Consider the following 54192-nt stretch of genomic DNA (forward strand, 5'->3'; position numbering starts at 1 on the left):
CCGGCCGCTGGCCGGCAACTGCAACATCCTGCCACCGTTCGTGGGGTTGCCGGCCAGCGGCCGGCACTACCCGTGCGCGTTTACGCGCTGATGCCGTATTCCTTCAGCTTCTTGCGCAGGGTGGCACGGTGGATGCCCAGCATCGCGGCGGCGCGGCTCTGGTTGCCTTCGCAGTGGTTGAGCACTTCCACGAACAGCGGGATCTCCATCTCGCGCAGCACGATCTCGTAGACATCGTCCGCGTCGCAGCCATCGAGGTCACGCAGGTAACGGCGCACGGATTGGGCGACATGTTCACGCAGCGGTGGCCGGGGAGCGCCACGACTGTTGTCAGGACGAGAGAGGACAGCGTTCAAGGGGGTTCCCGATTCGGTGGGCCCGTGCGCGCGGTGCGCGCGGCCGGACGAGGTGGTGGCGGCCAGTCTAGCGCGAGCGTGCCCGGCCTGCCACGGCCGGTCGCCTTTTCACGTTCAGAGGAAGTCGAAGGTGAATGCGACGGTCGATGCGGAGGGCTCCTGCACACGGAAGGCGACGCGCGCGCTCTGGCCCGGTTCCAGCAGGGCGGCGCCGGGGTTCTCGCCAAGGTACTGCGCAGGCGTGAACACACCGCTGCCGATCACCCGGCCATCAGCATCGGACAGTGACAGGCGCAGGTCCGGCCAGGCCTGTGCCCAGCGTGCGTCGTTGCGGATGCTGGCCTGCACCTGCAGCACGCCGGCCTGCCCGGGCAGCGGCCGGATCTCGCGGCTGGTCATGGTGAAGGCGGTGGGTTCATGCCAGGCCGGCAGGCTGCAGCGCAGGAGGCCGCAGAGCGTGCCCAGCCAAGCACGGTTGCCGGCGTCGGCGGCCAGCCGCGCACGGTCGGCCAGCACGCTCTGCAGCACCAGCAGCAGCGCCAGCCCTGCAACCAGCAGCCAGTGCCAGCGCGGTGCCGGCAGGTTGCGGGGGCGCGCACTGCCAAGGAAACTCGGCGCGTCAACGGCGGCCGTCGTCGCCGGCACTGTAACCGGTGCCGACGCGATGGCCGCAATGTCATCAACGATGACAGGCGCATCGTCGCGCTGCATCTCCGCCGCCACATGCGCCGCTTCGGCGGGCCCGGCTGGCACCTGCATGACAGGCGACGCGTGTTCTTCCGGTTCCTGCGTGCGCGCATCGGTCGAAGGCACGGGCGAACCTTCCGGGGCGGTGCGCAGGAAGGTTGCCAGAGGGCGTCGCGGTGGGTTCGGCTCGGACATGCTCAGGGTGCGGGCTCGGATCCAGCAGTCATTCAACCACGATCAGGCGCGGCGCACGCCGGTGATGCGCATCCAGTCGCCATCCTGGGTCGCCTGCAGGTCGTCGAACCATTCGGCATAGCGCTGCAGCAGTTCACCTTCCTGGCCGTGCAGGATGCCGGACAGGGCAATACGGCCGCCGGCGGCCACGCGCGCGGCCAGCAGCTCGGCCAACGCGTCCAGTGCCGAGGCGAGGATGTTGGCGACCACGATCGGGTAGGTGGCGACCGGTTCGTCCGGCGGCAGGTACACGTGCATGCGCGCCTGTTCGCCGTTGCGCTCGGCATTGTCGGCGGTGGCGACCAGGGCCTGCGGATCGTTGTCCACGCCAATGGCCTCAGCGGCGCCCAGCTTCAGCGCGGCAAGCGCAAGGATGCCGGAGCCGCAGCCGAAGTCGAGCACGCGCTGGCCCTGCAGCAGGCCATCCACGGCCAGCTGGTCCAGCCAGCGCAGGCAGAGCGCGGTGGTCGGGTGGGTGCCCGAGCCGAACGCCAGGCCCGGGTCCAGCCGCACCACGGCGGCGTCGGCAGCCTGTGCGGCCTCCGGCAGTTCATGGTTCCACGGCACGATCCAGGTGCGGCTGCCGAAAGCCATCGGCTGGAACTGGTCCAGCCAGGCGCGTTCCCAGTCCTCGTCCTCGACCGCGCGGAAACTGCCGCTGCTCCAGTCCAGTTCCGGGTCGAACGCCTCCAGCGCGGCCAGCAGCAGCAATGCGTTGCTGTCGGCGGGAAACAGCGCGCTCAGCACCAGGGTGTCCCATAGCGGGGTCTCGCCCACGCCCGGCTCGAGAATGGCCTGTTCGTTGCTGGTATCGGCCTCGGCATCAAGCAGCGTGACGGCCAGTGCGCCGACATCCTCCAGCGCATTCTCATAGCGGGGCTGGGTAGCTTCGGTGCAACGCAGGGTCAGTTCCAGGAACGGCATGGCGGTGGGGGCAATCGCGGGAAAGGGGGCCATGCTAGACCATCGGAGCGTCTCCGTATTGCCTGAGATGCCGCTCGGAGATGAACGGAACCGATTCAGACAGGCCTGGCGGGCCTTGCTAAACTTGCTGCTTTCCTGTGCGCCATGAACGCTCACTGCCGCCAATGGCCTTTGCTCCGACCCTGAAAACCTGGTTGCTCGTGCTGCCGGCGGTGGCCGTGCTGGGCGTGGCCGGGTATCGGGCCAACGGCCATGCCGGGTCGGTACCGGTGACCGCAGGCGAACTGCCGACGGCGCAGGTTGCGGCGGACGATGCGGCGCCCCTGCCGGTCGTGCCGGAAGCGTTGGCGCGTCGCCTGGCGGCGTTCGAGCGCGGCAACGCGCTGCCTTCGGGCCTGCCGCTGGACCTGCGCGCGGACATCGAGGATGCCACCGATCTGTACGCCTATGCGCAGCGCCTGCGCGTGCAGGCCGACGACGGCAATCACGAGGCGCGCTGGATGCTCAGCCGGGTCTACGACTACTGCGCGCAGTACGCCATCGATCCAGGCGGTTATCGGTTGGACAACAATGTGCTGGCCGGGCTGGGCCTGACCGCTGCACCGGCGATGGTGCAGGCGCGCGAGCGCGTGGCGCAGCGCTGTGGCGGCTTCGTGCCGGGCGACAAGCTGGGGTCCGCGCTGGTGCTGGCCGAGCGCCGCAAGGCAGCCACGCAGGGCAACCTCGCAGCGGAAGCATCGCTGTTTGCCGAAGGCGAGCCGCTGAATGACAGCCCCGAGTACCGCCGTGACCTGGTCGAGCGGGTGCGCACATCGCGCGATCCGGAGGCCTTCATGGCCATTGCACCGGGCATGGGCGTGCGCGCGGCGGGCGACCAGGCGCTCACTGGCCTGGTGGCGGGAGAACAGCTCAGTGAACTGGCGTGGCGGGTTGCGGCCTGCGAGCTCGGTCTACCGTGTGGTGCCGACAGCGTGCTGGTCAACAGTTTTTGCGCGAATGGAGGGATCTGTTCGCAGGATGGGACGCAGGATTTCCGGGATTTCGTGTATGACGCTGCGGTTTCGCGGCAAGGTGCGGGGAAAATGAAGCAGTGGATCAAGCGATTGGTTGGAAAGAGGGGCGGGCAATGAACTACCGTCGATTCCTGCATGGGGCCAAGTTCTGGTTCTGGGTGGCGCTGTTCGTGGCCTATTCGGCCGGCGCGGTCGGGCTGTTGATGATCGACACCTATGAAGATCGTTACCGGCATCTGTCGAAAGTGGAACTGACCACGGTGAAGGCGCAGGAAGATGTGCGCCGCGTGGGTGCCAGCCAGGTCGCTGCGGTCTATCGCGCGCAGAGCGGCATGCCGTTCGCTTCGTTGCCGGCAGGCAGTACCTTCCAGGTGGTGTGGCCCGATGGGTCCACCGAGACGATGGTGATCGTCGACCCGAGCTCGCCCAATGGTGTACGCCCGCTGGCGAATTCGCAGATCCCGGCCGAAGCTGCCGACAAGCGCTGATGCACCTGCCGTAGAGCCGAGCCCACGCTCGGCTCTACGGCAATGGAAAAAGGGCGGGGATATCCCCGCCCTTTTCATGTCCAGTACCTGCTGCCGATCAGGTCAGTGCGATCGGCTTGTTCTTGCGCTCGGCAAGACGCTTTTCCAGGTAGTGGATGTTCTGGCCACCGGCCTGGAAGCCCTTGTCGCGCATGATCCGCTGCTGCAGGGCGATGTTGGTCTTGATGCCGTCGACTACCATCTCGCTCAGCGCCACCCGCATGCGGGCGATGGCGGTTTCGCGGTCCGGGCCGTGCACGATCAGCTTGCCGATCATCGAGTCGTAGTTCGACGGCACGCGGTAGCCACTGTAGATGTGGGTATCCACGCGCACGCCGGGGCCACCCGGCGGATGGAAGCCGGTGATGGTGCCCGGGCTCGGCACGAAGGTCTCGGCGTCTTCGGCGTTGATGCGGCACTCGATCGCGTGGCCGGTCAGCACCACGTCGCTCTGCTTGATCGACAGCTTCTGGCCGGCGGCGATCTTCAGCTGCTCGGCCACCAGGTCGATGCCGGTGACCATTTCGGTGACCGGATGTTCCACCTGGATGCGGGTGTTCATCTCGATGAAGTAGAAGCGGCCGTCTTCGTACAGGAACTCGAACGTGCCGGCGCCGCGGTAGCCGATGCGCACGCAGGCTTCGGTGCAGACCTTGCCGATCTGCTCGCGCTGTTCGGCGGTGATGCCCGGTGCCGGCGCTTCTTCCACCACCTTCTGGTGGCGGCGCTGCATCGAGCAGTCGCGCTCACCCAGGTGGATGGCGTTGCCCTGGCCGTCGGCCAGCACCTGGATTTCCACGTGGCGCGGGTTCTCCAGGAACTTCTCCATGTAGACCTCGCCATTGCCGAACGCGGCCTTGGCCTCGCTCTTGGTGGTTTCGATCGAGGTCTTCAACGAGGCCTCGGCATGCACCACGCGCATGCCGCGACCGCCACCGCCACCGGCCGCCTTGATGATGACCGGGTAGCCGATCTCACGGGCGATCTTGGTGTTGGCGACGATGTCATCGCCCAGCGGGCCGCCCGAACCGGGCACGCACGGCACGCCGGCCGACTTCATCGCGCGGATGGCTTCGACCTTGTCGCCCATCATGCGGATGGTGTCGGCCTTGGGGCCGATGAAGATGAAGCCGGATTCTTCCACGCGCTCGGCGAAGTCGGCGTTCTCCGACAGGAAGCCGTAACCGGGATGGATCGCCTGCGCGTCGGTGACTTCAGCGGCGGCGATCAGCGCCGGAATGTTGAGGTAGCTCTGCGGCGACGGCGCCGGGCCGATGCAGACCGACTCGTCGGCCATGGCCACATGCTTGAGGTTGCGGTCGACCGTGGAATGCACGGCCACCGTGCGGATGCCGAGGGTGTGGCACGCGCGCAGGATGCGCAGCGCGATCTCCCCTCGGTTGGCGATGACGACTTTGTCGAGCATGGCGTGCCCCTCAGCCGATCACGAACAGCGGCTGGTCGAATTCCACCGGCTGGCCGTTCTCGCCGAGGATGGCGACGATGGTGCCGGACGTGTCGGCTTCGATCGGGTTGAACATCTTCATTGCTTCGATGATGGCCAGGGTCTCGCCTTCCTTGACCTGCTGCCCAACGGTGACGAAGGCCGGCTTGTCCGGTGCGGACGACGCGTAGAAGGTGCCGACCATCGGCGAGCGCAGCACGTGGCCTTCCGGCAGTGCCGGGCCCGGCTTGGCGGTGCCGCCGGTGGAGGCTTCGGTCGGCGACTGCATCGGCATCGCCTGCGGTGCCGGGGCGGCCGGAGCGGCGTACACCGGGGCGGCGACCGGGGCGGCATAGCCGGCCACCGGGGCACGCGACAGGCGCACCGACTCTTCGCCTTCCTTGATTTCGATTTCAGCCAGGTTCGACTCTTCCAGCAGGTCGATCAGCTTCTTGATTTTGCGCAGATCCATGAGGGCCTCTTTGGTTTCTATCTAGGTGAGGAGAGCGCCGTGGGCGCCCGGGTCGACAATCAGGTGGCGGATACCCGCAGCAGCGCCGCGTCCATCGCGTAGCGGTAGCTGTCGGCACCGAAGCCGCACACCACGCCCACCGCCTTGTCACTGAAGTAGCTGTGCTGGCGGAACGGTTCGCGGGTATGCGGGTTGGACAGGTGGATCTCGATGAACGGCACCGCCACCGCGGCCAGCGCATCGCGCAGGGCGACCGAGGTGTGGGTGAAGGCGGCGGGGTTGATCAGGATGAAAGCGGTTCCGTCGTCGCGCGCGGCCTGCACGCGGTCCACCAGCACATGCTCGGCGTTGGACTGCAGGCTCTCCACCGCGTGCCCGGCGGCCGATGCCTGGCTGGCCAGGGCCTGGTCGATGTCGGCCAGCGTGGTGTGGCCGTAGACCTCCGGCTCGCGTGTGCCGAGCAGGTTGAGGTTGGGGCCGTGCAGGACCAGCAGCTTCGCCATGGGATCCGGAAGACGGGAAAGGGCGGCAGTCTGGCGGAACCGGCGGATGCTGTCCAGTTCGGCGAAGTTTGCAGCGTTTCAATCGAACGTTTGAAATCTGCCGGAGCGCTTATGGCCGTATGGCGGGCCCTGGATCAAGGCGCGCTGAATGGCTCGCAGGGCGGGGATGCTTGCACGTAGGCCGACGATGGCGGCAGGCATGGGCAGGCTGATGCTGCCATGGGCGGTGCTGCGGTAGATCCACGCCACGCGCGGATGAGGCTACCGGTCAGTAGATCCACGCCACGGGTGGATGATGGACCTCCGGTCGGTAGATCCACGCCATGCGTGGATGAAGGACGTTCGGTACGTAGCACGCTACGCACCCACCGAGGGGCAGCCGAAGGTGCGCCGCACACCTACTGCCCCCCGCCACGCCCCCGCTCACGTCTCCAGCGGCACCGTCGGCACCACATTCGGAAACACCTCTTCCAGCGGTTCCCGTTCCCCAGGCTTCGGTGCCGGCCAGTTGTAGGCATTCACCGGCTGCGCGCGGTTTACCCACAACGCGTAATACAGGTGGTCGGCGCGGCCATCACCGGTATTGGGGTGGATCAGGATGGTCAGGCCCAGGCTGTTGAGCTGCAGCCAGGGCACCAGCACCGGCAGCAGGTCGTTGGTGAAGCCGAAGTAGAACGACGGGGTGACGTGCGGCCCGCGTGGTTCCAGGTTCCAGTTGCCCAGCTCCACCGGGAAGCGCTCGGCCGCCCAGCGCCGCAGCAGCGCAGCCTTCTCGAAGCTGTCCTCGTCGAAGTAGATGTGCGCGTGATAGCTCTTGATGTCGGTGTAGGCGCGTGGGGTCACGGGCAGGGTGGCCTCGCCGGGACGCACGCTGGCCGGGCGCGGGGTCGGTTCGCTGGCCGTGGCCTGGCCCCAGGGGCTGCGCCCTTCCGGTGCTGGCGGCACGATGGCACGGAAGCCGGGGCGGCCAGGCTCGGTGGTGTTCACCGCGTCGTTGCCGCGCGGTGCTGCGGCGGTGGTCGAGGCACTGGCCAGGCCGCCAGCGGCCAGACCCGCCGAAGCGATCAGGCGGCGCCGTGCCGGCGAAAGCAGGTCGGCCCAGTGGGCGTCATCATCGCCGGCGTCGGTGAGGGTCTGCGGGTCCGGGTGCATGAAGGGCTCCGTGGCGGCATCGTGTGGGCAGGCAAGCACGCTCGGGCACCCGCATCCACAGCGTCCAATAAGCAGGGGGCATCACCTCATGCAGGTGCGCCCCGTTGTCGTTGAGCGTGGCCGCTGGGCGGGCTAGGGTGCAGGTCTGCCGCCCCGGAGCCCTTCCATGATCTCGCCCGATGCCGACACACAGCAAAAGCGCGCGTTTTTCCGTCAGCTGCACGCGCAGGGTTGCTTCGTGCTGCCCAACCCGTGGGATGTGGGCAGTGCCCGCTACCTGCAGCGGCAGGGCTTCCAGGCACTGGCCACCACCAGTGCCGGCTGCGCTTGGAGCGAAGGACGGCCGGACGGAGCGGTTTCGCTGCAGGCCACGCTGGCGCATCTGCGCGTGATGGCGGCAGCGACCCCATTGCCGTTGAATGCCGACTTCGGTGATGGCTTCGGCGCCACGCCGCAGGCGGTGCAGGAGGCGGTGGCCGCGGCGATCGACACCGGCATTGCGGCATTGTCGATCGAGGATGCCAGCGGCGTGGCCGATGCACCGCTGCGTCCGATCGACCAGGCGGTCGAGCGCCTGCGCGCTGCCCGTGCAGCCATCGACCGCGCGGGCGGCGACGTGCTGCTGGTCGGGCGTGCGGAGAACTTCTTCGTCGGCGTGCCGGATCTGCAGGACACCCTGCAGCGCCTGCGTGCCTACGCAGAGGCCGGTGCCGATGTGCTGTATGCACCTGGCATCAGCACGCGCGAGCAGATCAGCGCGGTGGTCGCCGCTGCCGGGTCGAAGCCGGTGAACCTGCTGGTCGGTGGACCGACACCGCTGCGCCTGCAGGACATTGCCGCGCTCGGCATTCGCCGGGTGAGTCTGGGCGGCGCACTCGCCCGTGCCGCGTGGGGCGGGCTGATGCAGGCGACCCAGCCGATCGTGCAGGACGGACGCTTCGATGGGCTGCAGCAGGCGGCCTCCGGAGCTGCCTTGAACGCGCTGTTCCGCTAGATCCACGCCGTGCAAGGCGGGAGGGGCCGGCGACTACAGCGCCTCGATCTCCCGCTTGGGTAAGGTCACGTCGGGTTCCAGCGCTGGCAGCAGTTGGCGAAGCAGGTTTGGATTGCCCTGCAGCCCGGTGCCATCCAGATACGTCCAGCCGGAACCACCAACGCGGCGCACGGCCACCATGAACGTGGTGCTGCGCATTGGGGTTTCACGCACCCGTATCAGGGATTGGCGTGGCACGAAGCAGACTTCTTCCTCTCCGGCAGCATAGGTCCGGGTCGGCACACCTACATCTTCGCTGATGATCACTACACCGGCGTTGTGCTGCTTCTTCAACGCATCACGGGTGATCGCCTGGAAGGCGTCATCGCCGCCGGCCAGTCGCTTGAGGCTGGGATGGGTACGTTCGATGAGGAAGTCCGCATCGCCGCGGGCGTATGCAGCCATCATGGCGCGCACATCTTCGCGCAGAGCCTTCGCATCACTGGGACTGAGTTCACCTGCGAAGGCGGATGGCAGCAACAGCAATAGCGACAGCGACAGCAGCATCAGCATCAGCATCGTCAGGGGCAGGCGTCGATCCATGTTCGGGTGTCTCACAGGGCACCGCCGCACTATACGGTGGATGCGAAAACAGCGTCCCATCGATGGCGCTGGTATCCCGAAAATCACTACTTACTATTGGTAGGTATTGATTTCTGGAGACCCCCCATGCACAGCCTCATTGTCATCGCCCACCCTGAACCCGGTTCGCTGACCCATGCGATGGCGCATCGCATCGGCGATGCCATCACTGCCGCCGACGCCCGCAACACCGTGGCCTACGCCGATCTGATGGCCGAAGGCTTCGATCCGCGCTTCAACGCCCAGGACCAGGCCTTGTTCCGCAGCACTGGCGCGGTACCGGCCGACATCGCCGCCGAGCACGCACGGCTGGAGGCCACCGATACACTGGTGCTGGTGTTCCCGTTGTACTGGTGGTCGTTCCCGGCACTGCTGAAGGGCTGGATCGACCGTGTCTTCACCAACGAATGGGCCTACGCACAGGACGCGCAGGGCAAGCTGGTGAAGAAGTTGCAGCGCCTGAACGTGCATCTGGTGGGGCTGGGCGGTGCCGATGCAGCGATGGTCGAACGACGCGGCTACGATGCGGCGATGAAGACGCAGATCGACATGGGCATCTTCGACTACTGTGGCGCACGCGTGCTGACGTCCGACCTGCTGCTGGATGCCGATACCGGTGCGGCTGGAGCGCATCTGCAGACCGCGCTGGCGATCGGCCGTAAAATAGGCACTCCGATGCGCTGATCGCCGTGTTCCGCCGATGCCCGCCAACGCCGCTCCCACGCGCCGCCGATTGACCCGCGAGCAACGCGCCCGCCAGTTGCTGGACGTGGCCTGGGCGCTGGTCGGTGAAGAAGGCACCGACGCGTTGACGCTGGGACGGCTGGCCGAGGCGGCGGGCGTGACCAAGCCGGTGGCCTACGATCACTTCGTGACCCGCAACGGCCTGCTGGCCGCGCTCTACGATGACTATGACGGGCGGCAGACGGTGGTCTTCCACGAGCGTATCGGCCGCGCCCGCGCGCAGCTGGCCGACCGTGCGGCGGCTATCGCCTCCGGCTACATCGACTGCATCCTCAGCCAGGGCAGTGAAGTGCAGGGCATCCTTGCCGCGCTGGTGGGCGCGCCGGAACTGCACGAGGTGCGACGGCGTTACCAGCAGGACTTCATCGACAACTGCGACGCATGGCTGGGTCCGTTTGCCGCCGATGGCACGGTGCCACTTGCTGGGCGCTGGGCGATTCTCGGTGCGGCTGAAGCCCTGTCCGAAGCCGTGGCGGCAGGTGCGCTGGACAAGACCAACGCCGAGGCCGAGCTGCAGCGGCTGATCGTGGCGACGGTCAAGCGGCGCTGAGCGGCTTCGGGCGTCAGGCCCCGGCGGTGCTGCTGGCCAGCGTGGCGAATCCTGCCGCCAGCTGATCGCGCACCTGTGCGTCGCGCGCGTCGCGGCTTTCAGAACCCAATACCACGGTGATCAGGCGTACCGGCTGATCCCGCCCGGGCACTGCCCGGCATGCGGTGGCGGCCAGGCAGAAGCCTGCTGCCTGGGTGTAGCCGGTCTTTAATCCATCCACGCCGTCATCGCCAAGCAGCGCATTCTGGTTGTTGCGGCTGAAGCTGCCATGCACGAACGCGCGCTGCGCGGTGATTGCCAGTATCTGCGGATGGTCATTCAGTAGGCAGGCGGCCAGCACCGCCATGTCGCGCGCGCTGGACGCATGGTGCGGCGTGGTGATGCCGGAGACGCTGGCGAACCAGCTGCTGCGCAGGCCGAGCTGGCGTGCGTGCCGGTTCATGCGCTCCAGGAACGCAGGCTGCGATCCGTCCAGGTGGCGCGCGATGGCCAGCGCCGCGTCATTGCCGGAGACGATCATCAACCCTTCCAGCAGGCGCGCGAGCGTGACCGTTTCGCCGGGCACCAGGCCCATGCGCGTTTCATCGTCGGCGACCGCATGCACGTCGCCGGCGGCGATGGTGACTTCGTCGCCCCACGAGCGACCGCGCTCCTCGACACATTCGTAAGCCGCGTAGGCGGTCATCAGCTTGGTCAGCGAGGCCGGCTGCCTGGCGATATCCGCGTTGTGCTGGTGAATCACCGCGAAAGTTGCCGCATCGAGGGTGATGGACGACAGCGGTGCACGCGCAGGAGCAGGAGACGGCATGGAAGCGACGATGGCAGTGGGGACCCAGGAGGATAGTGTGCGGCGACTGCACGAATCTGAAATATTGAAACGATATAACGTATCGTCATTGTGGGCCGCCGATGGCCCGACGGGACATCCGATGACTGCACGCATTCCACGCCGCTGGCTTCATTCTTCGTTGCTGCTCGCGCTGGCCGCACTTGGCGGCTGCCAGCCCAACCTGCGCGCCGAGGCTGTTTCCAGCGCCGAAGCCGGTCCGCTCAATGTGATCGTGATGATCAACGACGGTGCCGGCTGGGGTACCTGGGACGCCGCCGCCTACTGGCAGTACGGCAGCCGTGAAGGCGCACCCTATGCGGATTTCCCACTGCGCCTGGCGGTGACCACCTTTCCGTTGAACGCGAGCAGCCAGCCGACCGGTGACAACGCGCAGACGCTTGGCTACGACCCGGGCAAGGCCTGGGATGACGCGCCGGTTCCTGCGCAGGACCTGCCCTTTGCGGGCTACCAGTACCTGGCCGCGGTGGCTACCGACAGTGCGGCGGCGGGCACTGCGCTGTCCTCGGGGATCAAGACCTACAACAACGCCATCAACTTCAACAACGATGGCCAGCCGGTCGAGTTCAATACGCTGCGCGCCAAGCGCCTGGGCATGGCCACCGGCGTGGTCACCTCGGTGCCGTTCGCGCATGCCACGCCGGCCGCGTTCGCGGCGCAGAACGAATCGCGCAGCAACTATCACGCCATCGCACACCAGATGCTGGCGCAGGGCCACATGGACCTGGTGATGGGCACGGGTGGCCCGGGCTACAGCGTCGACGGCCGCGCCTGCCATGAAGGTACGGACGCCGCGAAGGCGGAGGGCTGTGCGAATCCATGGGAGTGGGTGTCGCAGCAGGATTGGCAGCAGCTGGAAGCGGGCAGCACCATCGGCGGCAATCCGGCGGGACCGTGGCGCCTGATCCGCAGCAAGGAAGCGTTCGCCGCACTGGCGCAGGGACGGTTGCCGGCCGACCGGCCGCTGATCGGTGTACCGCGCGTGGCCAACACACTGCAGCAGGCGCGCCAGCTGCAGGTGCTGGGCAAGGATGCAGGCACGCCTTCGGGAGTGAGGAAGATCGACAGCGTGCCCGATCTGGCGACCATGACGCGTGGCGCACTGCAGTTCCTGCAGCAGCGCTCGTCCAAGGGGCTGTACCTGATGGTGGAAGGCGGCGCCACCGACTGGGCCGCACATACCAGTGCGTGCGGCACCGAATGGCATTACGGCCAGTGCAGCGATCAGCCGCAGTATGGCCGGCTGATCGAAGAGACCGTGGAATTCAATGACGCGGTGGCGGCGGTGGTCGACTGGATCGAGCGCAACGGTGGCTGGGAGCGCAACCTGTTGATCGTCACCACCGACCACGACAACAGCATGCCGATGGGCCCGGATGCACAGGACGTGGCTTTCGCGCCGGTACGCAACAACGGTCGCGGCCGCATGCCCGGAATCAGCTTCCGCCCCACCGGCAACCACTCCAACGCGCTGGTGCCGCTGTGGGCCAGGGGCGCCGGCGCGGAGCTGCTGGGCAAGCGCGTGCGGGGCGTCGATGCCGGCTACCGTCAGCACGTGCGCTGGAACGACGGCAGCTACATCGACAATACCGACGTGGCTGCCGCAGTGCAGGAAGCGCTGCAGCGTCCACGGTAACGCCCGGTTGCACGCGGGCTGTTGTCGAGGCAGCCTGCGTACATGCAGTCGGATATCCGCATCGACGGTCGTGTCTTCGCCTACGTCTTCCCCTGTGCGTGGGAAGACTACGCGAAGATTGGTTTCTCACGTGATCCGCTTGGGCGCATCAGCGCATTGCACCGGCGTTGGTTCGAGTTCTTCGATCTCGACGCCGGTGCGCTGGTGGAAGCGGAAAGCGAGCGCGATGCGCGGGATCTGGAGCTGCAGCTGCGTTCGCCGTTCAAGGCGCACCGCGCTCCGGCGCCGATGACGGTCCAGGACAAGGCTGGAGGCCGCACCGAATGGGTACGTGGTGCCAACCACGCTTTGTCGCTTGCGGTTGCCGGCCTGGGCGAACAGGGCTATCGCTGTTATCCACTGAAGGGATGGCTGCGAGCCGCGCTTCGCCTGCGCATGGACCGGCTGCACGACTGGGCGGCGGTGCAGCTTCCCGAAGAGGAAGGCCTGCGGATCCCCGGTGGCCCCGGCGAGGGCGCGCTGCGTGACACCCTCGACGGTTGTCGGGCATTGGACATCGATCCGATCCCATGGCTGCCTGAACACGTCCAACGCTGGTATGCAGGTTGAGGAGCGTTCAACGGGCTCGCGGCGGCTGAACCGGCGCGGCCGGTTGCCGCGCGCACTGCGGGGCAGGTCTGGATGGGCTGGCCAGCTGGCGTGCCAGCTCGGCGCTGGCCACGTGGCCCTGCAGGAACAACAAGCCGCCGAAGATGTTCATGAGCGTGCCTCCACTTGAGTGGATTGCACGATACGGGCAGCATGGACGGGCAAAAAGCGACATTTCCGCAAGCATGACTTGAGAGAATTTCAAGCCTTATGTCCCGCCCTCCGCTCCATGCCCTCCAGGGCTTCGTGGCTGCCGCCCGGCTTGGCAACCTGTCGCGCGCGGCGGCGTCGATGAACCTGACCGTCAGCGCGCTCAGCCACCAGATGCGGCAGCTGGAAGAACGGCTCGGGCAGCCGCTGCTGATCCGCCAGCCGCGTGGTATCACCCTTACCCTTGAGGGGCAGCGCCTGCTCGAGCAGGTGGGGCCGCATCTGGATGCGATAAACGAAGCCTTCCAGCCCTATGCCGCGCGTGCCGAGCACGTGCTGACGATCAGTGCGGTGCCATCGATGGCATCGGCCTGGCTGGTGCCGCGCCTGGGTCACTTCGTGGCTGAGCATCCGCAGATCGAGATCAACCTGCAGTCGAGTGAGCGCCTGATTGATTTCGAGCGGCAGCGCCAGTTCGACGCCGCGCTGCGGCTGGGCAGCGGGCAATGGCCGGGCCTGGTGGTGGAACCGCTGTTCGACGAGTGGCTGGTGCCGATGGCGAGCCCCGCGCTGATCGAGCGCATGGGGGGCATCGACCGTGTACCGCTGACCCAGTGGCCGCTGCTCGGTGATCCCGACGGCGCGTGGGGCGCCTGGTTCGCGTTGAGCGGGCAGAGCCCGCCATCGCGCTTCGTGGCGGTGCTGGATGATTCGGAGGCGCACCATCGCGCCGCACTGGATGGCGTAGGCGTGGCCCTTGGCCGGGTGACCCGGGCACGCCTGCTGCTGGAATCCGGCCAGCTGGTCGCGCTGTCCAGCCAGCGCCTGAAGACGGCGTGGCCGCATTGGCTGGTGTACCCGCAGCGCTCGGCCAGCCATCGCGGCTTCCTCGCGTTCCGCGACTGGCTGCATGCGCAGGCCGCCGAGCATGTGCAGCACATGGCGGACGCGCATCTGTAACGCCGCGCGGTGCTCGATCTCGACTCTACAGTCACTGCACCAGGGTGACCGCCTGCCCGGCACGCGCGAACGCTTCCTCCAGCAACGGGCCCGCCTTGATCGCTTCCACTTCCTCAAACAGCGCCCGCAGCGCATCGGCGGGGCGTGAGGCCGGTGCCGCCACTGCCTGCTGGATCGCGGTGAAGCGATCGGCCAGCACCCGATGGCCGGGATGTGCCTTCGCCCAGGCCGCCAGCGGCTGGCGTACACCGGCGGCGGCATCCAGGCCGTGCTGGTCGAACAGGGCGATGGCCGCTGCCGAGGTGTCCGCCCGCTCGATCGTGGCATGGCGCAGTTCCCGGCTCAGGAACAGGTCATAGGCCGCGCCACGCCCCACCGCGATGCGCAGTCCGTCGCGGTCGAGGTCGGCCACTTGCTGCGCCGGGCTGTCTTCGCGCACCAGGTAAGTGCCTTCGATCTCCACATACGGAGCGCTGAAGGCGATGCGGTCGGCACGCGCCGGATCGATCGCCAGGAAGGCCAGATCCCAGCCGTCTTCGCCCGCTGCGGCGACCACCGAGGCTGCGGCACCGTGGCAGGTGAAGCGTGCCTGCACCCCCATCCGTTGCGCCAACGCGGTAGCCAGTTCCAGCGAGGGGCCGCGCGGTGAGCGCGCATCGCCCTGTGCCAGCACCGGGTTGCCCAGGTTGATCGCCACGCGCAGGAAACCGTGCGGTGCCAGCGTACGTCGGTGGTCGGCCAGGGACATGCAGGACTCCACGGGGCAGGGGAGACCCAGCATGCCAACAACGGTGTCCGCGTGGCGTGGACTCAGCCGCGCGCGGCGAAGGTGCCGTGGAAGCCCAGTGGCACCGCATACGGCAGCCACGCCTGGGCCAGCGGACCGTCATCCACACGGCGCGCATCCAGCACGGCCAGACCGCTGCGCTGGTTCACCGGATCGAGCAGGGTGCCGATCAGCCAGCCGTCATCGGCGTTGCGGCTGCCCGGGCGCGGTACGAACACATGCTCTTCGGCCATGATGTCCGCCCCGTAGTTCCAGAGCTGGCGGCGCCCGTGCTCGATCTCGAACGCGGCCGCCGCGTTGAAGTACGGCGCAGTGGCCGTGCCGTCGATGGTCGGCGCATACAGCCGTGCGCCACGTGTGTTCGCCGAGCGCGGGTCGAACAACGGGAACTCCACCGCGCTGATGCCCAACGTCTGCCAGCGGGCCTGTCCACGACGCAGGTCCAGATGCAGCTCGACCAGGCTGGCGCCACTGTTGGCCGCGTGTGCGCCATCACCGGCCATCGCTTCCTTCATCGGCGAGCGCGCCTCATTGATGTCGTCGTGGCGCACTGCGCGCAGCACGATGCCGCCATCGCGGGTGAACGCGTCGCCGAAGTGGTAGATCGCCGCGAACGGGGCCTCGAACCATTGCGCCTTGTCCGGCGCATCCTTGGCGACCACCGCGATGCGCACCGGACGCTGCGGTGCGAACTGCATGCGCTCGAAGAAGCTGCCACCTGCGCCGGTGAAATCGAACGGCATCATCACGAACACCAGGTGCTGGTCGGTCATCGCGAAGGCATGCAGGTAGCCATGCTCGGGTGTTTCGATCACATTGGCGCTGCGCAGCTGGCCGTCCGCACCGATGTGCCAGACCAGCAGGCCATGGCCCCCCATCAGGCTGATCGAGCCGAAGTTCCAGAGGCTGCCGTCGTGGTCGGTCAGCGGGTGCGCCGAGAACGGCAGCGCCGCCAGGTCCGGACGCCAGGTGACAGGGCCAAGCGTCTGCAGCGAATCCGGGTCCACTTCGAACGCCGAACCGGATTCGCACAGGGCGAACAGGCGGCCATTGATCATCGTCACCGAGGTGTTGGCCACGTTGGCATCATCGTTGTTGCGTACCGCCAGCGCACCGGGAATGCTGGTGCCGGCGGCCGGATACTGGAAGCGGCCGGCCTTCTGTTCACGGGTGAATTTCGGCGTGGCAACCATGCGCCCGTGATGGGTCAGGCTGCCATCACCATTGAAGCGCCAGCCATGCACCATGCCGTCGCCGTCGAACCAGTGGTCGTAGCGGAAGCCATCGCGCTCGGTCCACGCCGGACCGTTGCGGTACAGCGTGCCAGCCAGGCCTGACGGCAGCTTTCCCTGCAACTGCACGGTGGCCGGACCGAGGCTTTCGCTGCCGACGCTGCGCCAGCCGAGCAGCCACGGGTGTTCCTGCATGCCCTGCGCGAACCGCGCCGGGTCGCCGGCGAAGGCGGGAGCGCTGCGCAGCGCGGTGGTGCCCAGGGCCAGACAGGCACTGCTGCTGAGCAGGGTACGAAGGAAGCGGCGACGGTCCATGGTGGCCTCGGGTCTGGATGCAGGAATCAGCGCAGGGTGATGTCGATGGCGGTGCCGGCGGCCGGTACGTCGACGCGCGCCTCGTCGAAGGTCGGCTTGCGCATCACCTGCGGGTTGTTGCTGAAGCCGTAGCCCTCCACCGGCATCCCGACCAGGTTGGTGTCGAGCTTGCCGTTGTCGTTCTCGTCGTGGGTGAGCAGCACTGCATAGCTGCCGGCCGGAACGCCCTTGAACGTGAAGTGGGCGCTGTCGCCGCTGGGCGCCGCCTGCTGGGCCTGCACGGGCCTGGCCTTGCCGTCCCAGGCGGCCGCGCTGTCGACCAGCGCAACGCGCAGGGTGCCGGTCTGCACACGGACGTCGTGCACGGTCACGGCCAGGTCGGCGGCGTGGGCACTGCCGGCCAGGGCCAGGGCAGTCAGGGCGGTGCTGAGCAGGGCGGTGCGGATCATGGCAGTGGCTCCGGAAGTGTGTGTGGCGGTGTGGCGCCAGTCTGCGTGCGGCGCTGCACCGGGTTCAGGGCCAGTGGTCATCGATTCGACGTGCCAGAAGTCACTTTCTGCGCCGGACCCATTGCCGCCGGCGTGCGCGGCGGTCAGCATCTGGCCATGCCCAGCCTGTTCCGCCATCTGTTGCGTCCCCTCAGCCTCGCCGGCCTGGCCACCGTGCTGGTGGTGGGCCTGTCATTCGCGGTGCAGCGCAACGGTGCCGGGCTGAGCCTGCTGCTGCTTGCCGTGTTCCTGCTGCTGTTCGTGGTGCACGGCTGGGCGTCGGTGCCATCACGCGTGCGCGCTGTCGCGGCGGTGTTGCAGGCGTTGCTGGCGGTCGTGCTGGTTGCGCTGCAGCCGCGTACCGGCACCGCACCGGTACTGCTGGTGGTGCTGGTGGCGCAGCTGGCCGAGCATTGGCCACCGCGCTTCGTGCTGGCTGTTGCACTGCTGGCCAACCTCGCCATGTATCTCGTGCTGCGCCACAGCGGCTTCAGCCAGCCGCTGCTGGTGGTGCTGCTCTATGGCGGCTTCCAGGCCTTTGCCGCACTGACCGCACACTATGCCCGCAGCACGGCGCTGGCCCGCGATGACCTGGCCCGCGTCAACGCCGACCTGCTGGCCACCCGCGCGCTGCTGGCCGACAGCGCACGCGATGCCGAGCGCCTGCGCCTGGCGCGCGAACTGCACGATGTGGCCGGGCACAAGCTCACCGCGATGCGCTTGAACCTGCGTGCCCTTGCGGCCGACCCTGTGTTGGCCAGGCGCGAAGGATTGGTGCTGGCCGAGCAGCTGTCCGGCGAGTTGCTGGCCGACATCCGCCAGGTGGTGCGTTCGATGCGCGATGATCGCGGCCTCGATCTGGCCACCGCATTGCACGCGCTGGCCGCGCCGTTCCCGCGCCCGAAGCTGCAGCTGCAGATCGGCGAGTGCGTGCGCGTGGTTGACCCGCTGATGGCCGAGACCGTGCTGCGCCTGGTACAGGAAGCGCTGACCAATGCCGCCCGGCATGGCAACGCAGACACCGTATGGCTGACGATCAACGAGGAGGACTCCCGGTTGCGTATCGACATCCGTGACGACGGCCAGCGCGCCGAACGTATCCGCGAGGGCAACGGCATCGCCGGCATGCGTGAGCGCCTGGCCGCAGTGCGTGGCCAGTTGGAACTGGCCCGCACCGCACAGGGCGGCATGCACCTGACCGCCTGGGTGCCGGCATGAACGGCAGCGCGATCCGTGTTGCCCTGGCCGACGACCAGGCGCTGGTCCGCGCCGGGCTGCGTGCGTTGTTGCAGGGGTTGGGCGTGGACGTGGCGCTGGAGGCCGAGGAGGGCCAGGCGTTGCTGGACGCGCTGTCCACCCAGCGCGTGGATGTTGTGCTCAGTGACATCCGCATGCCCGGGATGGACGGCATCGAGGCAGTGCGCCAGCTGCGCGCGCGCGGCGATGCCACGCCGTGGCTGCTGCTGACGACCTTTGATGAAAGTGATCTGCTGCTGCTTGCCAGCGAGGCCGGCGCACAGGGCTTCCTGCTCAAGGACGCCGCACCCGCAGACCTGCGCGAGGCGATCGAGCGCGTCGCCGCTGGCGAAACCCTGCTGCTGCCGGTCAGCACCGAGCCGGTACGCGCCCGCTACCGCTTCCACGATGAAGCACCGCCCACCGATACCTTCGGGGAACGCGAGGTGGCGATCCTGCGCTTGCTGGCCGGTGGCTACAGCAACAAGGAGATCGCGCGCAGCCTGTTCCTGGCCGAGGGCACGGTGAAGAACTACGTGTCCGCCATACTCGACAAGCTGGGCACCCGCGATCGCACCCGTGCAGTGCTGAAGGCGATTACCCTGCGCATCATCTGAGTGGACCGAGCAAGGAGTGCCAGTGAACCCGATCCTGCATGTGGAAATCCCGGCCAGTGACCTGGACCGTGCCATCACGTTCTACCAGCGGTGGCTGCAGGTCGCGGTGGACGAACCTGTCGTGCTGCACGACTGCCGGATGGCCTACCTGCCGTTCTCTGATGAGGCCGCCGGTGCCAGCATTGCGCTGGTGCACGGCGCGGACTACCGGCCTTCCGAACAGGGGGCGCGCGTCTACATCGGCGTCGATGACCTGGATGCGAGCCTGGAGCGAGCACTGCAAGCGGGCGCCGAGCTGCGCTTCGGACCCGCCGATGCGGGCGACTGGCGCGTGGCCGAGATCCGCGACAGCGAAGGCAACCGCATTGCGCTGCAGGCGCGCGCAGCTCTGTAGAGCCGAGACCACGCTCGGCTGCTGTTGGCCCACCCGCTCCAGTTCAGCCGAGCATGGGCTCGGCCCTACAAGGTCGCGGCGCGCGAGCGCTGCAGCCAGTCATTGATGGCCGGGTCCAGTCGCGGGTCGTCCGGTAGCTGCATGCCGAAGCGCTGTTGCAGCACGGCACGCACATCCCCCACATCATGCAGCGGGCGCTTGTCCGGTGCCTGCCCGGCGCGATACTCGGTGTAGTTGCCGCTGCCGATGGTGCGGCGCCAGTCCGGCCCGGTCAGCGACGCGCGCAGCTGCCCGGGGAAACTGGAATCGGGATGGGTGCACACGTACCAGTTGCCCACCACGTTGTCGATCGGTGCCGGCGCCTGCAGGTCGAACCGATACATCGCCCGCCAACCATCGTTGGACTCGGCCGACAGCACGAAATCACCCTCGTCGGGCAGGCGCTGCAGCAGAAAGCGTTCGTGCGGCGTGGCCTGCGGCTGCGGATCATGCAGGCGCAGCGGCACGGTCGGGGTCAGGCTGCCGAAACCGGCATCCACCAGCCAATCGTCGCTGTCTACGTTCACGCGCAGCAGCAGGTGGGTACGCGCGGTCAGTTCGCCGTCCTGGGCGGCCAGCAGTACCCGCGCGCTCAATGGCTGCGCATCGAAGCCCAATGCCTGCAGCAGCGCCAGCAACCCGCCATTGAGTTCGAAGCAGTAACCACCGCGGCGCTCGTCGAGCAGCTTGCGCTGCACGCTGTCCAGGTCGATCGGCACCGCATCGCGCAGCAGGCAGCTGAGTGTCTCGAAGGGCAGCAGTGCGTTGTGGCGCTGCTGCAGCAGGGTCAGGCCGGCCAGGGTCCGCGGTGGCGGTGCATCCAGCTGCAGGCGCTGCAGGTAGCGGGGGACATCGAGCGTCGTCATGGAGGCAGCGGGCGGGGGAGGGGCGTCCACTGTGTTCCCCAAACCGGGGTTGAGGTCAAGCGCGGTGGCCGTGTCATGCCTCCGTCGCCTGCACCCGGTACAAAGGCCGCGTCCACCAGCGATGGGGGGACGCAGACGAAGAAAGCGCTAAAGTTGTCCTGAGTCAGGCCGATAAAGGTGCGTCTTTCCACCTGGAGTCTGTCATGTCGGCCGTTGTCCCCCACCTCCGGTCCCTGCGCACGCGCCTTGCTGCGTTGCACTCGGCGTCCCCCGGGCTGCTGCGCTGGCTGCAGCCACATCGGCTCAGCGTGGCCAACAAGCTCAAGGCCACACTGTGGATCTGCGGCCTGGGCCTGGTGGCGATCGCTGCTGTCTACGCCTGGACTGGCCATGCCAACGCACTGGCTGCGCGCAGCCAGGCCAGCTACCAGCGCGGCAGCGATCTGGCTGCCAGCCTGTCCACGCGGGTGGCCGAAGCGCGTCGCCTGCAGACCCAGTATGCACGCAGTTTCGATGATGCCGACCGCGCGCAGCTGTTGGCCACGCAGAAGGCGTTGCAGACCGATCTGCAGGCGCTGCGCGCGATGCCGATGGATGCTGGCCGGCGCAAGGCCCTGCAGGCGCTGACCGAAGCCGCCGACGCGTTCTCGCAGGGTGTGGCCGCCCTGTTCGAACGGGTCGACGAGATGGGCCGTGGTGATGCCGGCCTCGCTGCGCAGCTGCAGCAGGCCGCCGACACCCTGCAGGCGCAGGTGGATGTGCAGCAGCGGCCAGCGCTGGCGCTGTCCCTGCAGAAGATGCGAAGGCAGGAGGCACTGCTGCTGCTCGACGGTGATTCCACCCACGCCGACCGCGCCAGCGAGGAGAAGCTGCCGTTCGACCTCGCGCTGGCGGGCCTGCCTGCGGATGTGCAGGACACCCTGCGCACCGGGATGGAGGCGTATCAGGCCGCACTGCTGGGGTATACCGCTGCCCGCGTCGGCCTGGATGTGGAAGCGCAGTCGCTGCTGGATACCGCCACGGGCGTAGCGCCGGCGTTGGCCGCATTCCAGCAGGCACAGGTGGCGGCGCTGGCCAGGGCGCAGGCACGCCAGCAGGCCGGCGCGCGCACCATGAGCGTGGTGTTCGCACTGACCCTGCTGCTGGTGGCCGGCGTGCTGATCACCAGCCTGGTGCTGGTGCTGCGTGCGGTGCGCCAGCCGATCCAGGACACCCTGCGTTTCGCCAGCGACATCGCCGACGACCGCCTCGACACCACCCTGCGCGTCTACAACGCCAACGATGAAATCGGCCAGCTGGCCCAGCGCCTGGTCGACATGCAGCAGCGCCTGCGCGCGCGCATCGAGACCGAGCGTGCGGTGGCCCGCGGCAACACCCGCGTGCGCCAGGCATTGGACAGCGCACAGGCCGGCTTGATGGTGATCGATGCCGAAGGCCTGGTGGCGTACGCCAATCCGGCGCTGCTGGAGCAGCTTGCACTCCGGCTTGAAGATCTGGTGGGGAGCGATGCGGTACGCCTGCATCCGGCACTGGCCAGCCTGGCTGGCGTGCGCCAGCGCGAGGAGCGCGAGATCGGTCATGCCGGCGTCCGCTATCAGTTGATCGCCAATGCCATCACCGACGAAGGGCATTTCCTCGGCGTGGCAGTGGAGTGGCGCAGCCGCGCGCTGGAAACGCTGCTGGAAACCGAAGTGGCAGCACTGGTCGACGCCGCCGCACATGGCGACCTGCACGGCCGCATCGCGCTGGAGGGAAAACAGGGCTTCGTGCGCACGTTGTCGACCAGCATCAACCGCCTGCTGGCGACCTTCGAGACCAACCTCGGCGATCTGCAGGCGCTTCTGGCGGCGCTGGCCCGTGGTGACCTCAGCGTGCGCATGGAAGGTGAGCTGCAGGGCGTGTTCGCACGCATGCGCGACGATGCCAACGCCACGGTCGCGCAACTGGGCCGCATCGTCACCCGCATCCAGCAGGCGACGTCCAGCCTCGACACCGGTGTGGGTGAGATCGTTGCCGGTCACCATGATCTGTCGCAGCGTACCGAACAGCAGGCGGCCAACCTTGAAGAGACGGCAGCGTCGATGCACGAGTTGACCGACACCGTTGGCCGCAACGCCGATGCCGCGGGCCGCGCCGATGCCCTGGTGCAGGGGGCGGCCGCGGTGGCCCAGCGCGGCGGCGAGGCCGTCGGCCAGGTGGTCGCGACCATGCATGGCATCAGCGAGGCCTCGCGGCGGATCGGCGACATCACCCAGCTGATCGATGGCATCGCTTTCCAGACCAACATCCTCGCGCTGAATGCCGCGGTGGAAGCCGCGCGCGCAGGTGAGCAGGGCCGCAGCTTCGCCGTGGTGGCTGCGGAAGTGCGCCTGCTGGCCCAGCGCAGTGCCGAAGCGGCCAAGCAGATCAAAGGACTGATCGAGGATTCGGTGGCGCGTGTTGGCCAGGGCAACCAGCAGGCCGAGCAGGCGGGCATCACGATGGGCGAGATCGTTGGCAGCGTGCAGCAGCTGGCCGAGCTGCTGGCCGGTATCCGCAGTGCATCGCAGGACCAGCATGCCGGCATCGCGCAGGTGAAGCAGACCATCGTGCAGATGGAAGCCAGCACCCAGCGCAACGCCAGCCTGGTGGAAGAGGCTGGTGCCTCCACCGCGCAGATGCAGGCGCAGGTACACGCGCTGGCCGAAGCGGTGGGCGCGTTCCAGTTGCAGTCGATGCCACAGGCGCGCGCTGCGGCCTGATCGTGCTCCGGTAGTGCCGGCCGCTGGCCGGCACTACCCTTGTGGCTCAATACACGTCGCGACGGTAGCGCCCTGTCTCCAGCAGCGTTTCCACTTCTTCATCACCCAGCGCTTCGCGCAGCACCTGGTCCACGCCTTCGGCCATGCCCAGCAGCGAACCGCAGACGTGGATGACCGCACCACGCTGCATCCAGTCGCGCAGGGCATCGGCTGCTGCACGCAGGCGATCCTGCACATAGCCGCCCTCACCATCGCGCGAGAACGCCAGGTCCACCCGCGCGAGATGGCCATCGGCCTGCCACGCTTCGATCTCATCGGCGAACAGGAAGTCGTGCGCGCGCTGGCGTTCGCCGAACAGCAGCCAGTGCCCGTGCTCACCTGCATGCGCGGCTTCGCGCAGCAGGCTGCGCAGGCCCGCGATGCCGGTGCCATTGCCGATCAGCACCATCGGCGCACCGCCAACGCGATGGAAACCGGGGTTGCGGTGCACGCGGGCCACGATGCTGGCACCGACCGGCGCATGCAGCGACAGCCAGCCCGAACCCAGGCCGGTGCGTCCGGTTTCGTCATGGACCAGCCGCACCACCAGTTCGACCGCACCGTCATCCGTACAGGATGCGATGGAGTACTCGCGCCCCGGCAGCAGTGGCAGCCCTGCCAGCCAGAGGCACGCATCCTGCACCGCCAGCGCAGCATCGGCATCGGGCAGCTCGCGCTCGCTGGCCAGCGCCAACAGCGTGCGCGGCTGGCCGTCAATCAGCAACGGCTGCTGGGGATCCAACCCATGTGCCTTCAGCACCGCAGCGGCGTGCCGCGCGTTGTGGCGGGGCGCGACGCGCAGGATGTCGCCCGCCTGCCATTGCGCGTCGGCCGGTGGCGCAAGACGGATGCGCCAGATGGCGCCGCCCACGCTGCCTGGATTGAGGCGGTCACGGCCGAGCAGGCGCCACTCGTGCATCTGCGTCGCGGCCGGCAACACGCTGTCATCGGTGGCGATGCCGGTCAGCGCGCCGAGATGTTGCTGCCACTGGCGCAGCGCCGGTATCGCGGCGGCATCGACATCGATGCGCTCGAACAGCGCACGTGCGCCGTTGCCCAGCAGCCAGCCATCGAATTGGCGGCCAAAGCCGCAGTAATGCGGGTACTGGCGGTCGCCCAGGGCGAGCAGGCCGAACTGCAGGCCCGACAGATCGGGCGCTTGTGCCAGCAGCCGCCGCGCAGCGCCCCGTGCCGCATCTGGCGGCTCGCCATCGCCGAAGGTGCTCAGCACGAACAATGCCTGCGCAGTGCGCGCGAGCTGCGTGGCATCGACCCGGGCCAATGGCAGTACCTGCACGCCATGGCCAGCGGCCTGCAGCTGCGCGGCGGCACGCCAGGCCAGCTGCTCGCCCAGCCCGCTCTGGCTGGCATGCACGACCAGCCAAGGTGCGCGGCCATCATCGGTGGCAACCGGCAGCGACCGGCGCAGCCCGCGCGCGGCACGCTGGCTGCGGCGGCGGTCCAGGTACAGCATCCAGCCGGTGATGAAGAACAGGCTCATGGCCAGACTGCTGAGCATCACCACGACACGCCCGGGCATGCCGAAGTAGCTGCCCGAGTGCAACGCGAACACGCTGGTGGCCAGCTGCGCGCCGGCGCCCTGGCGCGCGTAGGGGCGCGAATCGAGGATTGCCCCGCTGGCCGGATCCAGCTGCAGCAGATCATGTGCACGGTCATGGTGGCCACCGCGCCGTGACGGATCGCCAGCCATCACCCGCACGTTGACCGCCTGGCCAGGCTTTTCCGGCAGGCGCAGGTCGATGTAGCCGGTGTGCACGCCGGGCAGGGCATACAGCGTGGCTTCGATGCGCTCCAGGTTCAGGGCGGCGCCGGTGGCGACCTTGTGCTTGGCGGCCGGTGCGACGCCCAGCAGCGTATTGGCGGCACTGCGATACCAGTCGAAGGACCACCACAGGCCGGTCAGCGCACTCATCAGGTAGATCAGCAGCACCCAGGTGCCGACCACCGAGTGCAGGCTCCACAGGAAGCCACGGCCGCTGCGTTTCCATTCCACCGCCAGCCAGCTGCGCCAGTGCCACCAGCGGCGCGGCCAGCGCAGGTAAAGACCGGACAGGGTGAAGAACAGCAGCGCGATCGCACAGCTGCCGGTGATCCACTTGCCGCGCTCGCCCGCGGCGAGGTGGCGGTGCAGGTCCTCGACGAAGTCGAAGAACGCCTGCCCACGCAAGGCACTGAAGCGCTCGCCGCTGTACGGGTCGAAGTAGACCCAGTGTTCCTTGCCACCAGCGAAGCGTGCCACCGAGGGCCGCTGCCCGGTGGCGTCCACGCGCAGGCGCTGCAGGGGGCGATCACCGCCGGCCTGCAGCAGCGGCACCAGTTCGCTGAGTTCAAGCGGAAGCTGGCCGTCGGCATGGTGCTCGGCGATTTCGGCGAAGCCGGGGTTGGCCGCCCGCAGCAGTTCGTCCTCGAAGGACAGCACGGCGCCGCTGAGGCCCATCACGGCCAATACGGCACCGGCGGTGATGCCCAGCAGCCAGTGCAGTTGGAACAGGACGTTCTTGAACATGGAAGGAGGAGGGCCTGGAAGGCTGCCGCCCGCATCCTGCGCAACAGCAAATGAGAATTAGTCGCGGAATTCTCCGTGGCGGACGGGCTACGGTCAAGGAGGGTTTTGTTGCAGGGCTTTGCAGCCCTGCACCCGCTACAAGCCGGAGCAACGTCAACGTCAAAAGCTGGCTTTCCGTGGGTTGGCGGGGTGGGTCCGGTTGAGGGGGACGCTGCAAGTACGTCCATGTAAGCTCGGTCGCCGCATCCATGCGGCTCACGCCCCCTCAACCGGACCCACCCCGCCTTCGACAGTTTCCTGCGATCTGTCGGAAATACTCTTGGGGTCAGATCCGTTTTCCGTAGGAAAACGGATCTGACCCCGGAATTTCATTCGATATCTGACAGATGTGTCGACCAAGGTCGACACCTACCAACAGCCGCGAAGATCTGTCAGAGGCGGGGCGGTGTCGGAGTGCGGGGTGTCAGCCGCATGGATGCGGCTGCCAAGCTTACAGGGACGTACTTGCAGCGTCCCCGCACTCCGACACTGCCCCGCCATCCCACGGAATGCCCGCTTTGGCTTTGGCTGTTGCCGTTGCATCGAGCAGGGTGCAGGGCTGCAAGCCCTGCAAAAAACACCCTCACTTCACCCAGCTGTCGATCTCGCCGTGGGCGAACGGTCCCAGCTTTGCCTTCACCAGCCGCCCCTGCGCATCGAACAGCACGCTGTAGGGCAGCAGGCCCTGTGTATTGCCCAGCTGCACGCTGGCATCGCGCGGCCCCGGGGTCTCGATCACGATCGGATAATCCACCGGTACCCGCTGCAGGAAACCGCGCACGTCCTCCGGCGTATCCAGCGCCAGTCCCAGCACCTGCACACCGTGCTCGCCCTGGATATGTGCGAAACGCGCCAGTTCGGGCATTTCTTCAACGCAGGGCGCGCACCAGCTGGCCCAGACATTGATCAACAGCGGGCGACCGCCAGCGTGCTGGCGCAGGTCCAGCGGCCGGCCTTCAAGATCGGGCAGCGACAGCGCGGGCAGGCTGTCGCCGACCTGCAGGGCCGGTGCCGCAGCCGCCATAGCAGGCGCCGCTGGCATGGCCTCAGGCGCAACCGGCGCAGGAGCCAATCGATGCCCGGCCCACAGGCCAAGGCCGGCGGCCAGCACCGCTGTCCACAGCAGCGCTGGCCGTTGCCACTTCATCGTGCGGTGCGCAGCAGCGCTTCCTCCACCACCGCCTGGGTCAGCAGGGTCGGCAGCACGGTCGGCGGTGCGCCGGGGCCGTACACCACGTACAGCGGCACGCCGACGGCCTTGTGCTCTTCCAGGAACGTGGTGATCTGCGGATCGACGTTGGTGTAGTCACCGCGCATGTACACCGCGTTGGTGCGCTTGAGCAGGTCCTTGAACTCCGGCCGCGACAGCACGGCGCGCTCGTTGGCCTTGCAGCTCACGCACCAGTCGGCGGTCATGTTGACGAACACCACGCGGTTGTCGGCGCGCAGGCGGTCCAGCAACTGCGGCGAATACTCCACCACGTTGTCGCTGGCGGCCTGTGCGGCGCGTGCCGGCGCTGCCAGCTGGGTCACGCCCCAGGCCGGTACCAATGCGCCGATCGCCAGCAGCACGCCGAGCAGCGTCACCGCACGCGAGCCGGTCCAGCGGTTGCGCTCGAACAGCCACAGGCCGAAGGCGAACAGCAACAGGCCACCCAGCACCAGCGCCATGCCGTCCACGCCGCGTTGCTTGCCCAGCACCCACAGCAGCCACAGCGCGGTGGCGTACATCGGGAAGGCCAGCACGTGCTTGAGCGTTTCCATCCACGGGCCGGGCTTGGGCAGGCGGCGCGCCAGCGCCGGCACGAAGCCGATCAGCAGGAACGGCAGCGCCAGGCCCAGGCCGAGGAACAGGAACACGGTCATCGCCTTCAGCGGCGGGGCAATGAACGCGTAGGCAATCGCGCCACCCATGAACGGGCCGACGCAGGCACTGCCGACCACGCAGGCCAGCGCACCGGTGAAGAAGTCACCGGCCGGGCCGCTGCGGCTGGCCAGCGACTGGCCCAGGTTGCCGATGCCGCCGCCCAGGGTGAACACGCCGGACAGGCTCAGGCCTACCGCGAACATGATGTAGGCCAGCGCCGCCACCACGCCCGGGTGCTGCAGCTGGAAGCCGATGCCGACGGCGTTGCCGATTGCGCGCAGGCCCACCATCAACGCACCGATCACCGCGAATGCGACCAGCACGCCCAAGGTGTACCAGAGCGCGTGGCTGCGTGCGCGCTGCGGGCTTTCGCCACTCTGCGCCAGGCTCAGGACCTTCAGCGACAGGATCGGCAGCACGCAGGGCATCAGGTTCAACACCAGGCCGCCGGCCAGCGCCAGCAGCAGCACCCAGACGAACGAACGGTCCGGGTTCGGTGTGGTCGCCGGCGGGCGCGTACGCAGCGCGTTGTCACCGCGCGCATCGGCGGCGAATTCATTGCCGTCCACGGTGCCTGCGACGGCCGGGGGGACGGCATCCGTATTGGGCACCGTCGGCAGCAGGCGCAGGGGGGCGCCGTTGGCGCCTTCGCGTGGCGCCACAGCCAACGGGCTGATTACCTCGTTGCGCGGCGGCGCCTGATCCGTGCTGGCGTTGATCTTGCCGGCCGGGATCGACAGCTTCACCCGGCGGGTCATTGGCGGGTAGCAGATGCCATCGGTCTGGCAGCCCTGGAAGGTCACCACGAGGGTGCCGTCAACCGCGTCGGCAACCGTGCGCCGCAACGGCAGCGGCACTTCCACCTGGTTGAAATACACCGAGACATCGCCGAAGTGCTCGTCGCGATGCGACTGCGCGGCCGGCCAGCGCGGCGTGCCGGCCTGCACGCCGGTGCTGCCTTCCAGCTTCAGCGAGGTGCGGTCGCGATACAGGTAGTAGCCCGGTGCCGGGCTGAAGCGCAGCAGCAGGGTGTTGCCGTCGCTGGCGATGGCATCGAAGCCGAACGCCTGTTCCGACGGCAGCGGCAGCGCCTGGCTGTTGCTGGCCGCACCTGGCAGGCGCAGGCCGCCGCTGTTGCCGGCACCGGCCAGCGGGTTGTTGAACGGACTGGCCGCACCGGCGCGCGCGGCCGGGGCCGCGGCCTGTGCACCGCTGCCGGGCAGGGTGACCTGCACCACGCGCTTCTGCGGCGGGTAGCAGACACCGGCATCTGCGCAGCCCTGGTAACGCACTTCCAGGCTGATGGTGCCGGCGGCCTCGGTCGGCGTGCCGGGCAGGGTGGCCTGCAGGCGCTCGCGATAGGTTTCGACCTCGCCGAAGAAATCGTCGTGGTGCTTGTCGCCCTTGGGCATCTGCAGCGCGCCGGCATTGAAGGCCGGGTCGGCCTTGACGCTGGTGCGGTGGCGATACAGGTAATAGCCGGGCGCGATCTTGAACTGCAGTTGCACCTGGCCACGTTCGGGGGCGGTGGCGGTCAGCGCGAACGCCTGGTCCACCGGCAGCAGGTCTTTCTCATCCAGGGCGAACGCCGGCAGCGAGAGCCACAACAGGGCGCACAGGGCGGCGCCACGCGCAAACAGAGTCTTCAATCAGTGTCCTCCCGGGTCTGTGCCCGGATCCAATCCAGATACGCCGGCAGGCCGGCCCGGGTTTCGACCGCGATGCACTCCGGGAGTTCATACGGATGCAGTTCGACGATCCGGGCGATTGCGTCATTGACGCGACTCGCGGTGGTCTTGACCAGCAGCTGCAGCTCGGCGTCGGTGGTCACCTCGCCCTGCCAGCGGTAGGTCGACTGCGCGCCATCGAGGCGGGTCACGCACGCGGCCAGGCGCTCGCCAACCAGCGCGTGCGCGATGCGCTCGGCACTGGCCAGGTCCGGGCAGGTGGTCAACAGCAGCAGGACGGGATCGACGGTCGACATGACCGTCGAGTATAGGGCCGCCGCCGGGTCAGGACCCGGCGGCGGCCGTGGACCGCTGCGTTGCGCGGTCAGTTGGCCAGCTGGCAGGTGGCCGGCTTGGCCGAGGTGAACAGGCCAGGGGTCGCCCACTCGGGGTGGTCGATGAACGGGTTGCGGTTGCCCTGGAAGCTGTAGATCACGTCATTGCGCGCACGCTCGGCATCATCCGGCGGGTCGGACAGGTGCCAGTCGATCAGCGTCGACAGCAGGCCCATGTAGGCCGGCGAGCTGCTGGTCTTGACGATCCTGCTGCGGTCGTCGGTCAGCTCCAGGTCCGGCTCGGACTGGCCAGTGGCTGCATCCTTGCCGCCCTCGTAGCGGATCGCCATGTACATCACCGCACGCGCCATGTCGCCCTTGCGCTTGCCCCACACCTCGAACGTGCCGGTGTTGCCGTCCGGCGTGCGCACCCAGTTGGAGTTGCCCGGATAGCCACCACTGCCGCCACCCTGGCCGTTGTTGGCCTCGGTGGCGCGCTCGCCGCAGCTGGCGTCGCACTTGCCGAACGGCTTGTTGCCACGGTCGGCGTTCCACTGTGCATCGGTCAGGTACAGCATGTGGGTGTCGGTATAGGGCGCGTACGGCAGGCCCTTGTCACCCGTGGTGGTGGCAAAACCCAGCGAGTTCGGCCAGGTGTGCTCGCGGTTGTACTTCAGGCCACTGCCGCTGCCGGCGCGATCGGTCACCTTGGCGTAGCTGCGGTTGCGATACGCGTCGAGGATGCGGTTCGGGTTGTTCGGGTCCTCGTCTGCGATCTCCAGGATGGTCCAGGTACTGGTGCCCGAGCCGCTGTACGGGTAGGCGGTGTGGCCCTTGATTGTCGCGTGCAGCGAGCAGCGCAGCTGGCTCGGGCTGGAGGTGTTGACCTTGGAGTAGTAGCCGGCCGGCACACCCGGGTTGCCCGGGTCCGGATTGCCGCCGGTGCTGGCCACGGTGAAGGCGATGCGGCTGTCGGCCGCCGGGTATGCGCCCTGCAGGTCGGTGATGCGCGCGGCGCGGATGTCGAAGCGGCAGGCTTCACCGGCCACCAGCGCGGTGTTGGTGGACAGCTTCACGCTGCGCCCGCTGGCCGGGAAGGTCAGCGGCACGCTGCCGGAGGTACCGCAGCTCAGCGCGAAGGCGCCGCTGGCGAGGTTCACGGTTTCGCTGAACACCACTTCCAGATCGGCGGCGGCCGGGAAGGTGCTGCTGCCCTGCGCCGGGGTGGTGGTGGACACCGACGGCGGCGTGTTCGGGCCCGGGGTGCCGCCGCCACTGAAGGTCTGGCCGTTGTTGCAGCTGCCGAAGGTCTGCCTGGCCGACTCGGCCCAGGTGAAGTGGGCGTACTGGCTGCCGCTGCCGGTCAGCTGCAACGAGGTGCCGGGGGCCGTGCTGTTGGTCTCGGCCACCGGAATGTTCTGGCTGGTCATGCCGGCGGCAGGGCCACCGGAGGCGGTGATGGCGCCCTCGTAGCTGAGGAACTGGACCACCTTGCCGCTGGCGTCGACCAGGGCGATGCCGTCGTTCGGGCCGTTCTGGATGCCGTTGGTCGGGTAGTTGACCACGGCGATGCTGGCGCTGCCGCAACCGGCGGCGGTGCCGGCCGGGACCGGGTTGTTGGCGTAGACCGTGGCGGCCGAAGGATTGCTGCCGTTGTAGAGGTAGAGGCGGTAGCCGGACAGGTCTTCACCTGCGGTAGCGACCACTTCGATGGCTTCGCCGACGTCACCGGCGGCGGTGCTGTCGTCGTAGTGCAGTTCGTTGATGAAGACCTCGGCCTGGGCCGGCGCCGCGGCCAGTGCCAGCAGGCAGGCGGCGGCAAGCGGGGACAGCAATCGCATCGACTACTCCTTGTGATTGGGAATGCGTGACCGAGCCTAAGGCCGATCCAGTGACACTTTGTCGTAAATGAACGTCAGATATCTGACAGTGCGACGCTTGTCACCGAAATTGTCCAGGACCGACGCCTTGGCCGAGGCGCGCGGGTGGAAAAAATTTTTTCATTCCGCCCTTGAAAGGGGGCGGCGGGGCTCCATCTCTGCCCTGCTCCCGACGTTGTCGGGTTTCTTCACGTGCGGTTCTGGCACTCGCCTGGGGTGAGTGCTAACATCGCCGGACTTTTTTAGACCAATCAATCACTTAAGAGGTCTCCTATGAGCATCAAGCCGCTGCACGACCGCGTTGTGGTCAAGCCGATCGAAGCCGACGAAATCTCCGCCGGTGGCATCGTCATCCCCGACTCGGCCAAGGAAAAGTCCACCAAGGGTGAGGTCGTGGCCGTCGGCCCGGGCAAGCCGCTGGACAACGGCAACGTGCGCGCGCCGTCGCTGAAGGTCGGCGACAAGGTCATCTATGGCCAGTACGCCGGCAGCTCGTACAAGAGCGAAGGCGTCGAGTACAAGGTCCTGCGCGAAGACGACGTGCTCGCCGTCATCGGCTGAGCCTCGGCGCGACCTGTTTCAACCTGATCCCAAACTCCCAGCCGCCGGGCATCGTCCGGCGCTACCAATGAGGTAAATGCAATGGCTGCCAAGGATATTCGTTTCGGTGAAGACGCCCGTTCGCGCATGGTGCGCGGCGTCAACGTTCTCGCCAATGCCGTCAAGGCCACCCTGGGCCCGAAGGGCCGCAACGTCGTGCTGGAAAAGAGCTTCGGCGCCCCGACCATCACCAAGGACGGCGTCTCCGTCGCCAAGGAAATCGAACTGGCTGACAAGTTCGAGAACATGGGCGCGCAGATGGTGAAGGAAGTTGCTTCGCGCACCAACGACGATGCCGGCGACGGCACCACCACCGCCACCGTGCTGGCCCAGGCCCTGATCCGCGAAGGCGCCAAGGCCGTTGCCGCCGGCATGAACCCGATGGACCTCAAGCGCGGTATCGACAAGGCCGTTTCGGCCGCCGTCGCCGAGCTGAAGAACATCTCCAAGCCGACCGCCGACGACAAGGCGATCGCCCAGGTCGGTACCATCTCGGCCAACTCGGACGAGTCGATCGGCCAGATCATCGCTGACGCGATGAAGGAAGTCGGCAAGGAAGGCGTCATCACCGTTGAAGAAGGCTCGGGCCTGGACAACGAGCTGGACGTGGTCAAGGGCATGCAGTTCGACCGCGGCTACCTGTCGCCGTACTTCATCAACAACCAGCAGTCGCAGACCGCTGACCTGGATGACCCGTTCATCCTGCTGCACGACAAGAAGATCTCCAACGTCCGTGACCTGCTGCCGGTGCTGGAAGGCGTCGCCAAGGCCGGCAAGCCGCTGCTGATCGTGGCCGAGGAAGTTGAAGGCGAAGCGCTGGCCACCCTGGTCGTCAACACCATCCGTGGCATCGTCAAGGTCGTGGCCGTCAAGGCTCCGGGCTTCGGCGACCGTCGCAAGGCGATGCTGGAAGACATGGCCGTGCTGACCGGCGGCACCGTGATCTCCGAAGAAGTCGGCCTGTCGCTGGAGAAGGCCACCATCAAGGACCTGGGCCGCGCCAAGAAGGTGCAGGTCTCCAAGGAGAACACCACCATCATCGACGGCGTCGGCGACAAGGCCAACGTTGATGCACGCGTGGCGCAGATCAAGACCCAGATCCAGGACACCTCCTCGGATTACGACCGCGAGAAGCTGCAGGAACGCGTGGCCAAGCTGGCCGGCGGTGTTGCCGTGATCAAGGTCGGCGCCTCGACCGAAATCGAAATGAAGGAAAAGAAGGATCGCGTCGACGACGCCCTGCACGCCACCCGTGCGGCCGTTGAAGAAGGCGTGGTTCCGGGCGGCGGCGTTGCCCTGGTCCGCGCGATCACCGCGCTGGCCGGCCTGAAGGGCGCCAACGAAGACCAGAACCACGGCATCCAGATCGCCCTGCGTGCGATGGAAGCCCCGCTGCGCGAGATCGTTGCCAACGCCGGTGACGAGCCGTCGGTCATCATCAACAAGGTCAAGGAAGGCACCGGCAGCTTCGGCTACAACGCCGCCACCGGCGAGTTCGGCGACATGCTGCAGTTCGGCATCCTGGACCCGACCAAGGTGACCCGTTCGGCGCTGCAGAACGCGGCCTCGATCGCTGGCCTGATGATCACCACCGAAGCGATGGTTGCCGAAGCTCCGAAGAAGGACGAGCCGGCCATGGGCGGCGCCGGTGGCATGGGCGGCATGGGTGGCATGGGCGGCATGGACTTCTAAGGTCCACGCCCGCGTCGGACGTTGCCGGCCCTGGTCGGCGCGTCTCCCCGATGCACGGAAAAACCCCGCCGCGAGGCGGGGTTTTTTTGTTGCCCGGTTGCCGCCATGGCGCCGCGTCGCTACGCTCGCAGACCATGCCTACCTCGTTCATCGTCGTCGACGACTTCCTTTCTCCAGCCGATGCACACGGCCTGCGCCAGGCCGGCCTGGGCCTGACCTACCCGGCGCAGGAGGGGGCATTCCCCGGGCGTAATTCGCTCGAACGGCTGGAGCTGGACGGCCTGTCCGAGGCCGCGTCGCGGTTGGTCAACGAGCCGCTGCGGCCGGTCAATCCGTTGCAGTCGCACGGCAAGTTCCGGCTGACCCTGGCCAGCGATGTGGGTCGCGCCAAGGTGCACACCGATCATTCGCACTGGTCCGGCATCCTCTACCTCAGCGCCCCGGAGCACTGCGAAGGGGGTACCGAGTTCTTCCGCCATCGCCGCACCAACACCGAGCGCATGGCGCTGAACGCCCACGAGCTGGCTGCGCTGGGCTACGCCAACGGCGGCGACATGCATCGGGACATCATCGAGCGCGACAGCGTCGACGACAGCCAGTGGGAAATGACCATGCGCATCCCGATGCGTTTCAACCGCCTGGTGCTGCTGCGCCCGTGGTTCTGGCATACCGCCGGCCCGGCCTTCGGCGACCGGCCGGAGAATGGGCGGCTGGTCTACCTGATGTTCTTCGAGCAGGCGCGTTGAAGGGAGGTCATCCACGCATGGCGTGGATCTACTTCACGAATGCCTTCGCTGCGCCGTACTCCCACTGCCACGGTACGCCGATGTCGCCGAGCACGAAGGCCACCAGCGCCGGGAAGGTCGCCTCGGCGCGCACATCGTTGCCCAGGATCACCACGCAGCGCTGCTGCTGCTCGACGCACACCAGCGTATTACCGACCGCATCATCGTGGCCGCCCTTGTAGAAGCCCGCGCCTTGCGGGCCACGGAAAGTCACCACCCCCAGGCCGGCCGCCAGGTCCTTGCGCTGCAGCGCCTTCGGCAGCTCCGGTTGCAGTGTGGGGAACTGGCTGGCGGTGGTGATCGGCAGCTGCGGCCGCACCAGCTCCTTGCGCATCGTCGCTGACAGCCCATCGCCGCGCACGTAGCCGGCGGCGAAACGGGCCATGTCGGCGATGGTGGTATCCATCGAACCGGCCGCGCGCACGCGGCTGCGCTCATCGTGCGGCTCGGCGGTGCCCTCCATGGTCCAGCCGTCGGCCAGGTTGGTGGCGAAGTCCCCGCGCCACATCATGCTGGTGCGGGTCATGCCGAAGCGGTCGAATACCCGCTGCTGCATCAACGCACCCACATCCTCGCCCAGCCGTCCGCGTTCGATCACGAACTGCAGCAGGATCAGCCCTTCGCCGGAATAGCCGTAGCGGCTGCCTGGATCGAAGTGGAACTTCAGCCGGCCGTCCGGTTCAAGAAACGCGAAGTTGGCAAAGCCACTGGCGTGGTTGAGCAGCAGGCGTGGGGTGAGCTGGCGCCAGCGCGCATCATCGGCCAGCACGCGGTAGTCGGCGTACTTCTTCGTTTCGGGCGGATAGTCCGGCAACGGCTTGTCCAGCGCTGTGGCGATGCTGGCATCCAGATCGATCCTGCGGTCCTGCGCCAGCTGCGCGACCAGATGGCCGAATGCCATCTTGGTCAGCGAGGCGGCGTACATCACCGTATCGGTGCGCAGTGGTTCGCCTGCGGTATTGCGCTCGCCGTAGGCGGCGACGTGCACCACCTTGCCGCCGTCGATCACCGCCAGTGCCATGCCGCGCGCTTGTGCGGCCTGCATCAACCGCTGCGCTTCGGCATCGATGCGGGCCGGCGAGGGTACCGGGGGAGGTGCAGCCAGCACGGCCAGCGGGAACAGCGTCAGCAACATCAGGGCAGCACGGCACATGCGTGGAACTCCTGGTGGGGCGCACGGCGATGCTACGCCAGGCTGCCGCTGGCGTCATTGCCGGATGTCAGCTGGCCTTCGGCCGGCGCAGGCAGATCCGGGACGCGCCGGCACCAATGTCCACCTGGCCGCCGCGCATTGCATCCGCACCAAGGATCAGCGCCGGCCGGCCCTCCAGGCCGATCGCCTTGAACACTGGCAGTTCGCTGATGCGGACCTCCATCGAGGGGTGCTGCCAGCCGTTGCCGGCCATGCCGGGCAGGGTGTACAGCCAGGTTGCCTGCTTTCCGCCGCCCAGGCCTTCGGTGCCCTTTTCACGCACCCGCACCCGTGCGTCGCTGCCGTCGGTGCGCAGCCCCAGTGCGCGGGCTGCTTCGGCGTTGAGGACGGTCTGCGCGGCACCGGTGTCGACCACGGCGATGGCGTCCACCGCGGGCGCGCCCAGTGCAAGCATGATGAAGCCGAACTGGCGCAGGCCGTCAGTGCGTCCGGGCAGCGCATTGGGCTGGCAACCCGGTCCTTCCAGGTTCAATCCGCCGGGTGTCCACAGCGCCAGTTGATTGCGGCCGAAGTCCCAACGGGTGTCCCAGCGTCCGGTCAGATCGTTGCCGATCAAGCCGTCAATGGCCGGATCATCGTCCTTCGGCAACGACGACAGATCGACCTTCATGGCTTGGGCCTGCAGCTGCCAACTGCCCAGCTGCCAGGACGTTCTGCGTATGCGCTGCAGCTGCGCGGAGGCTGCACTTGCCCCTTGGGCCTGTGATACCTCCGCATCCGCATCTCCCAGACCGTAGCGCCGCACGACGCGGTCATCGACCAGCGTGGCGCCTGCCGCGCTGTCGACCACGAAGCGCAGCGGTTCGGCACGCCCGTCCAGCGACACGGCCACGGCCGGATGACCGCCCTGCATCCACATCGGCAGGATGTGTTCGGGGGAATCGGACGCCAGCGCAGCAAGCGGGGCAGCAAGCAGGACGAATGGGATGAGGCGCAAGGCAGGTCTCCGCAGTGATCATGGGTGACCATTGGCGCGCAGCGGCGTATCGCGGGAATATCGGCGTTGATACCGTCCTGATACAGACCTGCCTGATACTGCCTGCATGACGACTCCCGCCCGTGTCATCGTTGTCGATGACGACGCCAGCATCCGTGATGCCATCGCCGATTGCCTGTTGCTGCATGGCTACCAGGTACGGGTGGCAGCGGACGCGACGGCGCTGGACGTGCTGCTGCAGGTCGATCGCCCGGACGTGATCATCCTCGACTGGATGATGCCCGGTGAGGATGGCCTGTCGGTCTGCCGCCGGCTGCAGGCACGGGCCATTCCGATCCTGATGCTGTCGGCGATGGGCAGCGCACCGGACAGGGTGATCGGCCTGGAGATGGGCGCGGACGACTACCTGGCCAAGCCGTTCGACCCGCGCGAGCTGCTGGCGCGGGTACGCGCGCTGCTGCGCCGGCAGGACAAGCTGCGCGCGCAGGTAGCCAGTGAACTGCGCTTTTCTGGTTGGCGGTTGCTGCCGGAACAACGTCGCCTGCTGGCGCCGGATGGGAACGAGCTGGTGCTCAGCCGTGGTGAATTCAGCCTGTTGCTGGCGCTGGCCGAACGCCCCGGGCGGGTACTGGGGCGCGAGCAGCTGCTGCAGCTGAGCCGTGGCGAGCCGAGTGACAGCGTCGACCGCGCGGTCGACCTGGCGATCAGCCGCCTGCGCCGCAAGCTCGGGCAGGCCTCACCCGGTGCGGAAACCCTGGTGCAGACATCGCGTGGCGAAGGCTATCGCTTCCACGCCGAGGTACAGGTGCTGTGAGCAGCCGGTGGCCGACCGCGCGTTGGATCACGATGCTGGCCCTGGCCAGCCTGCTGCTGGCGACACTGGTCAGCGTTGCCGTGGTTGGCTGGATGCCTCGGCCCGCGCCGCCACCGATGCGGTTGGACCAGGCCGTGCAGGTGCTGCGGGGGGAACAGGCCGCGGCACCACTGGGCCTGCATCTGGCGACGCAGGATGCGCCACCAAAGGGCAGTGCCAGTGACTGGCTCACCCAGTTGGCGGCGCTGCAGATGGGTTTGCCGGCGAAGGAGGTGCGCCTGGTCTGGAGCGGACAGGGCAAGGCGCCTGATGTGCAGGTCATCGAAGGCGGCGAGGTGCTCGACGGCACGGCGCGGGTCGGCGTACTGAAGGCGCAGGCCGCGCTGCTGACCGCGATGCAATGGCCGCCGTTTGAACTGGGCGTGCGCCAGGCCGATGGCCGCTGGCGGGTGGTCGGCAGCGATCACAGTGATCTGGCAGCTTGGCGGCGACAGGTGATACTGGCGCTGCTGGGCGGTGCCGTGTTGCTGGCGCCGCTGGCGGCGTGGGCATCGATCCGGCTGGGGCGTCCACTACGACGCTTGGCCGATGCCAGTGCACGCGTGGACCTGCAAGCCGACACGCCCCTGCCGGAAGATGGCCCGCGCGAGGTACAGATGCTGGCCGCCGCGATCGGCACCGGTCGAGAGCGCCTGCGTGCGCAGGCCCAGGACATGACCCATATGCTGGCTGCAGTGGCGCATGACCTGCGCACACCATTGACCGGCCTGCGACTGCGCGCCGAGTTCGCGCCCACACCACAGGCGGCCCGGATGGTGGCGGACATCGAGCGCATGGACACGATGATCGAGCAGGTGCTCGATTACGCACGCGGCGAACTGCAGCCGTTGCAGATGCGCCCGCTGGATCTGGCCGCGCTGCTGGAGGAGTGCGTGCAGGCAGCGTTGCTGCGCGGTGTCGAGATCTCCATCCAGGGGCCGGACAGTCTGCCCTGGCACGGCGACGCGCTGCTGCTTCGGCGCGCGTTCGACAACCTTATCGACAATGCCGATCGCTATGCCGGGGCGGTGGAGCTGCGGCTTGCCGTGGTTGAGCGAGGGGTCCAGCTGGAGGTGATGGATCGGGGCCCAGGTATCGCCGAGGGCGACCGAGTACGCCTGCTGCAACCGTTCCAGCGCAGCGAGCGTTCTCGTAGTCGCACCACCGGTGGAGCGGGACTTGGGCTGGCAGTGGCCGCCAATGTGGCGAGGCGGCACGCGGGCGAACTGCAGCTGCTGCACCGGGAGGGCGGCGGGCTGATTGTGTGCCTGCTGCTGGGAAAGTTCACCTGATATCGGCTGTGGTTTACAGGCAGCGGCTGTTCGGCTGTATGATTAGGTGCCTAACGATATCGCGTGCGTGAGATGATCGAAGCCAAGCACCGTGCCCTGATCGAGGAAGCGCAGCGACGCGGTCGCGCCAACATCGCGCCGCTGCGCCTGTGTTTCCAGCTGCTCTCGCTGTCCTCGTCGATCGATCGCGACTGCGCCGCGCGGCTGGCACCGCATGGGCTCAGCGAGGGTCGCTTCATCGTGCTGTTCCTGTTGCACGGGGCCGGTGGCGCACTGCCGCCGCATGTGCTGGCCGAGCGCGCCGGCGTGACCCGCGCCACCATCAGCGGCCTGCTCGATGGCCTGCAGCGCGAAGGCCTGCTGCAGCGTCGCAACGATGACGGGGATGGCCGCCGCCTGCAGATCGTGCTGACCGCACCGGGAAAGCGTTTGGCCGAATCGCTGTTCGAGCAGCACACGCAATGGATCGGTGGGCTGTTCAACGGCCTGGATGCTGATGAACAGCAGCAGCTGTCACAGCTGCTGCACAAGGTCTGGCAGCACACGGACGCCGGGCGGGAATCCGCAGCATGAGCACGGCCATTCCTGCGGAACGCCGGCAAGCACTCAACACCGGCCGCGTCCCCGCCACCCATCTGGCAGAATGCCTGGCAGTGGATTTTGCCGCGCTGCTGCAGGTGGTGGCGCCTGCGCTTGCACCGGAGGCGCAGCAACGCATGCGGGACGCCTCAGGCAAGGGCATCACGCTGCGCATGGCCCTGGCTGCGCAACTGCTGCGTGAGGCGGGACAGGGGGCGCCTGCGCTTTGGCAGCATCACAGCTCCGATACCGTGCGTGGCTGGGCCTGCTACCTGATCGGCAGCGATGCCCGCGCAACGCTGGCAGGGAAACTGCAGCAGATGCGCACACTGGCCGATGACCCCCATTTCGGTGTGCGCGAATGGGCATGGCTGGCACTACGCACGGACATCGTTGCCGCGCCGATGCAGGCGCTTGATTGCCTGCAACCGTGGTCACAGGAAACATCGCCGTACCTGCGCCGCTTCGCCTGCGAAGCACTGCGTCCGCGCGGTGTCTGGGCCATGCATATCGCACTGTTCAAGCAGCACCCGGAACATGCATCCGCGCTGCTGGAAGCACTGGCCGACGATCCGGAACGCTATGTGCAGGATTCGGTCGGAAACTGGCTCAACGATGCCGGCAAGACTCAGCCGCAGTGGCTGCGCCAGCTGTGTACGCGTTGGCAGCATGAGCGCCACAGCGACGCCAACGCCTACATCCGCAAACGCGCGCTGCGCTCGCTCCGGTAGTGGCGGCCGCTGGCCGGCAACCCCCGAACCCTCAAGGAAGAACCACCATGTCGCACACCTTCATCGAGCTCTACACCGCCACCCCTGCCTGGACCACACTTCCGCCCGAGCAGCGGAACGCCTTCTTCGCCCGTATCGGCGCCGGCATGCAGCAGTTCGATCCGGTCCGCATCACGCCGCTGGCGATGGGCCGCATTGCCTCGGGCGTACCGCACGGCAGCGATGAGCAGTTCTATGCGGTCTGGCGCTGCGCAAGCCGCGAGGAGGTCGATGCGTTGATGGCCGGCATTGCCGCTACCGGCTGGCATGAGTACTTCACCACCACCCAGGCGGTAGGCGCGATGGACAGCATGGCCCAGCACCTTGCCGACCTGGCCGCCTTGTAGCGGCGCGGCAGACGCCGGCAGATCCCGGTGCTGGGCATGGGTGGCACATGCGCCTGTCACCCAGACGCGGTAAACAGGACATTGCCCATGTCCATCCGCAGGAAGGTCGATCATGCAGAGCACGCTCCAGGTCACGCTGTTCGGCCCTCTTGGCGACAGCCCGGCGTTGCAGTTGCCGGGGCTGGAGGGGCCGTCGGTGGCCATCCAGGAATCGGCCCTGCGGCGCTTGGTTTCCGATCTCTACACCGCGCGTTCCCTGCTCAACCCCGAGCAGCTGGACGAGGCCCGGCAGGAACTGGATCGCGTGCTGGAACGCTGGGCCGACATCCATGAGGGCCTGCTGCTGGATATGGAAGTGCATGGCAAATGAGCGACGTTGCGTGGTTGCCGCCGCGTGGGCAGGGCCGGCGCGCATCTCGCTGAACCGCGTCCCCAGTTGCGGATGAAACATTTTGCACTGCGCAAAAGCTGTGCTATCAATACAACCCATGAACGCAGCCGCCACCCGCTTTTACTGGTATTACTTTCCGAAGCCATTGGCGGAGGAAGGACTGCGCTCACCCTGAAGAAAGCTTCAGACGCATTCCCGAAAGCCGCCAGCGAACCTGGCGGCTTTTTTCATGCCGCCACGCTGGGGACCCCCAACGTTCCGGAGACCTCCCCCAATGCCCCCGCACACCGACGACCTGCGTATCCGCACCATCGAACCGCTGACACCGCCTGCCCAGCTGCTGGCGATGCTGCCGTGTGACGATGAAGCCTCCGACACCGTCAGCGCCTCGCGCGCGGCCCTGCACCAGATCCTGCATGGCCGTGACGACCGCCTGGCGGTGGTGGTTGGCCCATGCTCGATCCACGACCCGAAGGCCGCCATCGAGTACGCCCAGCGCCTGAAGCCGCTGCGTGACGCGCTGGCCGGGGAACTTGAAATCGTGATGCGCGTGTACTTCGAGAAGCCGCGCACCACGGTGGGCTGGAAGGGCCTGATCAACGACCCGGACCTGGATGGCAGCTTCAGGATCGACAAGGGCCTGCGCATTGCCCGTGGCCTGCTGCGCGACATCAACAAGCTCGGCCTGCCGGCCGGTGTCGAGTTCCTCGACGTGATCTCGCCGCAGTACATCGCCGATCTGGTGGCCTGGGGCGCCATTGGTGCGCGCACCACCGAAAGCCAGGTGCACCGCGAACTGGCCTCGGGGCTGTCGTGCCCGGTCGGCTTCAAGAACGGCACCGATGGCAACGTGAAGATCGCCGCCGACGCGGTGGGTGCGGCCTCCAATCCGCATCACTTCCTGTCGGTCACCAAGCAGGGCGGCACCGCCATCGTGTCGACCACTGGCAACCCGGATTGCCATGTGATCCTGCGCGGCGGCAAGCAGCCGAACTACGATGCAGGCAGTGTCGCCGAGGCCTGCCAGGCGCTGGCCAAGGCCAAGCTGCCGACTCGTCTGATGATCGACGCCAGCCATGCCAACAGCCTGAAGAATCCGGACAACCAGCCGAAGGTGATCGAGGACATCGCCGTTCAGTTGGAAGACGGTGAACAGCGCATCGTCGGTGTGATGATCGAGAGCCATCTGGTCGGTGGTCGCCAGGAACTGGTGGAAGGCCAACCGCTGGTCTACGGGCAGAGCATCACCGATGGCTGCATCGACTGGGACACCACCGTGACGGTGCTGGAGCGACTGGCCGCGGCCGTGCGCGCCCGTCGCGACGTGAAGGTGTCCGAAGCCGCTTGAGTGCGGCACGTGTGTGGATGGCGGCCAGCGCCTGCGGGGGTGCGGCCGCGATCAGGGCCGGTCGGAGTTGGAGACCGGCCCATCTGCACCGGCGATGCGCCTGGCGCTGCGCATGAGCGACAGCGCCAGGTACATCGCCGGGGTGGTGCGGATTCCGCCGCGCGAACCTCAATGCACTTCGTCGTGGTACACGAACTTCGGCATTTCCCAGCGGTAGTGGATCGCCAGCAGGCGTAGCGCGAAGCCGCCGCCGAGGCAGCACAGGATCGCGGTGGCGTCGGCCACGCCCCAGTGCAGCAGCAACAGGTAGGCCGCGCCGGTCAGCAGCGCGATGATCGCGTACAGCTCCTTCTGGAAGATCAGCGGCACCTCGTTGCAGAGGATGTCGCGCAGCACGCCGCCGAACGCGCCGGTCAACATGCCGGCGATCAGCACGATCGGCATCGCATGGCCGGCTTCGCGCGCGATCGAGCAGCCGATCAGGGTGAAGGCGATCAGGCCCAGGCCATCGAGCACCAGGAAGGTGCGGCGGAAGTGGTGCATCCAGCGCGCCACCCAGGTGGCGATCAGCGCCGCGCATACGGTGAAGCCCAGGTACTCCGGATGCTTCACCCAGCCCAGCGGGTAGTGGCCGAGCAGGATGTCGCGCAGTGATCCACCACCGAGGGCGGTGACGCAGGCGATCATGACCACGCCGAACAGGTCCATGCGGCGGCGGCCGGCGGCCAGCGCGCCGGTCATGGCTTCGGCGGAAATGGCGATCAGGTAGATGATGGACAGCAGCATTGGGCAGGCTCCGGGCGCGGTGGGGCCGGCCATGCGCGACTACCGCCACTGCCTGCGCAATGACGGGATGACGATGACCGGTGCCGCTCCCGCTGTCCTTTTGCCTGAGAGTTCAGCGGCATGGGCCGCGTGCCCCTTCGGCGGATCGTCCCGGGCATGCCCGGTGACCTCTCTCCAGCTCGGCGAGTCGAATGCATGGTTGGTGGGATTCCAGCCCACCGGCCTGAGCGATCATGGGAGCCTGCGCCTTCGGCGGGCGCCAGCGCGGCGCCTCTCTCCTGCATTCGGGCGCCAGTATATCCGCTGCAGTGCAGCACGGCATAATCCGGGCATGGCCCCGTCCCTCCGCCCGTGGTTCCTGTACCTGCTCGAATGTCGCGATGGCAGCTATTACGCCGGCATCAGCACCGACGTGGACGCGCGTTTCGCCGCCCACCAGGCTGGCAAGGGTGCGCGCTACACCCGGGCCCGGCCGCCGCTGCGGGTGCTGGCCGTGCGCGAGTACCCGGACCGGGCCGCCGCCTCGCGGGCCGAATGGCAGCTCAAGCAGCAGCCGCGGGAACGCAAGCTGGCCTGGCTGCAGGCGGTGGATGCTGGGTCCCTGTAGATCCATGGCATACATGGATGCCTCTGTGCCGCCATGCGATGATCGCCCAGCCCTCAGCGCTGGAGACCCGGATGTCCACCGTCGCCCTGTTGTTCGCTCTCTCCGCGTCAACCAGTCCCGCTGCCGACCCGGCCACCCTCGCGGCCATCGAAGCCACCTGCCATGCCTACGTCGACGGCCAGCTGGAGGCCGACCCGCAGCGCGTCGCCCGCTCCCTGCACCCGGACCTGGCCAAGCGCGCGGTCCTCGGCGATACGCCCGACGAGCGGCTGGGCCTGCGCCGCATGTCGAAGGAAGAACTGGTCGCGCTGACGAAGCAGGGCGCGTTGAAGACCCCGAAGGATCAATGGGACCGCCGCTGCACGGTGCTGGACGTGACCGGCAATGCCGCCTCGGTGCGATTGGAAACGCCGTGGTTCGTCGATTACTTCCACATGGGGCGCTTCGACCAGCGCTGGGTCATCGTCAACGCGTTGTGGTACCCGAAACCGAAGGCGAAGTGAGCGCGATGCGTGCCGCCGGTAAGGCATGGGTCTCCGTCGTCGTACTGGCCGCCGGCATCGCACTGCTGCCTGGCCTGCTGTACCTGCTCGGGCTTGCCCTGGTGGGCGGTTGGCCGAAGCCAGCAGACCGTGTGCCCAGTGGTGTGGCTGCGTGCACCAGTGAACCGCGAACAGGATTTCAGCCGATGAATCCCTGGAGTTTCGCCGCGCAGTTCTTCGACGACGACGCGATGAAGAAGAAGGTGCCAGAGGTGGAACGGGAGGCGTTCTGGATTGCCCGCCGCCATCTTTGGCGGCAGCCACGGCACGACATGCTGCGCTGGCATCTGAGCAGCACGGCACTGACGATCTGGATTACCCGCAACTGGAGTGCCGCGCAGATTGCCGACACCGCAAGGAAGGAGGACTTCTGCCGCGCATGGTCGAAACGGCGGGCGCCCGGCGGCCCGATGAAGCGGTAGATCCACGCCATGCATGGATGATGTTGACGGAGTCAGAGCCCTTTCCTGCGGAAAGGGATCGGACCGCGTGGCAGCCGGCCAGCGGCGGGCACTACCGCCTCGGTCGCCGGTCTTCCTGGTCATCACCGAAGATGATGCGCGCGCTGCGCTGGTAGCTCCAGTACGCCACGGCCCAGTTCAGCAGCACTACGATGCGGTTGCGGAAGCCGATCAGGAAGAACACGTGCGCGGCCAGCCAGAACCACCAGGCCAGCACGCCCGACAGCTGCAGCCGCCCCAGGTGCACGATCGCGGCCATGCGACCGATGGTGGCCAGGTTGCCGTAGTCGGCGTACTTGAACGGGCCGGGCTCGGGCTTGCCGTGCAGGCGTGCGCGGATCACCTCGGCCACGTATTTGCCCATCTGCTTGGCAGCGGGTGCCACGCCGGGTACCGGCTTGCCGTCGGCCTGGCTCAGTGCGGCCAGGTCACCGGCCACGAACAGCTCCGGGTGATCGGGCAGGGTCAGGTCCGGTTGCACCGGCACGCGGCCGGCGCGGTCCAGCGGCACGTCCAGCGTGCGCGCCAGCGGTGAAGCGGCCACGCCGGCGGCCCAGACCACGGTGCGGGCCGGTACGAACTGGTCACCGAGCGTGAAGCCCTGGCTGTCGATGTCGCTCACCGGGGTACCGGTCAGCACTTCCACGCCCAGCTTTTCCAGCTGGCGGCGTGCTTTCAGCGAAAGTACTTCCGGGAACGAGGACAGCACGCGCGGGCCGGCCTCGACCAGCCGCACCTTGGCGCTGGCCGGGTCGATGTGGCGGAATTCGTTGCGCAACGTATGCCGCGCGATCTCGGCCAGGGTGCCGGCCAGTTCAACACCGGTGGGACCGCCACCGACCACCGCGAAGCTCAGCCATGCGGCCTTCTTCGCCGGGTCCGGTTCCGCCTCGGCGCGCTCGAACGCCAGCAGCAGCTTGCGGCGCAGCGCGATCGCATCGTCCAGCGTCTTCAGGCCGGGCGCATCATCGGCCCACTGGTCGTTGCCGAAGTAGGCGTGGGTGGCGCCGGTGGCCAGCAGCAGGCTGTCGTAGTCCAGCGTGCTGCCATCGGCCATGCGGATCTGCCGGGCCTGCTTGTCGATGGCGACCACTTCGCCGAGGCGGACTTCCACGTTGCGCTGGTGGCCGAGGATATGGCGCAGTGGTGCAGCGATATCCGGCGCGGACAGGCCGGCGGTGGCCACCTGGTACAGCAGCGGCTGGAACAGATGATGGTTGCGGCGGTCGACCAGGGTGATGCGTATGCGCTCGCGGGCCAGGGCACGGGTGGCCCAGAGACCGGCAAAACCGCCGCCGACAACAACCAGGTGGGGAACGCGCTCGCGACTCATCGACTCACTCCAGTGGGGGCATTGGGGGAAGCGCCTGGCATCTTCGCACGGCGACTGTCTGTCACGTCAGCGCCCGCGTGGATCGGCGATACTCGGGTTCAGGCAACCGCCCGCGAGGAGTCCATGAGCGAACCGGAAAAGCGCATCGCCCTGTTGATCGACGCCGACAATGCGCCGGCCTCGAAGATCGACGAGGTGTTGGCCGAAGTGGCCCGCTATGGGGTGGCCAACGTGCGCCGCGCCTATGGCAACTGGAAGAGCCCGCGACTGAAGGGGTGGGAAGCGGTGCTGCATGAGTATGCGATCCGTCCCATCCAGCAGTTCGCCTACAGCAAGGGCAAGAATGCCTCGGACATGGCGATGGTGATCGATGCCATGGACCTGCTGTACGCGCGCAACCTGGATGGCTTTGCCATCGTCTCCAGCGATGCGGACTTCACCCCGATGGTGATGCGCCTGTTGACCGATGGCGTGAAGGTGTACGGTTTCGGCGAGAAGAAAACACCCGAGCCGTTCGTCAACGCGTGCTCGAAATTCACCTACCTGGAAGCACTGGGCCAGACCCACGCCAGCGTGCCGGATACCGAACAGGCATCCAGCGAACAGGCCTCGAACGAGCCGGTGGCCAACGACGATGCGCGCCCGCGCAAGAGCGGTGCGGAAATGCGCAGCGACACGCGGCTGGTGAAGATGCTGCGCCGCGCGGTGTCCGCGGCCGAGGGCGAGGATGGCTGGTCGCACCTCGGCCCGGTCGGCAGCCAGATCGGCAACCAGGCGTCGTTCGACCCGCGCAACTACGGCTACGGCAAGCTCAGCGATCTGCTGGCAGCGATCGGCCTGTTCGAACTGAAGAAGGATGGCAAGTCGTCCTACGTGCGCGCGCTGCCGAAAAAGAACCGGTAATGCCGGCCGCTGGCCAGCGAGGAACCGGTAGTGCCGGCCGCTGGCCGGCAATTCCCGGACGCCAGATCCCGCATCCGGCATGCACACACCCCGCCCGATCAGGGGTATCGTTGCCGCTCGCATTGCCAGCAAGGAATACCCGCATGTTGAAGATCTGGGGCCGTCGCAATTCCAGCAACGTCCGCAAGGTGCTGTGGTGTGCCGAGGAAATCGGCCTGCCGTACGAGTCCATCGAGGTCGGTGGCAGCCACGGCGGCACGCAGACGCCGGAATACCAGGCGATGAATCCCAATGGCCTGGTACCGGTGATCGAAGACCACGGCCTGCCGCTGTGGGAATCGAACGCCATCGTGCGCTACCTGAGTGCGCGCTATGCGCTGGGCACGCTGTACGCTGAAGACCCGATGGAACGCGCCCAGGCCGAGAAGTGGATGGACTGGAGCACCTCGCGCATGGCGCCGCTGTACACCGACCTGATCTGGGGCATCATGCGCACCGCCCCGGCCGACCGCGACGAAGCGCGGATCAATGCCGCCATCGTGCGCGCCGGCGACTACCTGGCGATGGCCGATGCCACCCTGGCCAAGCAGCCGTGGCTGTCCGGCGAGACATTCGCGATGGGTGACATCCCGCTTGGCTCGCTGATCTATGCCTGGTTCGAACTGCCGATCCAGCGTCCGGAACTGCCGCACCTGGCCGACTGGTACGCCCGTCTTCGCGAGCGCCCCGCCTACCAGCGCGGCGTGATGTCGCCGCTGACGTAAGCGAAAGCGTCCGGGGTCAGAGCCCTTTTCTGCGAAAAGGGATCCGGCCCCAGGGCATCGGGGTCGGATCCCACCCGACGGGTGGGCTCTGACCCCTCAATAAAGATCCGTCGGATCCACATCCAGCGACCAGCGCACCTTGCGTGCTTCCGGCAGCGCATACAGCTGCGGTACCAGTTGCGAAAGCACCCCGTGCAGCGGTGGCCGCTGCGCGGCAGACAGCAGCAGCTGGGCGCGCTGATAACCGGCGCGCCGTGGCATCGGCGCCGGCATGGGTCCATAGGCCTCCACCACGTCCTGCTCGCCCAGCAGCTGTCGCGCTGCCAGCAGGAATGCATTGGCATGCTCCACCTGCTGCGCTTCGGCGCGCATCAGCGCCAGATGCGCGAACGGCGGGAATCCTGCGGCCTGGCGCTGGTTCAACTCGGCCTGCGCGAACGGGTGGTAGCCACCGCTGACCAGGGTTTCCAGCAGTGGGTGCCCCGGGTGATGCGTCTGCAGCCAGACTTCGCCCGGGTCGCGCGCGCGTCCGGCGCGACCGGCGACCTGGATCAGCTGCTGCGCCAGTTTCTCGCTGGCGCGGAAGTCGGCGGAGAACAGGCCTTCGTCGATGCCGACCACCACCACCAGGGTCAGCTTGGGCAGGTCGTGGCCCTTGGCCAGGATCTGCGTGCCGACCAGGATGCCGGGCTGGTCGCCCAGTTTCGCCAGCTGTTGTTCCAGTGCATCGCGTCGCGACGTGGTGCCGCGGTCGATGCGCACCACCGGGAAGTCGGCGAAGGCGGCGGTGAGATGTTCTTCCAGACGCTCGGTGCCGATGCCCTGCGGTTGCAGCGCCAGACTCCCGCACGCGGGGCATGCCAGCGGCGCCGGTTGCCGCGCACCGCAGTGATGGCACTGCAGGCGACGACCGCCGCCATGCACGGTCATCGGTGCATCGCAGCGGTTGCATGGCGCGGTCCAGCCGCAGTCGTGGCACAGCAGTACCGGCGCATAGCCACGGCGGTTCTTGAACACCAGCACCTGCTGGCCGCGCTGCAGGTGCTCGCCGATGCCGGCCAGCACGTCGGCCGAGAGGCCGTCATGCAATGGTCGCTTGCGCACATCAAGGATGCGCACGCGCGGTGGCCGCGCATCACCGGCACGCTGCTTCAGGCGCAGGTGGGTGTAGCGCCCGGCATAGGCGTTGTGCAGCGTCTCCAGTGAAGGCGTAGCGCTGCCCAGCAGCACCGGAACGCCCAGCGCCTTGCCCCGGACCAGGGCGAAATCGCGTGCGTGGTAGCGGATGCCGTCCTGCTGCTTGTAGCTGCCGTCATGCTCCTCGTCGACGATCAGCAGGCCGGCCTCCGGCAGCGGCGTGAACACCGCCGAGCGGGTGCCGACGATCACCCGTGCCTCGCCGCGCGAAGCCGCCGCCCAGACCCGGGCGCGCTCGTTGTCGTTCAACCCCGAATGCAGTGCATGCACGGCGATGCCGAGGCGGCCGCGGAAGCGTGCCAGGGTCTGCGGGGTGAGGCCGATTTCCGGCACCAGCACCAGCGCCTGCTTGCCTTGGGCCAGGCAGTGGATGATGGCCTGCAGGTAGACCTCGGTCTTGCCGCTGCCGGTTACGCCATCCAGCAGGAACGGTTGGAAGCCCTCGACTGCGTTGATCGCCGCCACGGCCTCTGCCTGCTCCGTGTTGAGGGTGGGGCCAGGCAGTGGCTGCGCGTGCTGCGGAGCGACGCGCAGCGCCACGCGTTCGGCCAGCTCGCGCTTGGCCAGGCTGCGCGCGGCGGTGCGCCAGTCGTCCATGCGTTCGCCCAGCACGTCCTCATCGACGATGGCGTCGGCCAGCAGCTCGGCCAGCTGCCGGGGGCGGCTGCCGGCGCGCAGTTTTTCGCGCTGGGCGCGGCCTTCGGCGGTCAGCTGCCAGCCCCAGTGATGGGTGTCGGGCAGGGCGTCGCCATGGCGCAGCGGGCCCGGCAGGGCGGTGCTCAGCACCTCGCCCAGTGGCGCATGGGTGTAGCGCGCCAGCCACTGCAGGCTGTGCCACAGCTCGCCCTGGAGCAGCGGTTGCGGGTCGCACCAAGCCAAGGCCTGGCGCAGTCCCTGGCCGTCATCGGTCTGGCCGTGCCCCACCACCACGCCGACCAGCTCGCGGTTGCCGAACGGCACCTTCAGGCGGCAGCCGACCGCGACCGTGGGGCCATCGCGCTCTGGTGACAGGTAGTCGAACAGGCGCGGCAGCGGGACGGGCAGGGCGACCTGCAGGGTCGGAATGGGTGAAAGCATCGGGCCAGTGTAACGGGCCATGCGCGCGCGGATGGCAGGGGCCAGAGACTGCCGGGGGGCCTCCGTCGAATCTTAAATGTCACCTAAATATCGGTGTCCATTGGAGATTCAGTCTTATCCACATGTTCTGTGGATAACGTTGTGCGTTACCGGTCGACGGGAACGCAGGAGGCCGATGGCGACGAGCTCACGCTTGGGTTGGTCAAAAAATCGCCACAGTTCAAAGTCATTCAAAATCAACAACTTGAGTGTGAAACATTGCTGAAACAGAGTGAATTCAGCTGGATGCCGCAGTTTTCCCCGAGGCGGGCGTGGTGCTGTGCACAACCTGCAGCACGAAGTGCCTGCGCGCGCAAGTCCTACGGGTGCCGATGGGCTGCCGCTATCATGCCGGCAGACCTTTGGAGTGACCGATGACGGCTGTGCCCGCCCCTGTTTCCTCGACCGCGGCCGGCGCGCTGTCGGCGTTCCTGCGCGGCGTCGAGCGCCGCGCCCTGGTGGTGGCTGAGCTGCAGTGCGGCGATGCCGCGCGAGCCGAGCAGACCCTGGTGGCGGTGATGCGTGCCTTCGCCGCGGTCGCCAGCGACCTGCCGATGGCGCAGTGGCCGACCCGCTTCTGGACCCTGCTGGGCCAGCGCCAGGCGCTGCGCGAGCCGGTGGGCGGCCAGTGGCTGCCGCCCTTGGCCGCGCTGGGCGAAATGGGGCCGCTGCCGCGCTTGGCGCTCCTGCTGCGGGTGGGCGGCAGTCTGGACGAGGGTATCGCCATGCGCGTGCTCGACCAGGACGAAGCGGGCTACCAGCACCTGCTGGCTGATGCCTGCCCCCGTGATGCGCACGGCCAGCCCGATGCGTCGGCATGGCGCCAGCTGGCCGAACAGGTGCAGCTGCGCATCCGCGACCTGCCGGCCAAGCGCCTGCAGCAGCTGCAGCAGCCGGCTGCGTCGGCCGCCAGCAATGAAGCTCCCGCGACCAGCTGGCGCGCACCGCAGCGCGATGATCGTGCGGCCGCCCAGGGCAAGCGGCGGCGTCCCAATGCCAGGCCGCGCTGGCGCGGCCCGGTGATCCTGCTGGTGACGGTGGCGGTGCTGTTGGCCGCGGCACTGGGCTGGCGCTACTGGCAAGGACATTCATCCGGTAGCGACGCTCCACTGCCGGAAGGGGTAGTGGGCGAAGCTGGCCCGGTCACGGTGGAAGCGCTTCCGCCGAGCAAGGTCAATGCCACGCCGGATGCGACCCCGGCCCAAGCCTCCGACGACGCCATGATGCTGGCCGACCGCGACTATCCGCTGGTGGCCGATGCCGATCTGTATGCCTGGACCGCCGCCGGCGGCCCGTTGCCGGTGGACGAATCGCAATCCAGGCCGAGCCGGCCCGAGCCGGCCAGCGCCACGCTGGAAACCGCTGCCGCCGATGAATAAGACCCTGTTCGCCAGCCTGCTGCTGGCCCTGCCGTTGTCGCTGTCCGCCGCGCCGCAGACCTTGAGCGTGCCGCTGCCGCCGCCAGTGCCGGGCAGTTCACCGGCGGCTCCTGCTCCGGCCACCACAAACACGACGCCCGCTGCGTTCACCCAGCTCGACGCCCAGCAGCAGCGTCAGCGCCGTGCCGACTACGCGGCCTGGCGCGCCCTGCCGGAGAGCGAGCGGGAGCGCATCCGGCAGGCTGCGGCGCGGTTCAATGCGCTGCCGGCGGACCAGCAGCAGCGCCTGCGCGAGCAGTTCCAGGCGCAGGACCAGGCCTTCCGCGAGGGCTGGCGGCTGGGCCCGCAGCTGGGACTGGAGTTCCCCAAGCTGCACGGCCTGTTCGGCTTCGTGCCACCGGAACAGCGCGAGGCCGCGCTGGCCGTGCTGCGCCAGCTCAGCCCAGCGCAGCTGGCCCAGCTGACCCTGGTCGCGCAGCGCACGCCACCGCAGGAGCGTGACACGGTGCGAGGCGCGTTCCTCGCCGTGCCGGCCGCCGAGCGCGACACCTGGCTCAAGCGCCAGGCGGGTCAGTAAGCAAAGGGGACGGAGGGGATTAAGCCGTGTTCGGCACGGTCGTGCTTGAAACGACTTAATCCCCTCCGTCCCCTTTTCCGTTCGTAACGCGATCGCAACGCGTGATGCCGAGGCCTGCCGGAACCCAGCATTCACGACATGTCATGGGAATGCGCGCGCTGCGCGCGTAAGATGACCGGCCGCAACCCGGTGCCTGTGCCCTTCGCGCGCAACCGTAGTTCGCGTCAAGCACCTTATGTCTACTGCAACCTCCACGCCGCGCTTCAGCAAGGAAGTCGGCGCCACCGGTCTGCTCGCCCTGCCGCTTGTGCTCGGGCATGTGTCCACCGGTCTGATCTCCTTCGTCGACAACGTCATTGCCGGCCACCACGCCACCGCGACCCTGGCCGCGGTGACCATCGGCACGGCGCTGTTGTGGCTGCCGATGCTGATCCCGATCGGCACCCTGATCTCGCTCACCGCCTCGGTATCGCAGCTGCACGGCGCCGGCCGCGAGCGCGAAATCGGCCCGCTGTTCCGCCAGGCGTTGTGGTTGGCGCTGGGCCTGGGCCTGATCATGTTCACCTTCCTCACGGTGGTGCCGCCGCTGCTGCCAGCGTTCGGGATCGCGCCGGACATCGTGCCGGGGGCGACCGCGTTCCTGCACGCGGTGCGCTGGGGCGGGCCCGCACTGACCCTGTACTTCTGCATGCGTTACCTGAGCGAAGGCATGCACTGGACGTTGCCGACCATGCTGCTCGGCTTCGGCGGCCTGCTGGTGCTGGCGCCGATGGGCTACGTGCTGGCCAACGGCAAGCTCGGTTTCCCGGAACTGGGTGCGGAAGGCCTGGGCATCGCTTCGGCGGTGATGATGTGGCTGCAGGCCACGGCGTTTGCCCTCTACCTGTGGCGCACTAAGCGCTTCGCCCACCTGCAGCTGTTCTCGCACTTCGAAGGACCGCGCTGGAAGGCGATCTGGGACCTGCTGCGCACCGGCCTGCCGATCGGCATTACCGTGCTGATGGAAGGCGGCCTGTTCATCGTCACCGCGCTGCTGATCGGCCGCCTGGGTGCGAATGAAGCGGCCGCGCACCAGATCGCGATCAACGTGGCGCAGCTGTGCTTCATGATCCCGATGGGCGTGGCCGAGGCCACCACCGTGCGCGTCGGCCATGCGGTTGGCCGTGGCGATGGCTTCGGCGTACGGCGTGCGGCCTGGGCCGGCTACGCGATCATCATGGGCACGCAGACGCTGTCGGCGGCGGTGCTGCTGTTCGGCCACGATGCCATCGTCGGTGTCTACACCAACGACCTGGCGGTGGCCGGCTTGGCCTCGACGCTGCTGCTGTACGCGGCCACCTTCCAGTTCCCGGATGGCATCCAGGTACTGTCGGCCGGCGCGCTGCGCGGCCTGAAAGACACCCGCGTGCCGATGTTCATCGCCATGTTCGCGTACTGGGGCCTGGGCATGCCGCTCGGCGCCGGGCTCGGCCTGGGCCTGGGCATGGGCCCGCAGGGCATGTGGACCGGCCTGATCGTTGGCCTGACCGCCGCTGCCATCCTGATGGGCTGGCGCCTGCGCCGCAGCAGCCTGCGCATCGGCCAGTCGATGTTGTCCTGACCTTTCCGCCCGCCATGCCGACCCATGGCGGGCGATCCCCTGACTTGTGTCCGATGCTGCATCACGCGGCACCGGCTATGCTGGTACCACGGCAAGAAGCCATCCGGAGCGTTCCATGAATCAACCCGTGCCCCCGCTGCCCCCGGCGCGTCGCAACCCCGTCGCCAGTTTCTTCATCGGGCTGTGGGACGTCATGAACTTCACCCGCCGGTTGATCCTCAACCTGCTGTTCTTCGGCCTGCTGTTCCTGCTGCTGGTGATGTTCGTCATCGCGGCGGGCATGGGTGCCGGTGCCAGCAAGTCACTGCAGGATCGCACCACCCTGGTGATCGCCCCGGAAGGTCGCCTGGTCGAGCAGTTCAGCGCCGACCCGGTCAGCCGTGCACTGGCCAAGGCGGTGGGCGACAACGGCGCCGAAGAGATCCAGCTGCGCGACCTGCTGCGGGTGATCGAGTCGGCCAAGGAAGACAAGAAGATCGAGCGCGTGGTGCTGGAGCTGGACAAGCTGCAGCCGTCCGGCTTCGCTTCGCTGCGTGAAGTGGCCACCGCGCTGCAGGACCTGCGTGCCTCCGGCAAGCAGCTGGTGGCC

General features: G+C 67.7%; 55 protein-coding genes and 2 riboswitches (1 of these 57 only partly in view). Of the genes, 31 read left to right on the top strand and 24 right to left on the bottom strand.

What is annotated here, in order from left to right:
* Window positions 1-80: 80 nt before the first annotated feature.
* The 3 genes from fis to prmA all read right to left on the bottom strand — a co-directional run bounded on the left by fis (window position 81) and on the right by prmA (window position 2201).
* Window positions 81-356: a DNA-binding transcriptional regulator Fis gene (fis, locus tag H4O10_RS19800; RefSeq protein WP_005419706.1), complete on the bottom strand. Its 276-nt coding sequence runs from the start codon at window positions 354-356 to the stop codon at window positions 81-83.
* Window positions 357-470: 114 nt separating this feature from the next.
* A complete protein-coding gene (locus H4O10_RS19805; RefSeq protein WP_049452094.1) occupies window positions 471-1238 on the bottom strand; it encodes a DUF3426 domain-containing protein in 768 nt (255 codons plus the stop codon).
* A gap of 42 nt (window positions 1239-1280) precedes the next feature.
* Window positions 1281-2201, bottom strand: a complete 921-nt coding sequence (gene prmA, locus H4O10_RS19810; RefSeq protein ID WP_012481409.1) for a 50S ribosomal protein L11 methyltransferase — start codon at window positions 2199-2201, stop codon at window positions 1281-1283.
* Between the two features lie 164 nt (window positions 2202-2365).
* Between prmA and H4O10_RS19815 the strand changes: the two genes are divergently transcribed.
* Window positions 2366-3331, top strand: a complete 966-nt coding sequence (locus H4O10_RS19815; protein WP_049452093.1) for a hypothetical protein — start codon at window positions 2366-2368, stop codon at window positions 3329-3331.
* Entirely contained in the window at window positions 3328-3702 is a 375-nt protein-coding gene (locus H4O10_RS19820) for a hypothetical protein (protein ID WP_005411254.1), read from the top strand. The genes H4O10_RS19815 and H4O10_RS19820 overlap by 4 nt, the downstream gene beginning before the upstream one ends.
* A gap of 97 nt (window positions 3703-3799) precedes the next feature.
* Here the strand turns inward: H4O10_RS19820 and accC are convergent, their stop codons facing one another.
* The 4 genes from accC to H4O10_RS19840 all read right to left on the bottom strand — a co-directional run bounded on the left by accC (window position 3800) and on the right by H4O10_RS19840 (window position 7312).
* Window positions 3800-5167, bottom strand: coding sequence for an acetyl-CoA carboxylase biotin carboxylase subunit (gene accC, locus H4O10_RS19825; RefSeq protein WP_005411253.1), 1368 nt, complete (start codon window positions 5165-5167; stop codon window positions 3800-3802).
* Window positions 5168-5177: 10 nt separating this feature from the next.
* Entirely contained in the window at window positions 5178-5657 is a 480-nt protein-coding gene (accB, locus tag H4O10_RS19830) for an acetyl-CoA carboxylase biotin carboxyl carrier protein (protein WP_005411252.1), read from the bottom strand.
* A gap of 59 nt (window positions 5658-5716) precedes the next feature.
* Entirely contained in the window at window positions 5717-6160 is a 444-nt protein-coding gene (aroQ, locus tag H4O10_RS19835; protein ID WP_005411251.1) for a type II 3-dehydroquinate dehydratase, read from the bottom strand.
* A gap of 423 nt (window positions 6161-6583) precedes the next feature.
* Window positions 6584-7312: a DOPA 4,5-dioxygenase family protein gene (locus tag H4O10_RS19840; RefSeq protein ID WP_049418041.1), complete on the bottom strand. Its 729-nt coding sequence runs from the start codon at window positions 7310-7312 to the stop codon at window positions 6584-6586.
* A gap of 166 nt (window positions 7313-7478) precedes the next feature.
* Between H4O10_RS19840 and H4O10_RS19845 the strand changes: the two genes are divergently transcribed.
* Complete coding sequence (locus tag H4O10_RS19845; RefSeq protein WP_043034544.1) at window positions 7479-8306, top strand: isocitrate lyase/phosphoenolpyruvate mutase family protein; 828 nt, start codon at window positions 7479-7481, stop codon at window positions 8304-8306.
* Between the two features lie 33 nt (window positions 8307-8339).
* On the opposite strand, the gene H4O10_RS19850 is transcribed toward H4O10_RS19845, so the two are convergent.
* Window positions 8340-8888 carry a hypothetical protein gene (locus H4O10_RS19850; protein ID WP_005411248.1) on the bottom strand — a complete coding sequence of 183 codons (549 nt, stop codon included), beginning with the start codon at window positions 8886-8888 and terminating at the stop codon, window positions 8340-8342.
* A 126-nt stretch (window positions 8889-9014) separates the two neighbouring features.
* Here H4O10_RS19850 and H4O10_RS19855 point away from each other — a divergent pair, with 126 nt between their 5' ends.
* Together H4O10_RS19855 and H4O10_RS19860 are read left to right on the top strand one after the other, a co-directional pair.
* Window positions 9015-9611: an NAD(P)H-dependent oxidoreductase gene (locus tag H4O10_RS19855; RefSeq protein ID WP_005411247.1), complete on the top strand. Its 597-nt coding sequence runs from the start codon at window positions 9015-9017 to the stop codon at window positions 9609-9611.
* 16 nt (window positions 9612-9627) lie between these two features.
* A complete protein-coding gene (locus H4O10_RS19860; protein ID WP_005411246.1) occupies window positions 9628-10221 on the top strand; it encodes a TetR/AcrR family transcriptional regulator in 594 nt (197 codons plus the stop codon).
* Window positions 10222-10234: 13 nt separating this feature from the next.
* Here the strand turns inward: H4O10_RS19860 and H4O10_RS19865 are convergent, their stop codons facing one another.
* Window positions 10235-11029, bottom strand: coding sequence for a D-alanyl-D-alanine carboxypeptidase family protein (locus tag H4O10_RS19865; protein WP_049452092.1), 795 nt, complete (start codon window positions 11027-11029; stop codon window positions 10235-10237).
* Window positions 11030-11150: 121 nt separating this feature from the next.
* Between H4O10_RS19865 and H4O10_RS19870 the strand changes: the two genes are divergently transcribed.
* Together H4O10_RS19870 and H4O10_RS19875 are read left to right on the top strand one after the other, a co-directional pair.
* Window positions 11151-12704, top strand: a complete 1554-nt coding sequence (locus H4O10_RS19870) for an alkaline phosphatase (RefSeq protein ID WP_049452103.1) — start codon at window positions 11151-11153, stop codon at window positions 12702-12704.
* A 42-nt stretch (window positions 12705-12746) separates the two neighbouring features.
* Window positions 12747-13313 (top strand): GIY-YIG nuclease family protein, encoded by a 567-nt coding sequence (locus H4O10_RS19875; RefSeq protein ID WP_033834050.1) that lies wholly within the window; start codon window positions 12747-12749, stop codon window positions 13311-13313.
* A gap of 7 nt (window positions 13314-13320) precedes the next feature.
* Here the strand turns inward: H4O10_RS19875 and H4O10_RS19880 are convergent, their stop codons facing one another.
* Window positions 13321-13464, bottom strand: coding sequence for a hypothetical protein (locus tag H4O10_RS19880; RefSeq protein WP_165931257.1), 144 nt, complete (start codon window positions 13462-13464; stop codon window positions 13321-13323).
* Between the two features lie 98 nt (window positions 13465-13562).
* Between H4O10_RS19880 and H4O10_RS19885 the strand changes: the two genes are divergently transcribed.
* A complete protein-coding gene (locus tag H4O10_RS19885; protein WP_005411241.1) occupies window positions 13563-14462 on the top strand; it encodes a LysR substrate-binding domain-containing protein in 900 nt (299 codons plus the stop codon).
* A 31-nt stretch (window positions 14463-14493) separates the two neighbouring features.
* Here H4O10_RS19885 and H4O10_RS19890 read toward each other — a convergent pair whose 3' ends face one another.
* From H4O10_RS19890 to H4O10_RS19900, 3 genes are all read right to left on the bottom strand, one after another.
* Window positions 14494-15210: an ABC transporter substrate-binding protein gene (locus tag H4O10_RS19890; protein ID WP_049433113.1), complete on the bottom strand. Its 717-nt coding sequence runs from the start codon at window positions 15208-15210 to the stop codon at window positions 14494-14496.
* 62 nt (window positions 15211-15272) lie between these two features.
* Window positions 15273-16796, bottom strand: coding sequence for a carotenoid oxygenase family protein (locus H4O10_RS19895; protein WP_049452091.1), 1524 nt, complete (start codon window positions 16794-16796; stop codon window positions 15273-15275).
* 26 nt (window positions 16797-16822) lie between these two features.
* Complete coding sequence (locus H4O10_RS19900; RefSeq protein WP_012481398.1) at window positions 16823-17245, bottom strand: DUF2141 domain-containing protein; 423 nt, start codon at window positions 17243-17245, stop codon at window positions 16823-16825.
* Between the two features lie 156 nt (window positions 17246-17401).
* Between H4O10_RS19900 and H4O10_RS19905 the strand changes: the two genes are divergently transcribed.
* Genes H4O10_RS19905 through H4O10_RS19915 form a run of 3 tightly spaced genes read left to right on the top strand, consistent with a single transcriptional unit; the run spans window position 17402 to window position 19531 of the window.
* Window positions 17402-18502 carry a histidine kinase gene (locus H4O10_RS19905; protein ID WP_182681062.1) on the top strand — a complete coding sequence of 367 codons (1101 nt, stop codon included), beginning with the start codon at window positions 17402-17404 and terminating at the stop codon, window positions 18500-18502.
* Complete coding sequence (locus tag H4O10_RS19910; RefSeq protein ID WP_049452089.1) at window positions 18499-19137, top strand: response regulator transcription factor; 639 nt, start codon at window positions 18499-18501, stop codon at window positions 19135-19137. The genes H4O10_RS19905 and H4O10_RS19910 overlap by 4 nt, the downstream gene beginning before the upstream one ends.
* Window positions 19138-19159: 22 nt before the next feature.
* Window positions 19160-19531: a VOC family protein gene (locus H4O10_RS19915; protein WP_049452088.1), complete on the top strand. Its 372-nt coding sequence runs from the start codon at window positions 19160-19162 to the stop codon at window positions 19529-19531.
* A gap of 65 nt (window positions 19532-19596) precedes the next feature.
* On the opposite strand, the gene H4O10_RS19920 is transcribed toward H4O10_RS19915, so the two are convergent.
* Window positions 19597-20436, bottom strand: a complete 840-nt coding sequence (locus tag H4O10_RS19920) for an arylamine N-acetyltransferase (protein ID WP_049452087.1) — start codon at window positions 20434-20436, stop codon at window positions 19597-19599.
* 203 nt (window positions 20437-20639) lie between these two features.
* On the opposite strand from H4O10_RS19920, the gene H4O10_RS19925 reads away from it, so the two are divergent.
* On the top strand, window positions 20640-23177 hold the full coding sequence (locus H4O10_RS19925; protein WP_049452086.1) for a methyl-accepting chemotaxis protein: 2538 nt from the start codon (window positions 20640-20642) through the stop codon (window positions 23175-23177).
* A gap of 46 nt (window positions 23178-23223) precedes the next feature.
* On the opposite strand, the gene H4O10_RS19930 is transcribed toward H4O10_RS19925, so the two are convergent.
* The 5 genes from H4O10_RS19930 to H4O10_RS19950 form a co-directional block, all read right to left on the bottom strand.
* Window positions 23224-25743: a sulfite reductase flavoprotein subunit alpha gene (locus tag H4O10_RS19930; RefSeq protein WP_049452085.1), complete on the bottom strand. Its 2520-nt coding sequence runs from the start codon at window positions 25741-25743 to the stop codon at window positions 23224-23226.
* Window positions 25744-26365: 622 nt separating this feature from the next.
* Window positions 26366-26929, bottom strand: coding sequence for a TlpA disulfide reductase family protein (locus tag H4O10_RS19935; RefSeq protein ID WP_049452363.1), 564 nt, complete (start codon window positions 26927-26929; stop codon window positions 26366-26368).
* Window positions 26926-29298 (bottom strand): protein-disulfide reductase DsbD, encoded by a 2373-nt coding sequence (locus H4O10_RS19940; RefSeq protein ID WP_049452362.1) that lies wholly within the window; start codon window positions 29296-29298, stop codon window positions 26926-26928. The genes H4O10_RS19935 and H4O10_RS19940 overlap by 4 nt, the downstream gene beginning before the upstream one ends.
* Complete coding sequence (gene cutA, locus H4O10_RS19945) at window positions 29295-29633, bottom strand: divalent-cation tolerance protein CutA (protein ID WP_005411229.1); 339 nt, start codon at window positions 29631-29633, stop codon at window positions 29295-29297. The genes H4O10_RS19940 and cutA overlap by 4 nt, the downstream gene beginning before the upstream one ends.
* A 68-nt stretch (window positions 29634-29701) precedes the next feature.
* Entirely contained in the window at window positions 29702-31492 is a 1791-nt protein-coding gene (locus H4O10_RS19950) for an endonuclease (protein ID WP_049452361.1), read from the bottom strand.
* A gap of 312 nt (window positions 31493-31804) precedes the next feature.
* Between H4O10_RS19950 and H4O10_RS19955 the strand changes: the two genes are divergently transcribed.
* The 3 genes from H4O10_RS19955 to H4O10_RS19965 all read left to right on the top strand — a co-directional run bounded on the left by H4O10_RS19955 (window position 31805) and on the right by H4O10_RS19965 (window position 34569).
* On the top strand, window positions 31805-32092 hold the full coding sequence (locus H4O10_RS19955; protein WP_005411227.1) for a co-chaperone GroES: 288 nt from the start codon (window positions 31805-31807) through the stop codon (window positions 32090-32092).
* An 81-nt stretch (window positions 32093-32173) separates the two neighbouring features.
* On the top strand, window positions 32174-33823 hold the full coding sequence (gene groL / locus H4O10_RS19960; protein WP_005411226.1) for a chaperonin GroEL: 1650 nt from the start codon (window positions 32174-32176) through the stop codon (window positions 33821-33823).
* Window positions 33824-33957: 134 nt separating this feature from the next.
* Entirely contained in the window at window positions 33958-34569 is a 612-nt protein-coding gene (locus tag H4O10_RS19965; RefSeq protein ID WP_005411225.1) for a DUF6445 family protein, read from the top strand.
* 28 nt (window positions 34570-34597) lie between these two features.
* Here H4O10_RS19965 and H4O10_RS19970 read toward each other — a convergent pair whose 3' ends face one another.
* Entirely contained in the window at window positions 34598-35761 is a 1164-nt protein-coding gene (locus tag H4O10_RS19970; RefSeq protein ID WP_049452360.1) for a serine hydrolase domain-containing protein, read from the bottom strand.
* Between the two features lie 67 nt (window positions 35762-35828).
* Window positions 35829-36758 carry an aspartyl protease family protein gene (locus tag H4O10_RS19975; protein ID WP_049452359.1) on the bottom strand — a complete coding sequence of 310 codons (930 nt, stop codon included), beginning with the start codon at window positions 36756-36758 and terminating at the stop codon, window positions 35829-35831.
* Between the two features lie 106 nt (window positions 36759-36864).
* On the opposite strand from H4O10_RS19975, the gene H4O10_RS19980 reads away from it, so the two are divergent.
* From H4O10_RS19980 to H4O10_RS20010, 7 genes are all read left to right on the top strand, one after another.
* On the top strand, window positions 36865-37572 hold the full coding sequence (locus H4O10_RS19980) for a response regulator transcription factor (protein WP_049452358.1): 708 nt from the start codon (window positions 36865-36867) through the stop codon (window positions 37570-37572).
* A 32-nt stretch (window positions 37573-37604) separates the two neighbouring features.
* Window positions 37605-38903: a HAMP domain-containing sensor histidine kinase gene (locus H4O10_RS19985; protein ID WP_049452365.1), complete on the top strand. Its 1299-nt coding sequence runs from the start codon at window positions 37605-37607 to the stop codon at window positions 38901-38903.
* A 72-nt stretch (window positions 38904-38975) separates the two neighbouring features.
* Window positions 38976-39476, top strand: a complete 501-nt coding sequence (locus H4O10_RS19990; protein WP_049452357.1) for a MarR family transcriptional regulator — start codon at window positions 38976-38978, stop codon at window positions 39474-39476.
* Window positions 39473-40213, top strand: coding sequence for a DNA alkylation repair protein (locus tag H4O10_RS19995; protein WP_049452356.1), 741 nt, complete (start codon window positions 39473-39475; stop codon window positions 40211-40213). The genes H4O10_RS19990 and H4O10_RS19995 overlap by 4 nt, the downstream gene beginning before the upstream one ends.
* Before the next feature lie 47 nt (window positions 40214-40260).
* A complete protein-coding gene (locus H4O10_RS20000) occupies window positions 40261-40599 on the top strand; it encodes a DUF6616 family protein (protein WP_005411218.1) in 339 nt (112 codons plus the stop codon).
* A gap of 112 nt (window positions 40600-40711) precedes the next feature.
* A complete protein-coding gene (locus tag H4O10_RS20005) occupies window positions 40712-40969 on the top strand; it encodes a hypothetical protein (RefSeq protein ID WP_049452355.1) in 258 nt (85 codons plus the stop codon).
* A 295-nt stretch (window positions 40970-41264) separates the two neighbouring features.
* Complete coding sequence (locus H4O10_RS20010; RefSeq protein ID WP_005411216.1) at window positions 41265-42338, top strand: 3-deoxy-7-phosphoheptulonate synthase; 1074 nt, start codon at window positions 41265-41267, stop codon at window positions 42336-42338.
* Between the two features lie 168 nt (window positions 42339-42506).
* On the opposite strand, the gene H4O10_RS20015 is transcribed toward H4O10_RS20010, so the two are convergent.
* Window positions 42507-43124: a trimeric intracellular cation channel family protein gene (locus H4O10_RS20015; protein ID WP_033835258.1), complete on the bottom strand. Its 618-nt coding sequence runs from the start codon at window positions 43122-43124 to the stop codon at window positions 42507-42509.
* A gap of 84 nt (window positions 43125-43208) precedes the next feature.
* Window positions 43209-43312, bottom strand: a riboswitch (glycine riboswitch).
* 13 nt (window positions 43313-43325) lie between these two features.
* Window positions 43326-43415, bottom strand: a riboswitch (glycine riboswitch).
* Window positions 43416-43455: 40 nt separating this feature from the next.
* Between H4O10_RS20015 and H4O10_RS20020 the strand changes: the two genes are divergently transcribed.
* The 3 genes from H4O10_RS20020 (at window position 43456) to H4O10_RS20030 (ending at window position 44695) form a co-directional block, all read left to right on the top strand.
* Complete coding sequence (locus H4O10_RS20020; protein ID WP_005411214.1) at window positions 43456-43731, top strand: GIY-YIG nuclease family protein; 276 nt, start codon at window positions 43456-43458, stop codon at window positions 43729-43731.
* 71 nt (window positions 43732-43802) lie between these two features.
* Window positions 43803-44234 carry a nuclear transport factor 2 family protein gene (locus H4O10_RS20025; RefSeq protein ID WP_049452354.1) on the top strand — a complete coding sequence of 144 codons (432 nt, stop codon included), beginning with the start codon at window positions 43803-43805 and terminating at the stop codon, window positions 44232-44234.
* A gap of 5 nt (window positions 44235-44239) precedes the next feature.
* The gene (locus H4O10_RS20030; protein ID WP_049452353.1) at window positions 44240-44695 is read left to right on the top strand and encodes a hypothetical protein; all 456 of its coding nucleotides are present in this window, start codon (window positions 44240-44242) and stop codon (window positions 44693-44695) included.
* Window positions 44696-44786: 91 nt separating this feature from the next.
* Here the strand turns inward: H4O10_RS20030 and H4O10_RS20035 are convergent, their stop codons facing one another.
* On the bottom strand, window positions 44787-46067 hold the full coding sequence (locus H4O10_RS20035; protein ID WP_012481378.1) for an NAD(P)/FAD-dependent oxidoreductase: 1281 nt from the start codon (window positions 46065-46067) through the stop codon (window positions 44787-44789).
* A gap of 123 nt (window positions 46068-46190) precedes the next feature.
* Between H4O10_RS20035 and H4O10_RS20040 the strand changes: the two genes are divergently transcribed.
* Both H4O10_RS20040 and H4O10_RS20045 read left to right on the top strand, forming a co-directional pair.
* Complete coding sequence (locus tag H4O10_RS20040; RefSeq protein WP_005411210.1) at window positions 46191-46970, top strand: NYN domain-containing protein; 780 nt, start codon at window positions 46191-46193, stop codon at window positions 46968-46970.
* Window positions 46971-47113: 143 nt separating this feature from the next.
* Entirely contained in the window at window positions 47114-47734 is a 621-nt protein-coding gene (locus H4O10_RS20045) for a glutathione S-transferase (protein WP_005414615.1), read from the top strand.
* A gap of 96 nt (window positions 47735-47830) precedes the next feature.
* Here H4O10_RS20045 and H4O10_RS20050 read toward each other — a convergent pair whose 3' ends face one another.
* The gene (locus H4O10_RS20050) at window positions 47831-50008 is read right to left on the bottom strand and encodes a primosomal protein N' (protein ID WP_049452364.1); all 2178 of its coding nucleotides are present in this window, start codon (window positions 50006-50008) and stop codon (window positions 47831-47833) included.
* 413 nt (window positions 50009-50421) lie between these two features.
* Here H4O10_RS20050 and H4O10_RS20055 point away from each other — a divergent pair, with 413 nt between their 5' ends.
* From H4O10_RS20055 to sppA, 4 genes are all read left to right on the top strand, one after another.
* The gene (locus H4O10_RS20055; RefSeq protein WP_033835255.1) at window positions 50422-51426 is read left to right on the top strand and encodes a hypothetical protein; all 1005 of its coding nucleotides are present in this window, start codon (window positions 50422-50424) and stop codon (window positions 51424-51426) included.
* Window positions 51419-52003 carry a DUF3106 domain-containing protein gene (locus H4O10_RS20060; RefSeq protein ID WP_012481374.1) on the top strand — a complete coding sequence of 195 codons (585 nt, stop codon included), beginning with the start codon at window positions 51419-51421 and terminating at the stop codon, window positions 52001-52003. The genes H4O10_RS20055 and H4O10_RS20060 overlap by 8 nt, the downstream gene beginning before the upstream one ends.
* A gap of 235 nt (window positions 52004-52238) precedes the next feature.
* Complete coding sequence (locus H4O10_RS20065) at window positions 52239-53603, top strand: MATE family efflux transporter (protein WP_049452352.1); 1365 nt, start codon at window positions 52239-52241, stop codon at window positions 53601-53603.
* Between the two features lie 115 nt (window positions 53604-53718).
* Window positions 53719-54192: the 5' portion of a signal peptide peptidase SppA gene (gene sppA / locus H4O10_RS20070; RefSeq protein ID WP_005411204.1), read on the top strand. The gene runs 1449 nt beyond the window's last position; only the first 474 of its 1923 coding nucleotides appear in the window; its start codon is at window positions 53719-53721; its stop codon lies beyond the right edge, outside the window.

Source organism: Stenotrophomonas sp. I18B00994, assembly GCF_014145825.1.
Classification (GTDB): Bacteria; Pseudomonadota; Gammaproteobacteria; order Xanthomonadales; family Xanthomonadaceae; genus Stenotrophomonas; species Stenotrophomonas maltophilia.

Excerpts from the sequence above, each read along its gene's own strand:
- H4O10_RS19820 (WP_005411254.1), top strand. The coding sequence starts at position 3,328 with ATGAACTACCGTCGATTCCTGCATGGGGCCAAGTTCTGGTTCTGGGTG.
- H4O10_RS19860 (WP_005411246.1), top strand. The coding sequence starts at position 9,628 with ATGCCCGCCAACGCCGCTCCCACGCGCCGCCGATTGACCCGCGAGCAA.
- H4O10_RS20030 (WP_049452353.1), top strand. The coding sequence starts at position 44,240 with ATGCGTGCCGCCGGTAAGGCATGGGTCTCCGTCGTCGTACTGGCCGCC.
- H4O10_RS20045 (WP_005414615.1), top strand. The coding sequence starts at position 47,114 with ATGTTGAAGATCTGGGGCCGTCGCAATTCCAGCAACGTCCGCAAGGTG.
- H4O10_RS20065 (WP_049452352.1), top strand. The coding sequence starts at position 52,239 with ATGTCTACTGCAACCTCCACGCCGCGCTTCAGCAAGGAAGTCGGCGCC.
- H4O10_RS19840 (WP_049418041.1), bottom strand. The coding sequence starts at position 7,312 with ATGCACCCGGACCCGCAGACCCTCACCGACGCCGGCGATGATGACGCC.
- H4O10_RS19895 (WP_049452091.1), bottom strand. The coding sequence starts at position 16,796 with ATGGACCGTCGCCGCTTCCTTCGTACCCTGCTCAGCAGCAGTGCCTGT.
- H4O10_RS19890 (WP_049433113.1), bottom strand. The coding sequence starts at position 15,210 with ATGTCCCTGGCCGACCACCGACGTACGCTGGCACCGCACGGTTTCCTG.
- H4O10_RS20005 (WP_049452355.1), top strand. The coding sequence starts at position 40,712 with ATGCAGAGCACGCTCCAGGTCACGCTGTTCGGCCCTCTTGGCGACAGC.
- H4O10_RS19875 (WP_033834050.1), top strand. The coding sequence starts at position 12,747 with ATGCAGTCGGATATCCGCATCGACGGTCGTGTCTTCGCCTACGTCTTC.
- groL (WP_005411226.1), top strand. The coding sequence starts at position 32,174 with ATGGCTGCCAAGGATATTCGTTTCGGTGAAGACGCCCGTTCGCGCATG.
- H4O10_RS19965 (WP_005411225.1), top strand. The coding sequence starts at position 33,958 with ATGCCTACCTCGTTCATCGTCGTCGACGACTTCCTTTCTCCAGCCGAT.
- H4O10_RS20035 (WP_012481378.1), bottom strand. The coding sequence starts at position 46,067 with ATGAGTCGCGAGCGCGTTCCCCACCTGGTTGTTGTCGGCGGCGGTTTT.
- H4O10_RS20000 (WP_005411218.1), top strand. The coding sequence starts at position 40,261 with ATGTCGCACACCTTCATCGAGCTCTACACCGCCACCCCTGCCTGGACC.
- H4O10_RS19950 (WP_049452361.1), bottom strand. The coding sequence starts at position 31,492 with ATGCGATTGCTGTCCCCGCTTGCCGCCGCCTGCCTGCTGGCACTGGCC.
- H4O10_RS19905 (WP_182681062.1), top strand. The coding sequence starts at position 17,402 with ATGCCCAGCCTGTTCCGCCATCTGTTGCGTCCCCTCAGCCTCGCCGGC.
- H4O10_RS20020 (WP_005411214.1), top strand. The coding sequence starts at position 43,456 with ATGGCCCCGTCCCTCCGCCCGTGGTTCCTGTACCTGCTCGAATGTCGC.
- H4O10_RS19920 (WP_049452087.1), bottom strand. The coding sequence starts at position 20,436 with ATGACGACGCTCGATGTCCCCCGCTACCTGCAGCGCCTGCAGCTGGAT.
- H4O10_RS19955 (WP_005411227.1), top strand. The coding sequence starts at position 31,805 with ATGAGCATCAAGCCGCTGCACGACCGCGTTGTGGTCAAGCCGATCGAA.
- H4O10_RS20010 (WP_005411216.1), top strand. The coding sequence starts at position 41,265 with ATGCCCCCGCACACCGACGACCTGCGTATCCGCACCATCGAACCGCTG.
- prmA (WP_012481409.1), bottom strand. The coding sequence starts at position 2,201 with ATGCCGTTCCTGGAACTGACCCTGCGTTGCACCGAAGCTACCCAGCCC.
- H4O10_RS19805 (WP_049452094.1), bottom strand. The coding sequence starts at position 1,238 with ATGTCCGAGCCGAACCCACCGCGACGCCCTCTGGCAACCTTCCTGCGC.
- H4O10_RS20060 (WP_012481374.1), top strand. The coding sequence starts at position 51,419 with ATGAATAAGACCCTGTTCGCCAGCCTGCTGCTGGCCCTGCCGTTGTCG.
- H4O10_RS19855 (WP_005411247.1), top strand. The coding sequence starts at position 9,015 with ATGCACAGCCTCATTGTCATCGCCCACCCTGAACCCGGTTCGCTGACC.
- H4O10_RS19935 (WP_049452363.1), bottom strand. The coding sequence starts at position 26,929 with ATGAAGTGGCAACGGCCAGCGCTGCTGTGGACAGCGGTGCTGGCCGCC.
- H4O10_RS19995 (WP_049452356.1), top strand. The coding sequence starts at position 39,473 with ATGAGCACGGCCATTCCTGCGGAACGCCGGCAAGCACTCAACACCGGC.
- H4O10_RS19850 (WP_005411248.1), bottom strand. The coding sequence starts at position 8,888 with ATGGATCGACGCCTGCCCCTGACGATGCTGATGCTGATGCTGCTGTCG.
- H4O10_RS19900 (WP_012481398.1), bottom strand. The coding sequence starts at position 17,245 with ATGATCCGCACCGCCCTGCTCAGCACCGCCCTGACTGCCCTGGCCCTG.
- accB (WP_005411252.1), bottom strand. The coding sequence starts at position 5,657 with ATGGATCTGCGCAAAATCAAGAAGCTGATCGACCTGCTGGAAGAGTCG.
- H4O10_RS19990 (WP_049452357.1), top strand. The coding sequence starts at position 38,976 with ATGATCGAAGCCAAGCACCGTGCCCTGATCGAGGAAGCGCAGCGACGC.
- H4O10_RS20025 (WP_049452354.1), top strand. The coding sequence starts at position 43,803 with ATGTCCACCGTCGCCCTGTTGTTCGCTCTCTCCGCGTCAACCAGTCCC.
- H4O10_RS19910 (WP_049452089.1), top strand. The coding sequence starts at position 18,499 with ATGAACGGCAGCGCGATCCGTGTTGCCCTGGCCGACGACCAGGCGCTG.
- H4O10_RS20040 (WP_005411210.1), top strand. The coding sequence starts at position 46,191 with ATGAGCGAACCGGAAAAGCGCATCGCCCTGTTGATCGACGCCGACAAT.
- H4O10_RS19815 (WP_049452093.1), top strand. The coding sequence starts at position 2,366 with ATGGCCTTTGCTCCGACCCTGAAAACCTGGTTGCTCGTGCTGCCGGCG.
- H4O10_RS19930 (WP_049452085.1), bottom strand. The coding sequence starts at position 25,743 with ATGTTCAAGAACGTCCTGTTCCAACTGCACTGGCTGCTGGGCATCACC.
- aroQ (WP_005411251.1), bottom strand. The coding sequence starts at position 6,160 with ATGGCGAAGCTGCTGGTCCTGCACGGCCCCAACCTCAACCTGCTCGGC.
- H4O10_RS19985 (WP_049452365.1), top strand. The coding sequence starts at position 37,605 with ATGCTGGCCCTGGCCAGCCTGCTGCTGGCGACACTGGTCAGCGTTGCC.
- H4O10_RS19980 (WP_049452358.1), top strand. The coding sequence starts at position 36,865 with ATGACGACTCCCGCCCGTGTCATCGTTGTCGATGACGACGCCAGCATC.
- H4O10_RS19970 (WP_049452360.1), bottom strand. The coding sequence starts at position 35,761 with ATGTGCCGTGCTGCCCTGATGTTGCTGACGCTGTTCCCGCTGGCCGTG.
- H4O10_RS19880 (WP_165931257.1), bottom strand. The coding sequence starts at position 13,464 with ATGAACATCTTCGGCGGCTTGTTGTTCCTGCAGGGCCACGTGGCCAGC.
- H4O10_RS19865 (WP_049452092.1), bottom strand. The coding sequence starts at position 11,029 with ATGCCGTCTCCTGCTCCTGCGCGTGCACCGCTGTCGTCCATCACCCTC.
- H4O10_RS19925 (WP_049452086.1), top strand. The coding sequence starts at position 20,640 with ATGTCGGCCGTTGTCCCCCACCTCCGGTCCCTGCGCACGCGCCTTGCT.
- H4O10_RS20055 (WP_033835255.1), top strand. The coding sequence starts at position 50,422 with ATGACGGCTGTGCCCGCCCCTGTTTCCTCGACCGCGGCCGGCGCGCTG.
- H4O10_RS19845 (WP_043034544.1), top strand. The coding sequence starts at position 7,479 with ATGATCTCGCCCGATGCCGACACACAGCAAAAGCGCGCGTTTTTCCGT.
- accC (WP_005411253.1), bottom strand. The coding sequence starts at position 5,167 with ATGCTCGACAAAGTCGTCATCGCCAACCGAGGGGAGATCGCGCTGCGC.
- H4O10_RS19870 (WP_049452103.1), top strand. The coding sequence starts at position 11,151 with ATGACTGCACGCATTCCACGCCGCTGGCTTCATTCTTCGTTGCTGCTC.
- H4O10_RS20015 (WP_033835258.1), bottom strand. The coding sequence starts at position 43,124 with ATGCTGCTGTCCATCATCTACCTGATCGCCATTTCCGCCGAAGCCATG.
- cutA (WP_005411229.1), bottom strand. The coding sequence starts at position 29,633 with ATGTCGACCGTCGATCCCGTCCTGCTGCTGTTGACCACCTGCCCGGAC.
- H4O10_RS19885 (WP_005411241.1), top strand. The coding sequence starts at position 13,563 with ATGTCCCGCCCTCCGCTCCATGCCCTCCAGGGCTTCGTGGCTGCCGCC.
- H4O10_RS20050 (WP_049452364.1), bottom strand. The coding sequence starts at position 50,008 with ATGCTTTCACCCATTCCGACCCTGCAGGTCGCCCTGCCCGTCCCGCTG.